Source organism: Anaerovibrio lipolyticus DSM 3074, assembly GCF_900141865.1.
GTDB classification, from domain to species: domain Bacteria; phylum Bacillota; class Negativicutes; order Selenomonadales; family Selenomonadaceae; genus Anaerovibrio; species Anaerovibrio lipolyticus.
Map to the genome: position 1 here is coordinate 21342 of NZ_FQYW01000015.1, position 55832 is coordinate 77173.

A 55832-nucleotide genomic window follows, 5' to 3' on the forward strand; every position below is an offset into this window, starting at 1 on the left:
ATCTGGTCAATAGACTGATCCATTTCCTTCTGGATAGTAGCGCGGTCTGCATCAGTGTTGGTGTCGTTTGCTGCGTTTACTGCCTTTTCCTTCAAAGTCTTCAGGATTTCAACAGTGGAGCTTACAGCACCTTCAGCAACCTTCATCATAGAGCCGCCGTTCTGAGCATTCTGATTTGCCTGATCCAAAGAGCGAATCTGAACGCGCATTCTCTCGGAAATAGCATAACCGGATGCATCATCAGCTGCGCTGTTGATCTTCATACCGGAAGAAACCTTTTCCAGACTCTTCTTGAGAGCGTTGGTGTTCTTGTTCAGAGTGTTCAGAGTGTTAATTGCGGACATGTTGTTCTTTACAACCATAGCCATGATAAATTCCTCCTTGATTTTTAACATTTTCAGGCATCCTTGCCTGTTATTAACTTATCTGACAATAATATCGGGCATGATTTTAGATTACTTAAATTTTTTTTCAATTTTTTCAAAAAGAAAAGGACTGATCCGAAGACCAGCCCAAATCTATGGTTGTTTTGGTTAACTTGTAATCTTACTGACCAATTACTGGAGCAGGCTGAGTACATTGGAGCTGCTCTGGTTAGCCTGAGAGAGCATGGACTGTGCAGCCTGGAGAAGAACGTTGTTCTTGGTGTATTCGGTCATTTCCTTAGCCATATCAGCATCACGGATTACGGACTCTGCACTAGTTACATTCTCGCTTGCAGTGGTCAGGTTAGCCTGAGTGTACTCGAGACGGGACTCAGCGGCACCGATGGAGGTCTGCTGATCAAGAGCCTTCTGAATTGCTGCATCAAGAGCATTGATAGCTGCATTAGCCTTCTCCTGATTACCTACGGAAAGGGTAGAACCATCCATACCCTGGAGACCAAGAGCGGTTGCCTTCATGTCAGTCAAGCCAACATTGATGGACTGAGCTGCCTTGGTGCCTATCTGGAGAACAATGGAGTTGTCCTCAGACTTGTTCTGAGCACGGATAGACTCGTCGAATGCATCCAGAGAAGCATTGGCGGACTTGTTTACATTACCCTGATTATCAGTGATGTACATAGTAAAGCCGGCAATCTGGCCTGAAATACCGCTGGCATTAGCTGCAATAGTTATTCCGCTTTCACCAGAAGCGGTGTAAACAGTGTTGCTGTTACCATCCAAACCAATGTTGGAGCTGTTGCTGGTAACCTTAAGTGCCCCAGAAGTTAAGGTAGTAATAACACCATCAAGGGTACTTGCAGAACCAACCTCCATGGAAGAGGTATAGGTCTTGCCGTCCTTAACCCAGGAAACGGTTACGGTGTCAGTGCTGTGAATGTTCAGCTTATCACCATTACGGGCTGCCAGCTCTGTCAGCTTAGTAGTTGCAGCAGTACCAGTGCTTAAGCTCTGGTTAGTCATAGCAGTAGTGGTCTGATTGGTCTTCTTGTTGTGGGAACCATCTACCAGATACTGGCCATTGAAGGTAACGTTTGCGTTATCATTAATCTGGTCAATAGACTGGTCAAGCTCCTTCTGAATAGTAGCACGGTCTGCATCAGTGTTGGTATCGTTTGCTGCACTTACTGCCTTTTCCTTCAAGGTCTTCAGGATTTCAACAGTGGAGCTTACAGCACCTTCAGCAACCTTCATCATAGAGCCGCCGTTCTGAGCGTTCTGATTTGCCTGATCTAGGGAACGAATCTGAACACGCATTCTCTCGGAAATAGCATAACCGGAAGCGTCATCAGCTGCGCTGTTGATCTTCATACCGGAAGAAACTTTTTCCAGACTCTTCTTAAGAGCATTGGTGTTCTTGTTCAGAGTGTTCAGGGTGTTAATTGCGGACATGTTGTTCTTTACAACCATAGCCATAATAAATTCCTCCTTGTTTTGTCTATAGCGGCTTCCTTGCCACTAGAATTAAAAATATTTTATAGGAGCAGGCTGACAGTTGAGCTGCCAGCCTGACAGCTAACATTAATATTCTCGGTTGAACATATTGCCCGTGGCTAGACCAAAGGAGTCATAGCCCCTTACAGTCATATTGTTGCGTTTTGACCGGTTCAGCCAGGAACGGGCCTTGTGCATTATCTGCATATCCATGGGCTCTATCTGCTTGCGCAGGGCCACTCCCTCCAGCGAGCGGGCATATTCATGGTCTGGGAGAGCCTGAAGCATCTCCATCAGCTGCTGGCGCTGGTCTACCAGTTCAAGGAAGGTATCAATGTCTTCTTCATCGATAAACTTCATCAATTCCCTGGTGACCGCCAGATATTTCTCCCATAGCTCCTGTTCTGTCAATTGATGCTTGCCATCCATATCAAGATGCTCCTTTTTCCTTTCTGGCTTTTATCATGGCCTGAGCCCAGGCAGAACGCAGCTCCTTGATGATATCCATGCACTCCGTAACCTTCTCCGGCTTGCTCCTCATATTGGCCTCCACCAGAGAATTGTATACGTAATCGTACAGCGGCATCAGCTGATGGGCTATCTCATATTTCATATCCAAGGTAACCCGGAACTCATTGATGATATTCTCGGCCTTCTGGAGAGAAGTATTACACTGCTCCCATTTTTTCTGTTCCATGGCCTCCAAACCTTCCTTCATAAAGCGAAGGCACCCGTCATAAAGCATCAGGGTAAGGGCCTCTGGGGTAGCAGTCATTACCTGCTGGCGTTTATATGCTTCTGCAGCGTTATTCATCATAATACAAATCTCCTAACTATCAGGAAAACGAACCACTAATATAGCCAAGCTGCATATTGAGTTTGGACAAAGCCACCTCCATGGCATCATAGCGCTTATACAGCTTGTTTTCATAGGAAGTCATCAGGGTCTTGAAGCTGCTCATCTTGGTCTGCATATTGGTAATCAGCTTGCCCAGATAACTCTGATCATCAGTATCCTTGGAGGTGCCGGCTATATCGGAAATCTTGGACATGTGATTGGTCATCACATTGTACAGGCGGTTGGCCACACCAGTATTGGCATAATCCAGCTTGCTCTGTGCACTGGTAATCTTGTTCTTGTTGGTAGTCCCGGCAATATAGGTGCTGTCCTGGTCTGAAGCAAAGAGCTGATATACGCAGTCCGGGTCAGCTGCCAAGGCTTTCTTCAGCTTATCAGTATCCAAGGTAAGATGCCCCTTGGTGTTGGTGGTAGTAATACCGATGGAAGACAAGGTATTGTACTCACTGTCCACTGCATCCACCTTGGTGTAGATAGCCTCACGCATAGCACTTACCAGAGACTGGATTTCACTGTTATGGTAAAGCAGACCAGACTTGGCTTTTTCAGTCCACTTCTCTATCTGCTTCTCGGTCATCTCTTCCTCCTGGCGTTTGCTGAGAGGCTTATAGTCAGAATACTTCTTTTCGGACAGCTTTTCGTTAAGGGAATCCAACAGCTTGTTGTAGTCCTCCACGAAGTTCTTTACATAGTCTACAATCTTGTCCGTATCCTGACTTACACTGATGGTAGCCTTAGAGCCTGCCGCAGTGGTATCCAGGAAGGTGTAGGTAACACCGGCCACAGTAAGCTTGTTGGTATCATTGTCGTATGTCTTGCCATCAATGGTAACGCTGGCATTTGTACCAGCCCACTGGTGAGCCTGCCCGGCTTCTTCCTTTGCCTGCTTGGTTTCTTCGCTTTCCGCAAAGCCCATCTTTGATACTAAAGCACTAGCCAAACTATCAACGCCCGTAAGCGTAGCATCACCAGCATTATTGGTCAAGCTAAATTTTCCAGTAGACGAATCATAAGCTGCTGTCACACTGACACCGGCAGATGTAGCCGCTGTGTTAATCTTATCAACCAGAGTACTGAAATCACCACTGCCCTTCAATGTGCCGGAGCCGCTGGTATCAAACAAATCAGCATAGGTCAATGCCACCTCTGTCTCATTGCTGCCATCGCTCACCTTAAAGCTAAGGGCAGTATCGGTAGCAGCCACAGTTTCAGAGCTGCCATCACTCTTTTTTACTGTCAGTGAACCATCCGTGTTCTTTACTGCGGTAAAACCTACAGCAGCGGCCAAGGTATCATCCGTGCTGTACTGGTTGACACGGGTAATACCAGTGGAGGTCTTATAGGCCATAGTGCTTGGGTCAGCCGCACTAAGGTTCAGCTTGCCTGACACATCCACTACCGAACCGTCAGCATTGGTAATAGTAATATTGCCATTCGGATTTAAAAGGCTAAATGTACCATTTGCATAGCTAGCCTCTATATTCAAGCCGGCAGCATTAATCTTATCTGCCAATACGCTGAGAGAATTTGTCGGATTTCTAACGGTTACAGTTTCATACGGTCCAACCGTAGCTGTTGAGCCATCCTGCTTTGTAACCCGGATATTATTTCCGTTATTGTAGCCAAGAGCCGAATAGTCAACTAGATCACCATAATTCAAGGTAATGGTAGCAGAATTGTCCCCATCACTCAATTCAAAGGTAAACAAGGACTCCGCTTTCTTAACTGCCTGCCCAGCGGTTTGCGTAAAATCAGGATTAGAACCAGTCTGAGTTGCTCCAACCTGAACCTCAGAGCCATTCGTCAAAACCTTTAACTGGAAAGTACCATCACCTAGAGGGTGATACATATTGGTATGCAATCCAAACACATCTGCCAGATTACTGCTATTATCGACAGTCAAATAGGTAAGGCTAGGACTGGTAGCCAGATTCAAGCTATCAATCATCTGCTGAGCGACACCCTGATTTGTACCAGTACCATCAGCAGTGAGATTCGCCTGACCGCTTGGATTGGACAGGGAGAAGCTATCCTTTATTGCATCATAAGCTGCAGTGATGCCTAACCCAGTTGCATTAATCTTGGAAGCCAGCTCATCTAATCCGGCATTGCCCCCCAGACTGCTCTTGGAACCAATATCGTCCAGATTAAACAGCTCTCCCAAAGTAAAGCTAACAGTAGCACTATCCGTGCCATTGCTGAGATTCATGGAGAAGGCTGTTTCATCAGCCCCAGTATAAGTACCATCTGCATTCTTGGTAAATGTACCCAGCTCGCTGCCACTATGGTCTTTAACTGTGATAGTATAAGAGCCATCACCATTATCTACAGATGTAGCTGTTAATCCCAATACATCCTTCATGCTCACTGACTGAGAGCTGTTGGTAATGCTGGTAGTAAGGTCAACAGACTCCATGGTAGTCTTCATGGCAGTTGGGGTGGCAAAACTAATACGGTCACTGAGAACACCAGTAGAAGCGTTGTAAGTACCAAGGTTCAAATGATTGAACAGTGTTGCTGTATTGTCATTCTCAACAGTAATGTCAATGATATTGCTCTTGCCGCTGGTCTTGTTATACAGACTGAAGGTGTCATTTGCAGTATCATAGCCACCCTGAATATTGGCCCCGGTCTTGGCAAAAGCACTGGCAAAATCGTTCAAGGTCTTTCCGCCGCTGAATACAGCACTGCCATCACCGGTATAGCCGGTATACTCACCACTCTTATAACCAGTGAAGAGCTCATCATAGGTGTAGCTGAGAGTGTATTCAGTATCACTGCCTGCTGTATCCTTTATCTTCAAAGAAATAGCCACATCACTGCCATTTACAGTATCAGTAGTGCCATCAGCCCGGGTAATATTGTAGGTAAAGTTCCAATTACTGCCATCCTCGGTAGCCGTAGCTACACTGTAGCTCTTAAACAGCACATCCGCCAGGTTGTTGCTGGCCGATGCACTGGTATTGGCTCTGGTAACCCCTAAATTATTACCAGAGGAATCCTGTGTCGTCAAAAGATAAGCATTGCTGGCCACAGAATCTACCGTAACAACATGATTCATAGCCGCAGCGGCACCATTGGCAGTGGCAGTTACTACACTGCTGTTGGAGCTGGTTGCCTGCATGGCGTTCATGTTTGACTGCATTTTATAGGTAGACAAGGTGCCATACTTATATGTAGTCAAATCATTATATACGCCATTGTACGCTTCTTTCAGCCAGGTATTTGCAATCTCCTGCTGTTCCATCTTGTCATACTGCTTGTTTTTGCTGGACATGCCCATCTTTACCAAGGATTCAATGTCCAGCCCAGAGCCTGACAAGCCATAAATTCCATTTACGCCCATTTTAAGGACCCCCTTTTACGCGTTACGATCGAGGAAAGCGCCCAGCCATTCCTGAGCCTTTATCATACCCTCTACCATTTCTTCAGGTGGGTATTCCTTAATAACCTCATTTGTCTTCTTGTCAATCATCTTAACTGACATTACATTTACTTCCTTGTGATACTGGAATTCCAGATCACAGTTGAGCTTACTCATAAGCTCGTTGAGTTCCTTTGTCATTTCGCTGACAAATTCCTCATTAATATTATCCAATGCTTGCTGCTTTGGATCCTGCTCTTTTTCTTCGTTGTCTGCTTGACCTGCGTCCTGGCTTGCAGCAATCCTATCAATAGTGCCGGCCTCATCTACTTTTATATCAACAGGAGCCACCTTGTTTTCCACTGGCTCTGCTGTTCTCTTCTGGCTAGCCCCATTGTCCATTGCTGAAACAACTACTGCCGCAGCTGTCATGTCTGAAATGCTTCCTACCACTTTAAATCCCTCCGTAGAAAAAATATTATAATCCTTTATTTTGGTAACGCCTTGGACAAATCTATATTGTCTGCCGGAGCCGCTGCCTTGCGATTTTCATCCTTGATGACCTTATAGATTTCTCCTCTATAGACCTTAACACTGCGAGGGGCGTCGATGGCTAATCGCACATTGTCGCCATTTACCTCGACAATATTGATAACTATGTCATCCCCGATCATAATCTGTTGCTTCGGGTGTCGTGTAAGAACCAGCATACTCTATTCCTCCTTTTCCGGGAACAGCCTATGCTTCGTAGTATAATTTGTTTTTTCCAGCACAACCTGTCTTGCCTTCATATTGGACTGATTTATAACTATAGGTGCCAACAAATTTGTGGTCATATTTTTCACGCCTGTTGACGGTATGGTAATAAGGGAACAAACCAGCACATCTGCATCATTGGTAACTCCCAGTGCCTCCATATTGGCATCATCCAGTTCAAATGTATAATCCGGAAAAAATACAAATGGATCTGTCATGAGAAAGGCCAGCTCCGGTGTGGCTGCTGACTGTAAAAACAGGTACGGGCTCTCCTCGTCGTAAGGGAGAATTGCAAATTCCCTCTCGTCCTCAAAGGCAGGTATACCATGTTCAAAGGTAACAATAGACTTTTCTTCAACTTCAATTTCACCAAATCTGGTAGTATTAATCTTTCTCATTCATAGCCTCCATTATTAATACTGGATGTACCTCATCCGTCACGCTACGCGTGCCACCTTCCCCAGAGGGGAAGGCTAAACTCGCATATCATAACGTCCAACGGAAATCCATTGGTTTACATAGCCCTTTCTTGCCAAGGTGGTCTGAGCAGAGCCGGGACGGTTCTCTATCTCCGGGGTTGCCGTGGCCTTGATACTGGTAGTATCGCTGCCCGGATCCATCCTGCCCTTTATCTCAGATGGGTGCACGGTAATTTCCGGGTCTGGAATCTTTACTGCCTCCCACTGGGGCCACTGCAATATCTCGCCTCTCAGCCGCGACTTGGCTTCATTGCCGATAAGATTGCTATGGGGATGGGCACCGTTCTTGGCAAAATTCCAAGCCGACTGGGTCAGCCTTGAGGTATTGGCCTGTACTGACTGGAACCCTTCTCCGCCATACTTCCTGGCAAAATCATCGTGATTCAAAAAGCCATAAGCCGTGCGGGAATTGTAGGTATCAATATCTATCTCCACCAGGGTAGCGGCCACATCCGCCAGCGGTGGGTCATAGTTTCGGTGAAGCTCTGCCGGGCGAAAGGTATTTTTTATGGCCCGGGGCTGCTCCTGATGAATACTGATCTGAGGCAGCTCATGACTAATATTCAAATATTTCATCTCTGCCAGCATGGTACTCACCTCTTTAATATATGTTCGTGATTTTAAGCAGAAAAATTAATTACAGGTAATCTGCCAATGTACCAGGCAGAATCTTGGACCCTACTGACAGGGACAAACTGTAGATGGTCTGATACTCCATAAGCTGAGTAGCCAGCTTGGCCACATCGGTGCTGGACACATCTGTGATGTCGCTGGTGATGGACTCATCCTGAGTCACCAGCATATCCGAGGCTGCACTGTAGGCCTGCTGCCGGGCCGCCATGGTAGTCTGGGCTCCCAGTACCTGGGAATGAGCCGCATCGCTGATGGTAAGGCCATCTTCAGCAGCCCAATGGTTATCAGCTGAATCAATTTTAGCTACGGCATACAACAACTCATTTAACATGGCTGTACCGGAACCCGGAGTATTTTCAGCATCGAAAATATCACTGCCGAAAACATCCTGCCCAGTCTGGTTTACCGTATCAGTAGCCTTGTCCACGCCACCAGTTTTCTTTACCATGGAAATATATTTGGCGTCGCCCTCATAGGACACTATATACTGCTTAGTGGTGGCAAATTTTAAATTTACTGTTTCACCGCCAACAGTTATATCTACATTGTAGCTCTCACCATCTGAATTAATAACACCATACTCGTCAAAATATTTACTTACCTTTTCTGAACCAGAAGTAGCGTCCCAAGCAGCAATAGTAGCTGACTCATCACCATCAGCAACGGTCCTGCCCTCAGCTACTTTATCCTTGTAGCCATTTTCTACAAAGTCTTTAGTATAAACCTTGCCATCTTTAACGTTCAAATAAAACACATTATTTTCATTGGTTGAATCAACCAATTTAAGCATTTGGGTGACAGAGTGCTCGTCATTGACGGTATTAAAGAATTTTGCCTGATTATCGCTAAGAGTCTTGGTTTCACCCCGGCTCTTCTTTTCGGAAGATATACTAAACGGCATGGTGGTATCGGACTGGCCGGAGAACAGATAGCGGTCACCTATCTGGGCATTCATGTCTGATACAACCTCCTGGACACTGGCCAACAGCTCCTTGGCAATATCCTTCATATCATTTTCGTTGTTGGTGGAGTTGCCGGCGGCCACAACCTTTCCCTTAAACTCCTTCATTCTCTCAGTTACATTAACCAATGCCGCATCGCTGTTCTTCATCCAGGAAACTGCCGTGGTAATGTCCTCCTGGAACTGCTCCACATTGGTGAGGGAATTTTTATATCTTAAATATTTGGAATAACCTACTGCATCGTCAGAGGCACGATGGAGCTTCTTGCCATCGCTCTGCTCAAACAGCTTGGTATACCGCTCGTAGGAACCATTAAGCTGCTTCAAGTAATTGTTGGTCATCATTGTGCTGCTTATACGCATAATCTATACCTTACCTTTCTTTTTTGCCATCCCCTCTGGGGAGGGTGCCCGCAGGGCGGGTGAGGTCATCTGTCAATTATTAGCGACCTACTACGCCTGTGCTGTTGATAAGTCTGTCCAGCATCTCATCCATGGTGGTGAGACAACGGGAGCAGGCTGCATAGCCCTGCTGGAAAGTAATCATATTGGTAAGCTCTTCATCCCAGTTTACACCGGAGGTGGATTCCCTGAGATTTTCTATCTGGGTCATAAGATCACTCTGGAACTCTACCTTGTTATTCATGTTTTCGGTAGCGCCGCCCAAGGTGGTCATGCTGGTGTTGTAGTAGCTGTAGAAGGACTCATCGCCAATGGAGCGGGTATCACCATTTACTGTAGAGCTGGTATTCTTCTTTACACAGTTAAACAGTGTACTAATCCATACCGCATTGGAGCCATCCGCTACACCGTTTATATTGCCATCATCCCCCCTGGAGCGGGTTGCCAGCTTTTTATGGCCATCGGTGGCGGTCAAATCCTGATTTATAGTCAGTTCCTTAATAATATTAATTCCACGTAGTGCAGTTCCATCCTTGGTTAAATAAGCATCATCCGAAGTGGTAACCCACTGATAATCCGCACCAGCAGTACCATAGAAATTTTTACCCTGTACACCAGTCTCAGTTTCCAGAGTATATCCCGCTTTATGCTGCTTATTAAGGGTACTCAGCAAGAAAGCTGCCATATTGGCCAATTTATCAATATACTCCTTATCCTCGTATACAGCCTGTATCTGGCCGTACAGCTCACCGTTGCCAGGATTGAACTGTACATCGGATTCCTTAATCAAAAGGGTGTAGTCGCTGACACCATATACCTTATTATTCAATGGCTCAGAGGCGGTAATGGTCACCTTGCTGGTGCCGTTTACCAGGGTAGTGCCGTTGCACACCAGATTGTACATGCCATTAGGAGTTTCATTTACACTGATATGCATGATACGGGACAGCTGGTCCACCAGCAAATCACGCTGGTCGCGAAGGTCGTTGGAGCTGGAGCCGTCAGCTTCCTGCTCCAAAATCTGGCCATTGAGAACGGTAACTCTGTCCAAAATACTATTTACATTATCTACGCTGAGAAGAATCTCGCCGTATACGGATTCAATCTGGGACTGAACCTGGGTTGCGGTGGCATTCAGTGTCTCAGCGAAATTATAACCGGCATTGATAACATTCTGGCGGCTGGAGGCGGTACTTGCTGTAGTGGAGCAGTCCACCCATGCCTGATAGAATTTCTCCATGGAATCCTGAAGGGCATTGTCATCAGAATCGTTGAAAATAGTCTCCAGCTTGGAATAATTCTTGGCCTTGGCATTGTAATAGCCGTCATTGGTGTTTTCCTTCCAATACTGACGGTCTGCATAAATATCTCTGGCACGGGAAATACCGTAAACCCCTACACCAGAACCAATCTGATTGGCTCTGGAATAGGACCAGATAGTCTGGGAACGGGTTGCCACGGAATTAACCTGCTGGCGGGAATAGCCCTCTGTACTTGAATTGCTGATGTTGTGACCTACTGTATTCAAGCCTACTCTGTTGTTCTGAATACCACTTACCATGGTATTGAGGCCATGAAATGTACTTAACATAAATCTCTCTCCTGTCTAAAATGTTTTTCCTTGAGTCATCAGACTCCGGTATCAAACATCTTTCTCCCCTGAACAGGCATCCCACCGTTATCGCCCGGTGTTCCGTAGGTCACCCCCGCACTGGTCTGGGTCATTACATTGATGCTATAGTCGATAAATTTTGAGTGTCTATCTAAAAACTGCATATTTCTGGAGTTGATTCCCTTTAACTCCTGCAATATTTCTTCCTGTTTATCCAACAGCGTCTGGAGCATCACTTTATCCGATGATTCCGGCTGTTTTCCCAGCCATTCCAAAAGGTTATGGGTATGAAGCTCAGCCATAATCCCGTCCTTGCGTTTGTCCAGGCTGCTTATATCTATCATTATCGGTTCCATATCAGCAGACAGCTTCCTTGCTGCCTCTGCATCAGTGTGAACCAGTTTTTCTTTCTGTGCTTTTGCCAGCTCCAATAATCTGCCCAATAAAATAAGCTGCTGGCGAAGAATATCGATTATATCCTTCATACTTACACCTCAAGGTCCAAATTCTTTTCATGGGAAACCTTTTCCTGTCCTGACTGTCCATAGGATGGTTCCACGGTGGTGCCCCCAAGCTGATTGAGCTTGAAGTTGATGACGTTCAAAGCTGCTGATATCATAATCTCATTATTCTCCTGAAGCGCCTGGACCCTTTTTACAACGTCTTCCAGTGTTTTATGGGTACGCTCCAGTACATCACGCATCTTGTCGTCACTGCATTGTCTCCAAACATCCCTCATTGCCATACTAGGCTGTATGTTAACGTATTGCTTCGCCAGCTGGTTTATCACGTCTTGACGCTTTGTTTCTGCTTTATTGATTTGTTCAATGATAGTCTGCTCCTGAAGAACAATCTTCTCCAAGGATTTCAGATCCACTGCCGCCAGCACTGCGCGCTTTTCCTCGCCCAGCTTCTGGAGCTTCTGATACTCATTTATCAGTGTGGCTATAATCTGTGCTAAATCCTGCCACATTTCGATGCATCCCACCTCTCTGGCAAAGCCGTCCTATTAGAAACGACAGCTCAACATACTTGATGCCAAGTCATAAGAGCTCACATGATAATTGCCGGCTGCAATCATGTTCTCCAGCTCTGCCACACGGTCAGAACGGACATCACTCATTGCGTTAAGCTTCTTCAGCATCTCGCTGGCATTCTGAGCCTTGGAGGAAATGTGAATCTCATCACTTCTGACCTCTTCCCGCTCGGTGTGAGCAACCTTGTTGGTGCTGCGATGGTTCGCATAAACGCTTGCAATTCCTTGAAGATTGTTATTTATAATCATGGTTTCTCACCGTCCTTTTTCTAAATTCAAACCCTACGCGATACTTAAACATAAAAGCAGTTCTAGCCTCTCTATGGGTTCTAATCTTTTATCGAAAAAAAAAACAGGATCCTTAAATCCTGTTTTTAAAAATATCTTTTTCTACTATATAAAATAAAACAGCTTAGGAACGGAAATCCTTGCCCGCATTGTACATGGTATGGCTACGGTCAACCCTCTGTGCTGCAGCGGCAGACTTCTTTGCTTCCAGCTTTGCAGCTTGATCCAGCAAATCCTGGGAACACTTTTCGCAAAAACGACCAGTATAAATTTCTGCACCGCACTTTTCGCATGGATAAGTAATAACTGCACCGCCGGAATTTATGAAGCGACCATTTTTCAGCATACGAAGAACGACCTTCTCCTTTACACCGGTATCCTCAACAATCTGGGTAATGCTGCATTTATCATGGTCACGCACATAGGTATGTACAATCTGCTCCTGCTCCAGCTCAATATCATAGCAAGCAGGACACATCTTCTGACCAACCTCTAAATAGAGCTTTCCACACTCTGGACAATTCTTTAACTTATTCATAGTAACTCACTCCTGATTAGCTTTTCTATATTACCTTCCAATATTTGTATCGTCATTTTTAGTGAACATTTTAATTATAACGTAATTGTTCAAATTTTGCCATAGGCAAAATATTTATCGTAATGATTTTAATGCACAAAAAATTAGTCTGTTCAATACAGGTGAAAAATGGGCAGGAGGCTGGCATCTTGAACGCCGTTCCAGTTCTAAAACTTTTTCTTGCTATTATGTAGCAGAAAAAATCATAACTCACTTCGTCCTTATAGGACTCGTTCAAACAAATGATTTTTCCTACTACAATCAAGGTAAAGCAACAAAAAGTTTCTTAACGAACTGTCACTCAATGTTCAATCTACCGGCCCCCTGCCCATCATAATTAACTTACCTATGTCCGGATGAAATCACCAGTCCGAAAATCTGGCTTGCTCCTGCCTCCCGCAAAACCTTTCCGCATTCAGCAAAGGTTGCACCAGTAGTGAAAATATCATCCACCAAGAGTACCCTCTTTCCCTTCACCAGATGACGGTGCTTTTTATCCGCCACTGCAAAGGCACCCTTGATATTTTTCTTTCGCTCGGCGAACTTAAGCCCAAACTGGGGTCGGGTTTCATGTACCCGTCGCAGCACCTCCCAGATTTCCAAATCTGAGTTTTTCATGGCCTCCTCAAAAAACAATACGCTTTGATTAAAGCCACGCTGTTTAATTTTATTCTTGTGAAGGGGCACCGGCACCACAATGTCAATGTCATGCAAATCCAGCTTTTCAAGGCCCCTGTCCACGAAAAATTGCAGAGCCTTCACCGCATGCTTCTTTTTCTCGAATTTGGCATCAGCAATGAGCTTTTTCACCGGATCCTCATATTCACTGAAGCTCATTACACCGCCATCAAAAATCTTCCCCATTTTACCCTCCAGTGGCAGCTGACGGGGCTGAAGTATTTTATTAAGGCAATCATCGCACCACTGGCCGTTGTGCTTCACATATCCCCTGCAAGCCGGGCATTTCGGTGGAAAAAGAAAATTTAATATGGCTTCAATCATAGCTTTCTCACTTTGCCTTCCCCATTTTTTCTTACCTCATCCGTCTGCTACGCAGACACCTTCCCCAAAGGGGAAGGCTTACAGCGAATGGGCCAGACGCTCCGCCAACAGCGTATACCGCCGTCTGGTCCTGTCATTGGCCACGGCAGTGTTTAAAGCCGCCTTAGTCCCAATGAGAATAACCTTCTTCTTGGCCCTGGTAATAGCCGTATACAGTAAATTTCTCTGGAGCATAATTCTATGTCCCGGCACCAGTGGCAAAATTACCACAGGATACTCACTGCCCTGGCTCTTATGCACACTCATGCAATAGGCCAGCTGCAGCTCACTTAGCTCCGCCTTCTCATAAACCGCTTTCAAATCATCCCCAAAACTGGCAGTAACACTGCTCTCATTCATTTCCTCAATGAAACCGATGTCGCCATTGAAAACGCCCTTATCGTAATTATTTTTGGTCTGCATCACCTTATCTCCCAAACGGAAGCTGCGGATACTGCTGACAAATTCCGGCTTATAGGATGCAGGAGGATTGAGAGCCGCCTGAAGTCTCTTATTTAGATTCTCCACCCCACAGGCCTGACGGTGCATCGGTGACAGCACCTGTATATCCTCAAAGGGTGAATAACCCTGCTTAGGCAATATATCTCGGCACAGATTCACAATCTGGTACTCCACCGCCTCGGGATTATTAAGCTCAATAAATTCAAAATCCGCACTTGGATTATCAGAAGCATCGGAAAATCTTGGCACCCGCCCCGCGTTAATAGCATGGGCATTCATAACTATGCTGGATGCTTCACTCTGACGGAAAACCTCCGTAAGACACACGCTGGATACAACACCACTTCGAAGAATATCCTTCAATACGGAGCCAGGCCCCACAGCAGGAAGCTGGTCCACATCACCCACAAGGATAACATGGCATCCCGCAGGCACCGCCTCCAAAAAATGGCGCATCAGCACAATATCCATCATGGAAACCTCGTCCAAAATAATGGCATCTGCCTCCAGCTGATCATCAATATCCCTACCGAACATTGAGCCCTCAGAGGATTCTCCCCCCTGGGCCTCCAGCATGCGATGAATGGTAGAAGCCTTTCGCCCAGTGGCCTCGCTTAACCGCTTTGCTGCCCGGCCTGTGGGAGCCCCCAGAATAATCTCCATTCCCTGAGCCTCCAGCATATCTATCATGCCCCGGATAACAGTAGTCTTTCCTGTACCCGGACCACCTGTCAATACAAAGATACCATGTTCAAGCACCCCTTGTATAGCCTCTTTTTGTCTATCAGCAAGAGTAATACCCGTATTTAGTTCCCATTTTTCCACCAGCTTCAAGGAATTACCCACATTTATAGGCTTGGCCTTCTTCTGTAAAAACAGCAAATGCTCTGCTGTTTCCACCTCTGCCTGATAGAGGTATTCGGGATAAACCAGAATATTATCACCCACTACCTCCTGGTTTAAAACTCCCGTGGCCAAATCCTGCTTCAGCACTTCCCAAATGGTATCGCGATGTACACCAAGAGCCTTTTCCACTTCATCCACCAAAAGATTTTCCGGCACACAGCAATGACCGGACAGCGAGATGCGCTGAAGCTGAAATTCCAGAGCCGCTGAAACACGAATCGGATCATCCGGCTGCATTCCAATCCCCGCTGCAATAGCATCAGAGGTGGCAAATCCCACACCATCAATTTCCCGTGCCAGACGATAAGGGTTGGACTCCATTACTTCCACAGAAAAGGAGCCATATTGGGCATATATCTTGCCCGCATAAATCCCCGATACATTATGCTGCTCCAGCCAAATCATTATCTGGCGAAGCTCAGCCTTTTCCATATAGGAATCATGAATTTTCTTGGCAGTCTTGGCACCTATGCCGCTGACCTCCTTAAGGCGATTCGGAGCCTTTTCAATGATTTCCAGGGCATCACCGCCAAAATGGGCCACTATCCGCTTGGCATTAACAGGGCCCACCCCATCAATAGCACCACTGGCCAAAAATCGCTCTATGCCCTCTAAGGAGGTGGGAGCCGCTACCATCATGTGCTCAGCCTTAAACTGCTGACCAAAGCGAGGATGCTCCACCCAGTAGCCCTTCAGCTCCAGCTGCTGCCCCTGCAAAGGAGGTTCCATCTGCACCGTAACAGTGACCACACCCCGCTGGCCATCAGGACGCAGGCGAAACACACTAAAGCGCCCGTCAGAACTGGCAAATATTATATTTTCAACCGAACCCTGCAATTCTTCCATACAAAACACCTCATCCGGTCACTGCGTGACCACCTTCCCCTCAAGGGGAAGGCTTAATTGTATTACGCTTCAGTGAGTTGTTCCCACTTCTCGTACCACTCATCCAACTCCTTGGTCTTTGCCTCATACTCCTGGGCGATTTCCACACTCTGCTCCGGATCCGCCTGAATCTGCGGGCTGTTCATAGTCAGCTCCAAATTCTTCAAATCCATCTCAATAGTAGCAATCTGGGCCTCTGCCCGATGTATCATCTGGGCCCGCTTATCGTCACTCATGCTCTGGATAGCGCCCTTTTTGGCATCAGCCTTGGCCTTTTCTTGGGCCTTTGCTCTTTCTGCCTCTGCCTGGGCTCTGGTTTCTGCCTTGGCCTTTTCACTGGCTATACGGTCCTTTGCCGCCTGCTCCTCAGCCAGCTCCGCCGCTTCCTTGGCCTCTTCTTCCTTCTTTTCCCGATAATAGCTGTAATTGCCATCATATTCTGTCAGCTTCCCATCAGAAAGCTCCAACACACAGTTGGCCACCTTATCGAGGAAATAACGGTCATGGGACACAGTAATATAGGTTCCCGGGAAGGTGGACAGGGCCTCCTCCACAGCCTCCTTGGCAGGAATATCAAGATGGTTGGTAGGCTCGTCCAGTACCAAAAAGTTTGCCCCCGTCAGCATCAGCTTCAAGAAGGCAAGACGGGACTGCTCACCACCGGAAAGCTCCCCGATAATACGGAATACATCATCCCCACGGAACAAAAATGCCCCCAAATATCTTCTGGCCTGTTCCTCATCAAGGCCGTATTCATAAAGCATTTCATCCAGCACTGTGCGCTCCATGTGAAGCCCCTCATGCTGCTGGGAAAAATAGCCAATCTTTACTCTGGAGCCAATTTTCAGTCGTCCCGTGGGAGATTCCAGCTCTCCCACCAAAAGGCGAAGGAGGGTAGTCTTGCCCGCTCCGTTAGGCCCCACAATGGCTACACCATCCCCCTTTCTGATAAGCACATCAACGTGTTCAAAAAGGGTTTTATCCGGGAATTTATAGGAAATATCCTCCAGCTCAGCCACCCGCTGGGCACACTCTGCCGGAGCATTAAAGGCGAAATAATTAAAGGCCGCCGTTTCCGCTGGTTTAACGATGCGTTCCAGACGATTAAGCTGACTCTGACGTCCACGGGCCTGCTTGGATTTTATACCCGCCTTATACTTGCGGATATAATCCTCCGTCTTTTTTATGTATTCCTGCTGCTTTTCGTAGGCTGTCAGCTGGGCCGCCCGACGCTGCTCCTTCACCTTCATATAGTAGGAGTAATTACCTTCATAAGCAGTCAAGCCCTTGTTCTCGATTTCAAAGATTCGGTTAGTTACCTTATCCAAAAAGAAACGGTCATGGGAAATAATCAGCACGCCGCCGGTGTAGCTCTGCAAAAATCCCTCCAGCCACTCTATCATCTCAATGTCAAGATGGTTGGTAGGCTCGTCCAAAAAGAGAAAATCCGGCTCTCTCAATAACGCCTTGGCAAGACACACACGGGTACGTTGTCCACCAGAAAAATGCTCCACCCTGCGGTCAAAGTCCTCCTCAGTGAATCCAAGGCCAAAAGCAGTGCGACGGATGCTACTTTCAAAATCATAGCCCCCCATGTGCTCAAAACGTTCCACAATGCGTCCATACTGGTCCAGCTTTTCCTCATCATGGGTATTGGCCAGCTCCGCCTCCAGGGCTTCCTTGGTGGCAGCCAGGGCCATGACATCAGAAAAGGCACTTTTCAGCTCCTCATAGAGGGTACCCTTAACCTCCATATCCGCCTGCTGCTCCACATATCCTATGGTGTCCACCGGGTCCATGGAAATGGTTCCCTTGTCGTATTCATCCTTGCCCAGAAGGCACTTCATAAGGGTGGACTTGCCGGCACCATTGGCTCCCACAAAGCCCACACGCTCGCCCCGCTTTATTTCGAAGCTTACATCATTAAATAATTCGTCTATACCAAAGGCCTTGGACAGGCCTGCAACCTTTATTGTTCCCACGCTTATCCTGCGTTCCTTTCTTTGTTACACTCAAAAATAAATCAAAAATCACTCAAAATCCTTGCCCACGTAGACAACGGCCTCCATAGGGTCAGCACCATTCATAATGGTACAAGGGAATGGCATGCCGTAGAACCAGGTTACATTGGATTCATCAGTAACGATAATGGTATGCTCACGATCGCTCTTATGCCCCGTATCTACACCAGTGACATTAAAGCCCTGAGCCATGAGCTTATTTACCATTCTGGCACCGGCGCCGTTGACACCGCTGTCATTTATGACCAGCACCGCAATCTGTCCTGGGCCCTCTGCCTTTTTGGCAGGCTTTTTATCTGTTTTTTCGGATTCTGGAATTTCCGACTTGCTTTCCTTGTTATCCTTGCCCTTGTCATCCTTCCCCTTCTTGGTCACAGTACCCTCTGTAAGACTTACAATACCCTTTGGCAGGGACTCCTCGTATTTTTTCTTCTCTGCCTCGGCAGTTTGACGGGCATTATCATCCAGCTCCTTGCCCATTTCCTCAGCTACCATCTCACGAAGTCCCATGATATCCGGCAACCAGTAGCTTACATCGTCAAGGAAGGCTGGTGTACCTGGAATCATCTCCGATTCCATGCCCTGCTCACGAACCTGTGGAAGAAGCTGGGAAAGGGAAAGCATTTCTGAAAGTGGCATATCCGTTTCCAGAGTCTTGCTGATAACCTCAATAATCTTTGGCAGCTTCGGCAAGGTGGAAGGATGCAGCATCTTGGTCATAACCGCCTTCATAAAATGCTGCTGACGGTTGATGCGGCCAATATCACCCTCACCATCACGGAAACGTACATATTGGATAGCCTTCTCCCCTGTCATGTGCTGTATTCCTGGATATAGGTCAATCACAAGGCCACCGTTGTCATCCCAAGGGTCCTCATAATACATCCGCTTTTCCACGTCAATATCAATGCCATCAAGGGCATCGATTATATTTTCAAAGGAGCTTAAATCTATGAGTACGTAGTAATTCATAGGAATGCCCAACAGACTTTCCACGGTTTTGCGGGTGAGCTTATGTCCCCCGTAGGCATAGGCATGATTTATCTTATCGTAGCCGTGGCCCTCAATTTTCACTCTGGTATCTCGAGGCACCGACATGAGCTCAGCCTTGCCGGTTTTCTTGTTCACCGTCAGCACCATCAGGGTGTCGCTGCGGCCCGTATCGTCACTGCGCCTATCTACACCCATAATCATAATATGAAGTACATCGTCATTGGTCTCAATGCCTGCCTCGGAAACTGCGGGCTGAACTGGAGCATCCTTGCTGTCCAAAAAATAATGGGCCAAAGCCGCCACCAAAAAGGTGCAAACCACAGCCGCCAATATATATACACGGGTATAATCCCTACGTCGCTTGCGTTTAATGCGCATTTAAATAGTCCTCTTTTCAAAATCATATAGTGTGGATTTTACCACATCATTTCATTTTACCAAACATAAAAAAAGAGAACAAGTAAAATACTTATCCTCTAAATAAATAACTGGCGCAGGAAACTATTGTGGTTCACGCCCCAACAGCCACCTGCGCCAATACTAATTCAATAAGTGCAGGGACTGCCAGATGGAGCATTGGGATGCGGTACGTTAATAATTTTTATGAGCATTCCTTAATTTTAGCTTAAAAAGTCAAGTGGTTGAGTATAATGCAGAGTTAGTTTTGACTTTTTCAGCTATTTACTATAGCTCAGAAAAATTTAGTGCCGTAGCCCAGCTACAGATGGCAACCCCTGCACTCTATTAATTACTATACTCTATTTTTCTCTCTGTAAAATGCACTGGCTTTAAGCCGATAAACTCCACCAAATCCTTGGCCATTTTAAAATTCATGCCCACATTTTCCGCCTTATGGGCATCGGAACCGATGGTCACATACTGTCCTCCCAGCTCCTTGTATCGGGCATAAATCATCAGCAAAGACTCCGCCACTGCCTTGCTGTCAAGACGGCGGGTGTTCAGCTCCATAACCGTTCCCGTATCCAGCACATTCATCAGCACCAGATCCACCAGGTCATGATATTCCTTATAGCCGATTTCCTTGTCATCATAAGGTGAATACCGGCTGATGTAATCAATGTGTCCCAGCACATCAATATACGGATTGGCCTTCACCATATCCGCCATGGTTTCCAGATAGTGGCCGTAGGCCTGCTCCTTCTTCTTTCCTTCATAATACTCAGGATAGTAAATGTCCAGCTTGTCGATGGCGTGAATGGAGCCAATTACCTGATCAAAGGGCACCTCATTGATAAATTTTCTGTTGGCCTCAATACTTCCCGGGGTTAATCCCACCTCAACCCCCAGCATAAGGGAGTCGCATCTCAGGGCTTCGTAAGTTTCCCAGTATTTCTTGGCATCAAAAAGGAAGTCCATCTCTTTATAATGCTTGGACTCTTTGTAATCAAAATCGTAATGCTCCGTAAAGATGAGGCCTATGCCCAATTTGCGGGCAGCCTCAATGGCATCCTCCGCCTTCATTTCCGAGTCGGAGGAAAATTCCGTATGGGAATGACAGTCATAAATCATATTACAGCTGCTCCTTTGCCTGCTTCAGAGCCTTGGACAGCTGATCCGGGCAGGAGGTTGGGCGGGCGCCGCAGCGGATGCCTTCCACCCTGCTGATAACTTCATCAATGTCCATCCCCTCAACCAGCTTGCCAATACCCTGAAGGTTGCCGTTGCAGCCGCCTACTACCTTGAGGTTATGGATTTTGTTGTCCTCGATGTCGAATTTCATAAGACGGGAGCATACTCCCTGTGGTGCGTATTCAAATGCGCTCATAGAAAATCCCTCCTAAATATAATTACACAACATATTTTTAATCTTGCGGTGAGGTATACATGGTGAACGCTCTCGCTCACTAGTTTACGTAACGAATACTAAGTTCATTCAGCACCTTCGGTTTGAATTCACTAAGTACCGACGTAAAATACGTCCCCATAGTATACCTCCCCGCGAAATATTTAGTATATTACATTTTATCCTGAGTGTGGGCTGGTGCTGGTAGATTGAACATTTAGTCACGGTACGTTAAGAAGCTTTTTCTTGCTCTACCTTGATTATAGTGGAAAAAATCATCTGTCTGAACGAAGTGAGTTATGATTTTTACCACTATATAAAAGCAAGAAAAAGTTTTAGTGCCAGGACGTGGTGAAAGCATCAGTACCATTCCATGCAATTAGACTAAATTACTTACCACCAGTGCATCTGCCAGGGCTGCGAATTCCTTTAGAGTGAAAGTCTCACCACGGCGGCCGCTGTCGATACCACTCTTAGTGAAGGCCACCTCAATGGCGTCTTTGGTGAAGCCCGCCCCTTTCATGGCATTGGCAATGGTCTTGCGGCGCTGGCCAAAGGCTGCCTTTACAACCTTAAAGAACATCTTTTCATCCTTTACCTCCACCGCTGGCTTTTCCCGCACATCGCAGACGATAACCACGGAATCCACCTCTGGAGCTGGTATAAAGGACCGTGGTGGCACATCAAAGGCGATATGCGGCTTGGTGTAATACTGCACTGCCACCGACAGGGCACCATAAGTCTTACTGCCCGGCTTGGCAATCATGCGCAGAGCCACTTCCTTCTGCACCATGGTAACCAAAATGCTGATAGGCAGATGCTTTTCCAAAAGCTCCATCAAAATTGGGGTGGTGATATAGTAGGGCAGATTTGCCGCCACCTTAAAGGGACCATCCCCCATAATCTCAGGGATATTTACCTTCAAAATATCTCCCGGCACTATGCGGACATTATCATAGCCAGCCAGAGTTTCCGCCAACACGGCGGGCAGCTTTTTATCCAGCTCCACGGCTGTAACATCCGCCCCGGATTCTGCCAGTCCCTGGGTCAGGGTTCCAATTCCAGGACCGATTTCCAAAATCTTATCCCCCGGCTTTGCCCCGACGGCATCCACAATACCACGAACAATATTGGCATCCACCAAAAAGTTCTGGCCCAAACGCTTACTGGCGTGGAGATTAAAGGCTTTCATGATATGACGGGTAACACTTGGGGTAGCAATGGTGGTCTTAAGGCCATTTAAATTCAGCTTTTTCCCTCCATGTATTTCTTTATCCAAGTCCTTATCCAAGTTAAAACTCATTAATTATCTTCCTCCTCAGCCAGTGCCGCCTCAAATTCTTCTCTGGTGACGCCATAGTGGTTCAGTCTTTTTAAAAATGTCTTGGCGTTGGCATAGCCAATACCAAGGCGGGCTCCCATTCTGGCCCGTCGCTCGCTGGCACCATCACCGCCGCTGATACCGGCTTTTATGAGGTCTGCCCCAGTAAATTCATTGCTGGGCTCCCAATTTAGCGTGCGCACCTTTTCCAAGGCCTTGCGTATAGCCTCCGGAGAGGCCTGTTCAATGCCAATATCGTTGTTGGCAGTGGCATCCTCCACCGGCACAAAGGCATGCTTGGCATTGGGGCAACGGCGGGTAACATAGGTACGGATACGCTCCCCGGCACTGTCCGGGTCAGTGAGAATGATAATGCCCCGCTTTTTGTATGCTTTTTCTATGGAATCAAGGCAAGCCGGCTTTAGGTTAAAGCCCTCAGTGATGATGCAATCGGCCTCAACGGCTTTGTTGATGGCCACCACGTCCATCTTGCCTTCTACTACTAAAACTTCTTTTATCATTGCTACCTCTATTTCTATATTGGCAGTGAACTGTTTTCTTTCACGCCGTTCCATCGCTAAAACTTTTTCTTGCTTTTATATAGTGGCAAAAATCATAACTCGCTTCGCCATAAAACGGCTCGCTCAAACAAATGATTTTTCCCACTATAATCAAGGTAAAGCAATAAAAAGTTTCTTAACGCTCGTCACTCAATGTTCAAGAAAATCAGTCCACTGCCTCTACAAATATCTTCTAACAGCACTATAAACATCCTTATGAATTTCCTCGATGCTACGTGGCTGGCCATCCTTACTGCAAACGACTTTTTTCCAGCCGTATTTGGCAGCCACCCAGTTATAGGCATCATGGCATCTATGGAGATAATTCGTGTCCTTTTCGTGAATATCCTTTTTACGATCCGCATTATGGGCTGCCCGTTCATTAATCAAACGATCGCTGACCTCCGGATCCATATCCAGATATACCACCACATCTGGCACCGGCAGCTTCAGCTTACCAAATTCAAAATCCCACAGCCAGGTGAGAAATTCCTCCCGTTCTATGGGGTCAGTCAGCTTCACCGCCTGATGCACCATGTTAGAGGTGGTGTAGCGGTCTGCCAAAATAATGGCCCCCTCCTCATAGGCCTGCTTCCAATTTAAATGGAAGGAAGCATAACGGTCCACAGCGAAGAAGGTGGAGGCACCATAGGCATCCACATCCTCGGCATGTTCACCGAATTCGCCCCCCAGATACATTTTCACCAAGGCTGAGGAATCTGATTTATAATCAGGATATTCCACCTTTACTACCCGATAGCCATCCTTTACAAGATGCTCCATCAGAGCCCTGGTTTGGGTTGCCTTGCCGGAGCCATCCCCGGCCTCTATTGTAATAAGCTTTCCCTTTGCCATCTATTACACCTCATCCACCGTCTTCGACGGTCCCCCCTCCCCTCAAGGGGAAGGCTTAACAATTTGAATATATTCCAAGGAGCTGTCCGCAGGACCAACCACTCTCATGCCTGCTGACCTCTGCTTCCGTATAGCCTCAATAAGCTCCGCTGTAATCCTTTCCCCAGGGCACAATACGGGAACTCCCGGGGGATAGAAGGTAACTGTCTCTGCAGCGATACAGCCAGCTGCTTCTGCAAATTTTACCCTTTCACGAGCTCTGTAAAAGGCCTCCCGTGGGGTAACTGCCACCTCATTTGCGGTAAATAAATCCACTGGCACCACCGGTTTTTCTGCCTTTTCCCTGCCATGCTCTGCCACAAGGAGCTTCAACACCTCCAAAAGGCGGTGGGCAGTTTCCTCTGTATCTGCCATAGAAATAATAAACAGCAAATTGTTGTTATCTGAAAGCTCGCACTGAACCTTGTATTGGTGGCGCAAAATAAGCTCTGCCTCTGGCCCTGCCAGCCCTATTCCCGTTAAATTAACTGTTATTCTGGTTTTATCAAGCCTCACGGTTTCTGATAAGTCCAGTATTTCATCCCCTACACAGTAAAGGCCATGGATTTTGTTAATCTCCTGCCGCAGCCAGTTACCAAGCTCCACTGCCCTTTCCAGTCTTTTTCTTCCCTCTGTGGCCATTTGAAGTCTGGCAATATCCAAGGAAGCCAACAACAGCTGGTTAGGAGATGTGGACTGCAGCAATGCCGCACCTTCACGGATTCTCTCACGGGATACCCGGTGACTTCCAATATGAAGCATGGAGGTCTGGGTCATGCTGCCCAACACCTTGTGAGTGCTCTGGGCCACCACATCCGCTCCCAAATCCAGGGCCTGCCGTGGCATCCCCTCTATATGACTGGCAAATTTAAGATGGGCACCATGAGCCTCATCCACCAAAAGCAGCATATTATGGTCATGGAGAATATCTGCTATTGCCTGCAAATTCCCCGCCATGCCGTAGTAGGTGGGATATACCGCAATTAAGGCCCTGGCATCCGGATTTTCCGCCACTGCCTTACGAACTGCATCAACTGACAAGGCCCCGGCTATTCCCAAGGCTTCCATAATCTCCGGAACAATATACACGGGCTTCGCCCCTGCCAGAATTATCCCCCCAATAATGGAGCGATGGGCATTACGGGGAACCAGCACCTTGTCACCGGGCTGTAAGGTCCCCAAAATCATGGCATGAATAGCCCCAGTGGTGCCGTTTATCATAAACATGGTATCCCTTGCGCCCCAAAGCTCTGCCGCCAGAGCCTCCGCCTGTTTTATGCACCCGGAGGGCTCATGGAGATCATCCAGCTCCTCCATAAGGGAAACCTCCTGCTTCAGCCCCTCCTCGGTAATAAGACGCTTCAGAAGGGAATGGGCTCCCAGCCCCTGCTTATGCCCCGGGGTATGAAAAGCAAGGGCGCCGTCCCTGGCATATTTGTCCATTGCTTCAGAAATCGGCGCCTCATTTTGATTAAGTTTCCAGTTATTATCCAACTTAGTATCTTCAAACATAAAATAAAAATCCTAAATCATCTTGGCTGTGGATATGGCATCTTGATATTCACTCTGGTGCCCTTTCCTAGCTCAAAGGCAATGGAAATAGTTGCACCGATAATACGGGCCCGCTCCTCCATGCCAATAACGCCAAAGTGACCATCCCCAGATGGATTACGGCGCTCCTCTGCCAGCTCGTCCACATCAAAGCCCTTGCCCTGATCGGAAACCATAATGGCCAGATGATCCGCTGTATACAGCATCCGCACAGAGGCATGGTCCGTACCAGCATGGCGATGAACATTGTTCAGGGCCTCCTGCACAATGCGGAAAATGGTTACCTCCACATGGTTATCAAACTTGTACTCCTTGCCGTCAATCTGCAAATCTGCGTTCAGTACCTCCCGCTCACCCAGCTTTTTGGTAAGCTGTCTAAGGGCCGGAATCAGTCCCAAATCATCAAGGGTCATTGGACGCATGTCAAAGATAATCTGACGGACATCCGCCAGACAGGTACGAATTTGACGTCGCAGCTCCTGCAAATTTGCCTTAGCTTCATTTGGACGGGTATCCACCAGACGCTCAGCCACAGAAGCCTGATATATGAGATTAACCATTTCCTGGGCAGGACCATCATGTATCTCACGGGAAACCCTAAGGCGCTCATTTTCCTGTGCCTTGATAATCTGCATTCCCAGAAACTTATTTTTGGATACGATTTCCATCTGGGTTACCACATCACTGAGCTGTGAAGTGAGATAACCAATAACAGAACCCAGCTTGGTGGCCAGTGTCTCCGCCATGTGCAGAGTCTTCTCCATACTGTAAAGACGCAGCTCCAGACGATCACGCTGACGGCGGGTCTGATATTCCTTTTCCTTGGCAATGGCCAGCTTTACCTGTACAGTTTTAACAGCCTCGTAGCTGGCACGAATACGGTCCTCGGAATAATTGGAAAAGTTACCGCTGACCTGAACCAGCTTCTGCTTTTCCTTCTGCTCCTGACGCACCAGCTCATCCACTTCGTCCTGGAGCTTACGGGTCTGCTCCTTCAGCTCCAACAGCATTTTTCTGGTGGACTCTACGTCCTCCTTGGTGTTTTCGTATATCTCAAATATCTGGCCTTTACTGCCTTCCATTGATTCGATACTCTGCTTAAAGGCATCACGAAGCAGGCGTTCTCCCTGACCATCATCCACATCCATAGATAAATCGATGTTCACGTTTACAAAACCTCCCACTAATCCTTAGTGTAATTGTAACTTAAACAGTATTTCAATGCAAAGTATTTTTATTACGACTTGCATTTAATGAAGAATACTATTAAAATCGTATATGGTTATGTCTATTTTTCACACAAGGGGAGTTCGCATTTTATGGGTATGTTTGACAGATTTTTACCAAAGAAAAAACCAGTTGAAATAAAAAACAACATCCCAAAGGAAAAGGAAAGCATCAAGAAGTCCTTTGGAGTTTATTGCAACAAAAATCACGGTACCAAGGGCGAGAAGCTGTGTCCAAAGTGTACAGCTCTTCTGGCCACCGTTATGACCAAAATGAACCGTTGTCCTTACGGCATCACCAAGCCTATTTGTGACCGCTGTGAGATTCAGTGCTTCGGTGACAAGAACAACAAGATGTTCAACGAGATTATGAGTGCTTCCAGCACCGGCATGATGTTTAAGCATCCAATTATGGCCTTCAAGCACAAGATGGCCAGCATGAGCGTTGATTATTCCAAGAGCAAGCAGGAAAAGAATGAGCGCGAAAAGGCTGAGGCCAAGGCAAAGAACGCCGCCGAGAAGGCAAAGGCCCGCGAAGAAGCCAAAAAGAAAAAGGAAGAAAAGAAATAATTTTCTGCAACGTAAAAATCCCAGCTCAAGCTGGGATTTTTTGTGTTTGTAAATATATGGGGCAGTGGTCTGGTGGCTTGAACAATCAGTCACGGTGCGTTAAGAAACTTTTTATTGCTTACCTTAATATTAGTGGAAAAAATCATTTGTTTGAGCGAAGCGAGTTATGATTTTTTACACTATATAACAGTAATAAAAAGTTTTAGTGCCGTGACGACGTGAAAGACACCAGTCCACTGCCCCTATCAATTACTTACTACACAATATAACTTATTTGTAGTTAGTTGGCAGAACCTGGAAGTGAGCCTTTGGATGAGCGCAAACAGGGCACTCCTCAGGAGCAGCCTCACCAGTGCAAACATAACCGCAGTTGGAGCACTGCCAGATAACCTTTTCATTCTTCTTGAATACCTTATCCTGCTCCACATTCAAAAGGAGAATCTTATAGCGTTCCTCATGCTCCTTTTCAATGGCAGCCACAGCCTCAAAGAGAGCAGCAATCTTATCAAATCCTTCCTCACGGGCAACCTTGGCGAACTCTGGATACATGGAAGTCCACTCCTCATTCTCACCAGCAGCTGCTGCCTTGAGATTTTCAGCGGTGGAACCGATCTTGCCGCCATTTACCAGCTTGAACCAGATTTTTGCATGCTCCTTCTCGTTCTTGGAGGTCTCAGTGAAGATGTTCTGAATCTGAACGAAACCGTCCTTCTTTGCCTGAGATGCAAAATACTGATACTTGGTATGAGCCTGGGACTCACCGGCAAATGCTGCCCACAAATTCTGCTCTGTCTTGCTACCTTTTAATTCCATGAAAAAACCTCCTTACATTATATAAAAACACACACGAATAAACCGGTTTAGTTAACGGATAATAATTATCCGTTAGGATTAGTATACCATTTTTGTGGGCAATGTCAACACCTACATATTTTTTATTGGAATTGGACCGCGGCTAAGGGCTATGGCACCTGTTCTGGCGATTTCAATTATCTCAAAATCCTCCAGCATTTCACAGATGGCATTTATTTTACTTTGGGAACCCGTTAGCTCAATAACCACATTCTCAGGACTCACATCCACAATATTGCCACGGAAAATATCCACTATGTTGCGGATATCCGCCAGGGAACCCTTGGTGGCACGAACCTTCAGCAGCACCAGCTCACGGACAATGGAATCCACCAAGCCCAAATTAACAATTTTGATAACATCAATGAGCTTACCCAGCTGGTTCACCACCTGCTCCAGCTCCCGGTCATCCTCCACGGAAACCTCTATATTAATACGGGTAACGTCCTCATCCTCAGTGTAGCCCGCAGAAATACTTTCAATATTAAATGCACGACGGCTGATAAGCCCCGATACATGGGTCAGTACGCCAGGCTTGTTGTCTACCAGAACGGCTAAAATATACTTTTTCATGCTTCGGCACCTCCCAAAACCATATTGTCCAGCTGAGCCCCGGGAGCCACCATTGGCAATACATCCTCATTGGCCGGCAGCATCACGTCAATCAGCATTGGTCCCTTCACATTAAGGGCCTTCTCCAGAGAAGCCTCTAATTCCTGCGGCTTTTCAATACGGCAGGCCTCCATGCCCATGGCCTGGGCCAATTTAACATAGTCCGTCTTGCCACCCAGCAAGGTCTGGGAATATCTCTTGCCGTAGAACATGCGCTGCCACTGGGTAACCATGCCCAGCACTCTATTATGAAGAAGCACAACCTTTATATCAATATTGTTATCAGCAGCCGTGGACATCTCCTGACAGTTCATCATTACGGAACCATCGCCGGTGAAAAGCACCACCCTTTTATCAGGACATCCCAGCTTTGCCCCCAGTGCCGCAGGCAGTCCGTATCCCATGGTACCAAGACCGCCGGAGGTAATAAACTGGCGAGGATTGCGGCTGTTGAAGAACTGAGCCGCCCACATCTGGTGCTGTCCCACATCGGTAACCACGATGGTATTTTCATCCACCATACCGCTTACTGTATCAATAAGCTGCTGAGGCATAATAACCTTGTCATTTGTCTTGTAGCTGAAGGGACATTCCCTGTCCATATCCACCACTTGCTTGTGCCATTTGGCAAAGCGGTCGAGATAATCCTCACCTGAGCCTTGAAGCTGCTCATTGAAAATCGGCAAGGACCAGCGCAAATCCCCAATTACAGGATAATGAGAAAAAATATTTTTGTTGATTTCCGCCTTGTCCACCTCAAAATGAACAATTTTAGCATTAGGGGCAAAGGCATCGATTTTTCCCGTAACACGGTCGTCAAAACGCACACCGATACCAATGAGCAAATCACTCTTTTGTACAGCCATGTTGGCAGCATAGGAGCCGTGCATCCCCACCATACCAAGGAAGCCCTCCTGCTTTGCGGGAATACAGCCCAGCCCCATAAGGGAGCTTACCACCGGAATACCGGTATTTTTAACAATTTCCCGCATAACCTCGGTCTGATTGGAAAGGGTTACACCACCGCCGATGAAAAAAACGGGACGCTTTGCTTCGCCAAGGGCCTCAACAACATCACGAATCTGTCCCTCATCCCCGGTGAAATCCCCCTTGTAGCCACGGAGCTTCACCTTTTGTGGATATTCATAGTCCAACACGGTAGTAAATACATCCTTGGCGATATCAATAACCACAGGTCCCGGACGGCCTGTTCTGGCTATAAAAAATGCTTCCTTAATCACCCTTGGCAGCTCCGAGGCCCTCTTTACCAAATAATTATGCTTGGTAATAGGTGTAGTAATACCTACTATATCCGCCTCCTGAAAGGAGTCCTTGCCAATAAGGGGATTGGTCACCTGTCCTGTGAAACACACCAAAGGTACAGAATCCATATTGGCTGTGGCAATACCAGTAATAAGATTGGTAGCACCAGGACCAGAGGTGGCAAATACTACCCCCACTTTGCCTGTTGCCCGTGCATAGCCATCCGCAGCATGAACGGCCCCCTGCTCGTGGCGGGTTAAAATGTGAGGAAACCTTGCCTGATAAACCGCATCATATAAATCCAGCACTGCACCACCGGGATAACCAAATACCAAATCCACATTTTCTCTTTTCAGACTCTCCAAAATAGCCTGGGCCCCATTCATCTGCAAGGAAAACTCCCCCTCATATATAATGTACACTGTAAATCACAATTTCAAAACTGTAAATCACAATTCATGTCCCATGGACATATATAATAACATTGTCCACTGAGTACATATTATACAATAACATCTGTACACTTATCAACAGTTTGTTGATAAAATGTGTATACTTTTTGGTAAATAATTCGAGATAAAAAAGATAAAGTACTTTTTTCATATTAGTATTTTTGAGAGTAATTTTTAAGAAGTTTTTAAGGACAAAATTGTTGTAAAAACAATGGACACAAGCCGATTTATTAATATATTATGTAGATAAACAAATATTCAGACAATATTTACGAGTTGATATTCATTTCGAGTCTATTTATTGAGGATAGAGATATGTTTAGAATATTTCAATTTAAATTCATTTTGTCTATCTGCCTGTCTTTTCTGCTTCTTTTAGTCCATCAGCCCCTTAATGCAGAAGATTACATTGGGGGCAAGGGGCCAGTACGGGTAGGTGTACTGGATATAAAGCAGGATACCAATCCCCAGAGCAGGGAGCTGCTGGAACGACACATGAAAGCATACCTTAGGGAGCTTTCAAAACGCACTCATTTGGGATATGAATATATTCCGGTACAGCCCCCGGAGGGACAACGGATGCTACAGGAAGGTACCCTGGATTTGCTGGCCCCAGTACAGCGAAATGGCTCCCTTTATCCGACGAAAATATATAGTGAGGGCTATTCCGTATATGGTATGCTGAGTCTCTTTACTCTCCCGGGCAGTAATCTCAATGTGCTGGATAATTCCACCATGAATGGTGTAACCATAGGTTATGTAACTGTAGAAAACAATACCAGCTACATCCGCCATTATGTACAGACCCAAGGCTGGCAAAATGTAAACTATGTCACCTACGCCAACGGACAAAATATGATAGAGGCCCTTCATCGGGGCGAAATACAGGCTGCCATGGATGACGGTTCTGATCTTTTGGGAAATGAGATTGAGTTGGGAATTATTGTCATAACCCAGTGCCAGTTTATGGCCCTGCCTACCAAGCAGGAACTTATACGTGAGCTGAACAGTGCCATCCTCGACACGGAGTTGAAAAATCCTTCCTTTGCCACCAGGCTTGAGCAGACTTATATTGACCCTGCCATTCACAGCATTGCGGTCTATGCCGAAAGTGAACGCAAATTTACAGAGACCGCTCCTCCTATCAGAATCGTACTGCCAGGAGATTATTCTCCTTTTGTAAAAAGTGGTGGAGGAATATTCGGAGATATTATTGAAATTTTAGGCAATGACAGCGGACTAACATTCGAGTTAATAATAGCCAATAATTCCCATGAAGCCAGAGAAATGTTGAAAAATGGCCAGGCAGATATTATGCCTTGCGTATATTCCGGTGCCAATTACGAAAATCCACTAAACTACACCAATAACTTTCTTTACGTAGAATATTCTGCAATAGTACATGAGGACAACACCTTTATTGGCACCCCAAAAACCATGGTGGCACCTGCCAAGACTCCAGGACTCAGCGAATATTTAAAGAAACAATTCCCGGAATGGGATGTCATCATATTGGAAACAGTGGAGGAATGTCTTGAGGCAGTGGAAAAGCATCAATACACTATTGCCATGGTACCAAATCTTTATCTGCAACAGCACAACAATCTCATTACCAGACCAAATCTAAAAATCAACGATAAATATAGCTGCCATATCGGTATCAGTCTGATAGCCGCAGAGACAACTCCGGAAATGCTGACCCATGTGCTGAACACAGCCATCCAACGTCTTTCACCTGATGAAGTTAACCAAATTATTAAGAAAAATAGTACTCCAGTTATTAATCTTGGCTTTTTGCTACAGGAATATCCAATCCATTTGGCAACAGCCATATTATTCACATTGATAATCTTGCTGCTCATTGGCTTTATTATCCATAATAACCGCCAAACAAGAAAACGTAATATTATCCTTTCTGAAAAAAATGAAGAACTGGAGAGGGCCCTCTATGAAGTAAAAGTCCTGAGAAAAGACAGGGATGCCTACAAGCAGGAAGCAGAAACAGACCCTCTGACCGGCCTGCTCAACAAAAGAGGAATTGCCCTGCGCTGTCAGGAGCTGCTGGACAGGCAGCAGGAGGGTGAATCCATTGCCCTACTCATTATTGACTTGGACCACTTTAAAGAATTCAATGATACCTACGGACATCAAATGGGAGACGAGCTCCTTATTAGCTTTGCCAAAATTCTGAAAACCGTCTGCACTGATCTTACAGCACTAGGACGTTTTGGCGGTGACGAATTCATGATGATGGTAACCTTACCGCCAGAGTCCACAGTAATGGACATCAGAAAGCAGACACAATGGCTTCTGACCAGCATAAAGGACATGATGGTGGGGGGACACGCAGCTAATGTGACCGGCAGCATCGGCATCGCCATCACCAAGGAAAGGGGCACCAGCTACGATTACCTGTTCCGCCATGCTGACCGCGCCCTCTATAAGGTAAAGGACGCCGGACGTGACGGCTTCCAAATCTACGAAAAGAAATAATTAATTTGATTCACTAAGATTTCATAAAAAAAGAAGACTGCGGCATGGTGTCTCGAAACCACTCTAGCCGCAGTCCTCTTTTTATATTAAGCGCATTAACCTAATTTAATTGTATCCCATTACATGAGGTAACGGAGATATACATAAGCTGTACTGATGATGATGGAAAGAATCATCAACGGGAAAGCTATCTTCATAAAGCCGATGAAGGAAATCTGTCTGCCATGCTGAGCTGCCATGGAAGCAACTACTACGTTGGCACTGGCACCGATGAGAGTACCGTTACCACCAAGGCATGCCCCCAGAGCCAGTGACCACCACATAGGCTCCAGATTGCTGAGGCCCATGGCACCCATGTCCTTGATTAGCGGAATCATGGTTGCTACAAATGGGATATTATCAACGAAGGCAGAGGCAAGAGCAGACATCCAGAGAATCAGGATGGCAGTTCCCTCTACAGAACCGTGGGTAATCTTAATACCTTCCTCAGCCAACCACTTGATAACGCCGGTTTCAACCAAGCCGCCAACCAAAATGAACAGGCCTGCGAAGAAGAAAATTGCAGTCCACTCAACCTTGCTGAGAACCTTTGCAATCATTTCCTCATCTCTTGTAAAGGTAATCAATAAGAGAAGACCGGCACCAGAAAGAGCGGCAGTTGCAGACTCAAGACCCAAGGCACTATGGGCAACGAAAAGGCTCATGGTCAATGCCAATACCACCAGACACTTTTTCATAAGAGGCTTGTTGCTAATCTGCTTTGCGGCATTCAGCTTCATTACCTGCTCCTGAAGCTCAGGCGTAGTGTGGAGGGACTTGCCATAAATCATCTCCAGCAGGAATACAGTTACAGCAAAAATTATAATTGCCGGAAGCGTCAAGTGAATGATGAAATCCATGAAGCTCAAGCCAACGGCAGAACCAATCATGATATTTGGTGGGTCACCTACCAGAGTTGCAGTACCACCAATGTTAGATGCCAAAATCTGGGCAATCAGGAAAGGCTTTACATCAACCTTCAACTGGGAAGTAATGCTGAAGGTTACTGGAACTGTCAACAAAACTGTTGTTACATTATCCAAAAGTGCGGAGCATACAGCTGTCAACAGGGCCAGTGCCAGAAGCAGCTTCATAGGGTTAGCCTTAACCCTCTGGGCCGCCCAAATGGCCAGGAAGTTAAACAAGCCCGTTTCCGCCGTAATATTTACGATAGTCATCATACCAATGAGCAAACCCAAGGTATTAAAATCTATGTGATGAATTGCCACCTCCTGGGACAAAATTCCACAGAGGATCATCAACATAGCGCCAACGATACCAACGATGGTACGATGGACTTTTTCTGAAATAATCAGTGCGTATGCAGCTACAAATATCACCACTGCAATGGTCGTTGTATCCACAACATTACCTCCTCTAACCGAAAATATTTGTTTGACGATTTCTTAAATTACCCTAACTTTATCATATAATCAATAATTTGTACATAGGGAATTTCTATTGTTTTGAATTAATTTGTATAATGAATTATTTCTTATGTACAATAACTGAAAAATTTTAAAGATATGTAACCTAAGACCTCTTAATAATACACCCATTATACATATTATTGCAAGTAGCTTTTAATAGCTGGTACTAAAAAAGCAGAGCCGAATTGACTCTGCTTTTATTTCCCTTCAATGCTGAACCATCAGACAATTAAGCTGGTATAGCTTTAATCTTCCCGGGCAAACTTCACTGCTGCCTTGGCCAGCTCGTCGGTGGAATCAACGAATACGCCTTCCAGATTGTACATGGTCACAGCCACCGGCACCTCAGTACAGCCGAGGATAAAGGCCTCTGCCCCCTGCTCCTTCATTTCCGCAAGCAAATTCTTAATATCGTTTGTATCGTAATTCTGATTATTGGCCTTTACGCCATCATAAATCATGTCATCAACAATATGCTGCCTTTCTGCTGAAGGGGCAATACACTTAAGGCCTTTGGCCTCCAATGCCTTCTGGTATAATCCGGTACTGATGGTACCACTGGTGGCCAGCAGCCCCACACTTTTATACCCCTTTTCCATAATGGCAGCAACTGCCACATCAATAATGGACAACACTGGAATTGTAATATGAGGTAAAAGCTCCGGCAAAAAATAATGGGCTGTGTTGCAGGCCATAATGATAAAATCCGCTCCGCCCATCATAAGCCGCTTGGCACTTTTCAGCATTTCCGGAACTGGGGATGCTCCCAAGCCCTTAATGGCCCTGGTACGATCCGGAATCCTGCAATTATTGTCCACCAGCATAGGAATATGCTCCTGATCCACCTTAGCCGGCGTAGCCAAAATAATTTTCTTCATTAAGTCCACAGTGGCCATTGGCCCCATGCCACCCATGATGCCTATTGTTTTCATATACTCCAAGCCCCCTATAATGTCGCAAATAAAGACTCTGTCTTCTGATACCCTTAACGTGCCAAAAGCATATCATCGGCATGCATTTTAATTAAATATTTACAATATATAAATATTATAACGCAGTTGTTCAAATTTTTCTTCCCCATAAGAAAAATCTACCACTTAGCGTTTCCCTTTCAGGACTAGCTTCGCGTCGCAACGAGGTGGTAGATAGTTTCACCTCGTTATAGAATATTTTTATCAATTTAGCATAGAAATAGTAAATTTTTCTTTTTTTATTGAAATAACCTGCCAATAAGGAGTATCATAATAAGCAGTTATCCATATAATTGTCGGGATGTAGCGCAGTTTGGTAGCGCACTTCGTTCGGGACGAAGGTGTCGCAGGTTCGAATCCTGTCATCCCGACCATTTTTATGCAAAAAAATAAATCCCTTCATGTTCTAATTTTATTCCACGTCAGGATGTGAGAGCCATGACTGACAAATGCTATATAGCCATAGATTTGAAATCCTTCTACGCCTCTGTAGAGTGTAAGGAGCGGGAGCTTGATCCTCTCACCACCAACTTGGTTGTGGCAGATGAAAGCCGCAGTGGCAAAACCATCTGTCTGGCCGTAACCCCTTCCCTTAAAGCCCATGGAATATCGGGAAGGCCCCGGCTTTTTGAGGTTCAGCAGAAGGTTAAGGAAATCAATTACCTTCGCAAGGCAGCCGCCCCTGGACATAAATTCACCGGCAGCTCCGTTGATTCAAAAGCACTGGAAAAGGATCCTTCCCTCGCTATTGATTACATTGTAGCCATGCCCCGCATGGCCCGTTATGTGGAATACAGTGCAATTATTTTTGGCGTTTATATTAAATACGTATCAGCAGATGATATTCACAGCTACAGCGTAGACGAGGTATTTATTGATGCAACGCCTTACCTTGCCACCTACAAAATGACAGGCCATGAGCTGGCACTGCGCATTATCAGGGATATCAAGGACAGCACTGGTATAACCGCCACTGCCGGTATCGGCACAAATCTCTATCTGGCCAAGGTGGCCATGGACATTGTGGCCAAGAAAATTCCAGAGGACGAGGATGGAGTCAGAATTGCAGAGCTGGATGAAATGAGTTACCGCCGCCAGCTATGGACCCACACCCCTATAACTGATTTTTGGCGTGTTGGCCACGGCTATGCAAAAAAACTCAAAGAACATGGTCTTTACACCATGGGGGATATTGCCCGATGCTCCCTGGGACAGGAAAACGAATATTACAACGAGGATTTGTTGTACCGCCTTTTTGGCATAAATGCCCAGCTCCTTATTGACCACGCCTGGGGCTATGAGCCCTGTACAATAGAGGCCATAAGGAAATACCAGCCTTCATTCAACAGCATAAGCAGCGGTCAGGTGCTTCAAAGTGCCTACTCTCATGAAAAGGGACGGCTCATCGTATGGGAAATGACTGATCTTCTTGTGCTGGAGCTGGTGGAAAAGGGACTGCTTACTGACCAAATAGTGCTGGATATTGGTTATGACATTTCCAATGTTACAGAACATAATTACAAGGGTAGCACCCATATTGACCACTATGGTCGCAGGGTTCCCACTCCGGCCCATGGTTCCATGAGCCTTGAAAAGCACACATCATCAACCCGCCTGATACTGGATGCAGCGCTGGAACTGTTTGATAAAATTACAGACCCCAACCTTTTTATCCGACGGGTAAATGTTACCGCCAACCACGTACTCAGTGAAAGTGTACTAAAACGGGAAAAAGATAAGCCCCAGCAGCTTGACCTCTTTACTGACTACGAGGCTGAAGCCAAGAAGCTGGAGCTGGAAAAAAAGGCCGATACCAAAGAAAAAGACCTCCAGCACGTCCTTTTGAATATCAAGAATAAATTTGGCAAAAACGCCATTTTAAAAGGTGCCAACCTTCAGGAGGGAGCCATGACTATTGAAAGAAACCAGCAAATAGGAGGCCACAAGGCATGAAGCAATTTATTAAATAAAACAAAAGGAGCTGCCGAAGCAGCTCCAAACCATCCGATTCTGATGTTTTAATATTGATGAATTTCCTCATATAACCCTACCAAAAGGCGGAATAACATTTTTCCTGCCATAATCCCCAACGCACCAGTCAGGCCGATAAACAACAATGAGATTAAGCCGAGCTCCAAATTTGCCATCATGTACAATCCCCCTTTTGTTCCGGGTAGTCAATAATAACGATAGAAATAAATGTGCGGTTTTATTGTATGTACGGTTCTACTTTTCATGCAGCATTATGTGGTTGCTGCTGTGGGGTCTGCTGTGGGTTCTCCTTCTTAGGCTGAGAGATGTCCCTGATCAAATCAATAATATCTCTGATAAACTGGCACGGCTTACGGCGTGGGCCATGAAGACGTGTACCCATGTTTTTGTCTTCTGCCCATACATACGAACCGTATAGATAAGTATTACAAAAAAAATTTTTGAAAAAAAATAAAAAGTTTTTGTAATGGATTTGATTTTCATCCGTATGTATAGATGTAAAACGATTCGGACTACCTTTTATCGTGGATGATAGATTTAGTCCGTGCTTACTTTTTTCCTTTTTGACGGGTCCTCTCCAGCCCGTCCCTCTCAAAGAAGCCGACTACACACGGCTTCTTTTTTTGCATAAAAATATGCTGTTGTATACTTTGGTTCAACAGCATTGCTAATAATAAAAAAAAATTGAAAAAAAATGTAATACATTCTTCTGTGGGTCGTATGTAAGGATGTCATATAAAATTACACAATTCATCTCATTCTCCCCTGCTTGTTATCCTCCAAAAAACAGGCAGGGCTCTTTTTTTACACATTCCCCAAGTAAACATAATCCAGATATTCCTGACTTATTTCCTGCAGCCTATATAATGTCGCCACCGGAGTGGCCTCTGTTTGCAGCTTGTAACGCGGAAAATAGCGGGACAAGTGAAGTGGTATATCCTTCCGCAACCGGGAAATCCACATAGCCTCTGAACGCATCATATCAGAATCATCATTGATGCCAGGAATAACAAGGGTTGTCACTTCCACATGAACACCGGCCTCCAACGACAGCCGTATGGTATCCTTGGTCGTTTTAAAATCTCCCCCCATCCATTTGTATCCATCTTCAGAAAACGCCTTTAAATCAATATTCATAGCATCTATATAAGGAAGGATTGCCTGCAATGGCTCCTGACATATTTGCCCATTGGTCACCAGAACCACCTTCTGCCCCTCTGCTTTCAACAACGGTGCCACATCCAATAAATACTCATAGCTGAGGAATGGCTCGTTATAGGTAAAGGCCACCCCTATGCTTCCAGCTTTCAAAGTGGCTTTGCGGGCAAATTCCACCATTTCCTCCGGGGAAACATAGCCCTGAGATACCTCTATTCCCTGCTGTGATATGGAATAATTTTGACAGAAGGGACATTTCATATTACACCCAAAGCCACCTACAGATAATATTGTTGTCCCGGGATAAAAATGATACAATGGCTTCTTTTCAATGGGATCAACGGCCAAAGAGGTGACCTGCCCATAGGAAATCGATTTTATGTTACCATCAATATTTTTTCTGGTACCACATAGTCCTGTCTTATTTGGATTTAAATTGCATTTATGCGGGCAAAGCCCACATTGTACCATACTGTTTTCCTTATTCATGGTGAATTACCCCAAATTTTAAATCTATTATTTAGCTATGCCCTTTATCTGGCCACCCATTATCGCACAAAAAACAGTTTGTTTATTTGCATTTAAATTATTAATGCTTACACCAATAACGCTACAACCAGAGTTGTTATTGGTGATATTATTATGACGCGTTCCCCAACGCTGTACTGCCGTTCCGCCACAAACCTGGTCCAATTCATCTTCAGAATATGTGCCCTGGCTAAAAAGCCAGGGCAATTTCTATTTACGGTCTTTTTTATTTGTTCTTGTTTTCTATATTTTTATTTTTTTCCAGTGCAGGATTACCAGCTGCAACCACCATATCCAGCTCATCATCTGTCATCCTCCCCGTCATAATACCTCGCATGGCATTATCCCGACGGTGCATGAACAATAACTGATTCCTTAAAGTCTCCCTCACTGGATGCAGGAGATAAAAATCAAAATCTTCCAGCCTTTTGTCAACTTCTCATCATCCATTTTTATCCCCCCTGTGTTAGTTTTTTTGATTTAAATTCTTCTTGTCCTTTATATCCATGAGAGGATAAAAGTGTTATAGAAATTTTAAAAAAATAATGATAACCGGTTCCGGAAAGCATTACATATTGTCTCCTACCGTTCCATATCCAGATTCTCCAGCTCCCCCCTTGTAACAGAACGATTATTCTGCTATTATTATATCAAACATATATTCTAATTACAACACCAGAAAGGAGCTTTCCCATGATTTTGTTCCGCCCCCGGGCTGCTGATTTTCAGACCGCCATGCGCCAGATACAGCTTTTCGACAGCTTTAACGAAATGGACGATTATCTTATCGACTACCACAACCTCCACAACATCATCACAAGTCAAGAGCAAGTATATACAACTTTCTCCCACAGTGACGAACTCAAGGACACCAAAAGCGGGTGGCTTCACTCCCGTTATATCTGCCTGGGTAATATCCCCCTGGGGATTTATGACAGCAAAACATTGGACCCAATAAAAAAGCCCCATCTGGAAATCGAAACAGATCCCCAGGGCGGGCTGAAGTGTCAATTTGACCTGATAGACGAGGGCTTCATCTTTTTCCTTGGTAATGACCAGTGGTATGGCCAAAGCAAACTGGTGGGCCTCAAAAGAAATGATATGTCCCAGCCCCTCTGTAGAAAGGACAATGTGCCGGTAACCCGGCAGGATTTTATTTATGCCCTCAATTATTTCATTGCCAGCCAGGCCATCAAAAAGCTGGAGGCCCAAAAGAAACGACAAGATGCAATACAGCTGATGAAGGAGCAGAGAAAGAACCATGGACAAGGAAAAACATCCCTATGCTGATATTATCGACCTCCCCCGCCCCGTATCAAGGAAGCATCCGCCTCTCCCCCTGATAAAGAGAGCCGCCCAGTTCAGGCCCTTTGAAGCTGTAAGAGGCCACAAGGAGGCCATTCTCAAAGTCATCGAAGAAAATGAAAAAAAATATGAATAACAGGAATATCAATAAAAATATTTCTCTTTTTTTATTTTTCTGCAAAAAGGTTCACACTAGCTTCTTAGTGTGAATCCCATGTATTTTAATATTTTATTCTGCATGATGGGCTGGGCCAATCAATTTGTAGTAGCACCAAATAGCAAAACTATAACCTGTTATCATGAGTACAGCCATGGGAATCGGGGTTTTATCTCCGGCAATACCTACCAGGGGCATTATTGCTCCGCCCAGCGAGTATTGAAGATTGTATCCGAATCATTGACGAGAGATTTTGATTTTTGTTTGGATAAATATTATTATTAGGCTGTACCAACATTGTGATTTAGAAGGAGGGGGTAGTATGTTATCAATGGAAAGCCGTATGAAAAACTATATAAAATCAGTTGTAGCATTGACGTTTTCGTGGATACTGGTTTTGGTGTGCTTTATTCCAGCCAATGCCAGCTCGTTTCTTACTGACAAGGGGTATCAGCTGGAACAGGTGGTGATGATGAGTCGCCATAATCTGAGAACTCCGTTGTCAGGAAAGGGCTCTATTGCGGAAAAGATGACAAGCCATCAGTGGCAGCAATGGTCCATTCAGCCGGGGCATCTGACCCTAAAAGGGGCCATAAACGAAACTGCCTTTGGACAGTATTATCGCTGTTACCTGGAGGATGAGGGCTTTATGCCTGTGGACTGGGTGCCACAGGAGGGGGAAATTTCCTTTTATGCCAATTCCTTTCAGCGGACCATTGCCACGGCCAAATATTTTTCCAGCGGGATGTTGCCAGTAGCCAATGTTCAGGTGGTACACACCAAGGGGATTGATGAACCGGACCCGGTATTTTTCTTTCCCTTAGAGCTTGATACTCCACGTCTGTACGAGTTGGGTGTATCCTATACGGAACAGAATATGCCCCGCTATTTGACCAATGGAGAAGCCATGTTGGCCAGTTTTGAAAAGGTAATGGATTTCTCCCATTCTGAATATGCCAGGGAAAAGGGCATTGAACATTTAGACCCAAGGGATGTTCATTTTGTGTTAGGTGGCAAAAATAAAAATGTTCCCGGATTTAAGGGCTCCTGGCGTGATGCCTACAAGGCCACAGATGCATTAATAATGCAATATTATGAAGAGCCGGATAACAACAAGGCCGATTGGGGTACGGGCCTTACAAAACAGGACTGGAAAAATATAGGAGATATCTCTACAAGGGGTATATCCATGATTTGCGAAAATCCAGCCCTATCATTGAGATATATTCATTCATTACTGGAGAAAATGGATTCTGATCTCAGTAACGAAGATAAACGGTTTTCATTTTTTTGCGGTCATGATACCAATATTATTATGCTCATGACAGTGCTGGGAGCCGGAGATTACCATGTTCCGGGTGCTATTACAGACAAGGCCCCTATTGGCTGCAAGATTGTCCTTGAGAAACGGCGGGGCAAGGATGGGGAGCTGTATATCAATCCATATATTATTTACCAAAGTGACCGCCAAATACGCCATTGTGAGGTACTGGATTTGAATAATCCTCCGCTGCGCTATCCTATAAAACTGACTGGTATTGAAGCGAATGAAGATGGGTTGTACCGTTACAGTGATTTTAAAAGGCTGTTGCAGGATATCCACGCCCAATATGCTTACTATACGGAAACATAAAGGCGCGTTTCAAAGAAAAACTTTCACACACTCACAAAAACGGAGCCTTCTCAAATTGAGAAGGCCCCGTTTTCATCTAAGCATTTTTTGATGGATTAAAATTACTTAATCATACTTTCAGTAGGGTCACCGATAATAGTAGGGTCCTTTCCACCCAGCTCTGGGGTAGGAAACTTGCTATCATTATTTGGCTTTTTGATCTTGATATCAATGTCTTTAGGAGTTAAGATATCCAAATCTCCCTGACCAATGTTCCCAGCGTTGCCGCCTGATACCTTATCCAGTTCCTTGTTAGAGTCGCTTCTTTAGCCATAAATTTCCCCCTTTAATTGTATTTTTTATTTCTTCTTATTATCTATATTTTTATTTTTTTCCAATGCAGGATTGCCGGCTGCAGCCACCATATCCAGCTCATCATCTGTCATCTTCCCCGTCATAATACCTTTCATGGCATTATCCCGACGGTGCATGAATAATAACTGATTCCTTAAAGTCTCCCTCACTGGGTGCAGGAGAGAAAAATCAAAATCTTCCAGCCGTTTTGTCAACTTCTCATCATTCATTTTTATCCCCCTGTGTTTGTTTTTCTTTTATCTTTTATATCCATGAGATGACAAAAGTGTTATAATTCCATTATTTCTTGCTAATTTATAACACTTTCCCCTGCTCAGGGATATAAAGAACAGAAAAGGAAATACACACTCAAGTAAAACGTATATAAACGTAAATAAAGGGCACGTAGAAGCGGTTGTGCTTTTCATCAGGGATTGTATAGCTTCTTCCAGTGCCATCAGCAACGGAGGGTCGGAAACCGACCCCTGTTTCAATTTTGGGGCAAAATAAAAGCCCTGCACTTAAGCCAAAAATTACGCCCTTTAGCTGGTTTACATCCACGGATTCCGTTTCTGTTATTCCGGAAACTAATACCATGCCGGTAGTAGTTAGACACAGCATAAAAAGGCTTCCCAAAACGCCCCGAAGAAAGGCCAAGAAATCAGATGGAACGGGGATATAGCGTCTGAATACGCCGCTGGAGCCCCATATGAGCATGGCGGTAATGACCATTAAGTAAGACTTCATTGTTACCTCAATCCTAAATAAAGGCCGCTGGCCCTTGGGAGTTTCCCTTTGAGCTGGCGGCCTCGTTTACATTTTTTGTTGAATAATCCTCCATTTTGGGTTTCGCTTAAGACCTATAGCTTAGCTTATTAAATTCTTTCAACAAGCCATCAGCCTGTTCATGTCTTCCGGCCTTTCTGAGCATACCTACTGCAGCATCAACGGTTGCTTTTGCAAAATCATCACCTAGTGGCATTACATTTTTGTATACGAAATAAGCAATTTGAGCGGAATTACAGCCCTTTTGTACCATGACACCAATATCATTAACGGCCGATATTATCTTCACTGGTATAGCAATTGGTTTAAAAACAGTTAGAGCTATTCCTTTTACGAACCCTCCAATAGACCATCCACCAGCAACTTTATCCAGTTCCTCATCAGTAAGTGTTTGTCCTGCAAGGTGATATTCTTCTAAAGTGAAGGGTAAATTCTCTGCTTTAGCCAATGGCTGAAGTACCTCTGCAAAATATTTATCATTGTAGTCCTTTATGTCAATATCTGTAGTAGATTTCGGTGGTATAGGATTTTTTTCGCAATAAATATTATCTGCTTCTTTTAGTTTTTTTGCAAACTCCTCGCTCTCTAATGCCTTTTCAAAGAACACTTTTACATTTTCAATAGCCATAATTTTTCCCCCCTATGTTGGTTTTTGTGATTAAAATTCTTCTTGTTTATTATATCCACGAGAGGATAAAATTGTTATCTTCTTTTTTACTTTTCTGCAAAAAATTTGGTTTCTCTCCCGCTAGTAAAAGGAATTTTTTTATTAGTGCGACAGCCCCGTTATAAAAATGTACAGCCGTTGGAACTACGAAGAATAATGATACCATGCTGGATTTTCTTTATGGTATAATGATCGTATGTGATGTCTATTTTCGTTTAAATGTTCATTTTAAATAATAAAGTGAGTTGATGTATATGAAAAAAAAAGGCGTGATAGCTTCCCTTATCGTTGGGCTCATAGCAATAATTATGGTCCTGGGGTATGCAATAGGGTCGTATTTTGTTAATTTTGCTTTAAAACGCGGCAACGACACTGACCCATTGGCACCGCCTGCAGCTTGTCTGAATATACATGACAAAGCTCGAACCATTCCAGCTCAGTCGAAGTATAGAAATGAAGAATGGTCCGCCACTTCATCTGATGGCAGGCATTTGGCGGCAACGCATTATATTCCTGACAATCCTGGCAGGCGTTGGGCAATTTTGGTTCATGGCTATGGCAGGGACCAACGATATACCGGGGATTATGCGGAAGTATATCTTGAGCATGGTTATCAGGTATTGACGCCAGATCTTTGTGCCTCCGGCAAAAGCGAGGGGCAATATATTACAATGGGTGTTAAGGAAGGTGAGGAAATAGCTATTTGGGCGAACAGGATCAAAGCCCAATACCCTGATGCCCAGATAGTGCTTCATGGTGTATCTATGGGAGCAGCCACAGTTTTGATGGCAGCTGCCAGAGATGATATAACAGGAATTACTGCTGTTATCGAGGATTGTGGTTATACAAGCGCTTATGAAATGTTTTCCAACCAATTAGGTGTTATTTTTGATCTGCCGGAATATCCTATTATGCCATGTGTTGATGTGGTAAGCGGGTTAAAGACGGGGGTTAAGATTTCTGATGCGGCACCTATAAATGTTATAGACCGTGTAAAGGCCCCAGTATTGTTTATACATGGTGCCGATGACAAGCTTATTCCACCAAGTATGATGGATAGATTATATGATTCCTGCAGGAGCAAAAAGAAAAAAATTATTATAGAAGGTGCGGGACATGGTGATTCCATGACAACGGACAGTGAAACCTATTGGAAAAATATTTTCGATTTTTTGTCAACAATATGATTTCTTTACCTCACAATATATATCTATCAACCAACCACTTCAGAAAGGCGGATGGTAATAATGAAAAAAGTTATGGCAGTTTTGTTATCAGCTATAATGCTGCTGTTTGGAACAGCCTGTGGCACCGGAACATCTGAAGGAAAGGGTGGAGAAACAAGGAATACAGCTGTATTGAAAGAGTCCAAAGAAGCCTTGCCGTTGACGTTAAAGGAGATTTCTGCTATGTCAGTCAAGTTAAACAGCGGGTATGAGATGCCTGTAATCGGATTTGGAAAGAGAATTTTGAAAATGAAACGATAGCCGCCATTGCACATGCCCATGGAAGAACTCCGGCCCAGATTATTCTTCGCTGGCAGATACAGGCCGGGTATGTGGCAGTTCCGGGTTCAGCAAACCCGAACCATATTGCAGAAAATATCGCCGTATTTGATTTTTCTCTTTCTGGGGAAGAAATGAACAGGATTGCCAAATTGAACAAGCATCAAAGATATGAAAACTGGTGAAAAGGAGTGTTTTGGGTGAAAATTAATAATGAATTAGGCAACAATAATGTCCTTTGGCAGCAGGCACAGGACAAGAAAAAGAGCAATAAGGGCATACCTGTAAGTGACGATTTTTCCAGGATATTGCAGAATATGAGAGAGTATAAACCAGCTAACTATGATGACACCATAAAGGTTGATGATAAAACAACGGTGACTACGCAGGTGTTATCTGATGGTTCCACCCTTACAACTGTGAGAAAAGAGGGAAAAATAATATCCCAGAGTAAAACCCCTGCAACCCGTCCGGAAAAAAATCCGACAGTGATTTCCACTGAAACTATAAAGGGACTCAAACAGGAGGATGAGGAACAATTACAAGCTATGACTAACCCTGATGCTCAATCAAAAATTGTTACAGAAATAGTATAGCATCGCCGTTAAGTTTGGTTGAGAGCAAAAAATGTAAAATTTAAGCCCTATTCGGGAGGCAAATTAATGCCAGCTGAATAGGGCTTTAGTTTTATGCATCTGTCCTTATTCCTTTATTTTTTGCATAAGACCTTACTACTTCAAGAACATATTGTTGACAAGATGTTCCGGCAGCTGGGTCAAAATCTTCATTGTGAATTTCTGTATTTGATATAATACGAATTCCTAAGAATGGCACCTTATAATTTTTGCAAATATGTGCAGCTGCATGAGCTTCCATTTCTTCACAAGAAGAACCATATTTTTCGTTTTTGCATAGCAAGTCATATTTGTGTACTGTTATTTGGACCACGCCGATTTCAGCGTAACACTTAATATTTATCTTCTGATGTTGTCCGTTCCGAAGTTAATATGATAGGCGCTCTGCTATGGCAGGGCATTTTTATTGTAGAAAAAAGATATGGCGTGATGATATAATGACATTAATATTTTAGCATCCCTGCAACCAAGAACCTCATTGGTAAGGAACTGACTTTAAAAAATAGCGGCAACTCGGGCACTGCGAGTTTCTGAGACCGCTCCTGTCAGAAAGAAAAAGGGGGGAACTTATGTCTTTTGAAACTGTTGATGGTACATTGAATATCAGCTGTTCGATGGTCATGACGACGGCACTGGCAGCTATCCTGCTCCTGATTGGCTTCTGGATCCGGAAGAAGGTGAACTTCCTCACGAAGTACTGCATTCCGGCTCCTGTGGTGGGTGGCTTCCTGTTCATGTTCATCACCTTTGCCGGACATCAGAGCGGCGCGTTCGCGTTCAAGTTCGACACGACCTTCCAGAGTCCGTTCATGGTGGCGTTCTTCACCACCGTCGGCCTTGGCGCGTCCCTTTCCCTTTTGAAGAAGGGTGGCATACTGCTGATAGTCTACTGGCTAATCGCTGGCGTCGTATCCATCATCCAGAACTGCATCAGCATCGGCCTCGCCAATGTCACAGGCCTTAAATATCCCTACGCACTCCTGGCAGGCGCCATCTCCATGATAGGCGGACACGGAGCGGCAGGCTCCTACGGTTCTACCTTTACCGATATGGGCTATCCGGCAGGTATCACCGTCGGCGCGGCAGCTGCGACCCTCGGCCTGATATTCGGCGTTCTGGCGGGCGGACCGGTGGCCCATATGCTGATTGAGAAGAACCACCTGACCCCGGACAATTCCGAGACTCTGGACACTTCCGTCGAAGAGATCAACGCAGGACACGGCGAGAAGCTTACAAGCCTGGATGTCCTGCAGAACGTGACCTCGATCCTGTTCTGCATGGCGCTTGGAACCGAGATTTCCGGCTGGATTGGCAAGCTTATCGGAATGAGCTTCCCGTCTTATGTCGGCGCAATGTTCGTCGCTATGCTTGTCCGCAACCTGAACGAGCAGTTCCACTGGTATCATTTCAAATTCCCACTGGTGGATGGCACTGGCGATATTATGCTGAACCTGTATCTTTCCATGGCACTGATGAGTCTGAACCTGTATCAGCTGCTTGACCTGATTGGACCGGTCCTTCTCATCGTCGTTACGCAGGTGGTGGTACTGGTGCTCCTTTCCATCTTCGTCGTTTTCCCAATCCTAGGAAAAAACTACGATGCAGCAGTCATGTGCGCGGGCCTTCTGGGCCACGGCCTCGGTGCTACGCCATCCGCACTCGTGAATATGACGGCGGTCAAGGACAAATATGGCATGTCCAGAAAGGCCTTCATGATTGTCCCAATCGTCGGTGCGTTCCTGGTGGATATCATCTATCAGCCGCAGACCATTGCGTTCATCAAGTTCTTCGTGCAGGACTTCGCAGGTTGACGGAAGAACAGAATAAAACTGTTAAGAGGAGTACAGAATTATGGCAAAACTTGTTGAGTGTATCCCGAATTTCAGTCTGAGCAAAGAGAAGAATGAAGCTGGCTACAACACACTAATCGAAGTGGCAAAGAGCGTGCCGGGTTGCATCCTTTTTGACGCACAGACCGACGGAAACCACAACCGCAGCGTCTTCACGCTGCTTGGCTCTCCCGAAGCAGTGGAAGAGGTGGCGTTCCGTCTAGCGAAGAAGGCAATGGAGCTGATCGACATGAACCACCATGTGGGCGAGCACTCCCGCATGGGTGCCACCGACGTCATTCCCTTCGTACCTACCATGGACGTGACCGTGGAGGAGTGCGTTGAGATGTCAAAGCGCCTCGGAAAGAGAATGTGGGATGAACTGAAGATCCCGTCCTTCCTGTATGAGGATTCCGCAACGGTACCGGAGCGCAGGAATCTGGCAACCTGCAGAAAGGGACAGTTCGAAGGCATGCCCGAGAAGCTGCTGCAGCCTGAGTGGGCACCGGATTTCGGTGGGCGGAAGATACACCCCACCGCTGGCATTACCGCCATCGGCGCGCGTCCGCCGCTGGTCGCCTTCAACGTGAACCTGGCGACCTCCGATGTGCAGATTGCGAAGAATATCGCAAAGGTAATCCGCGAGTCCTCCGGCGGCTTCAAGGCCTGCAAGGCCATGGGCTTTATGCTCGAGGACAGAGGCATCGCCCAGGTCTCCATGAATATGGTAAACTATGAAGTCACTTCCCTTCCGGTGGTCTACGAGATGATTCGCGCCATGGCGGAGCGCTACGGAACACATATCGTCGGAAGCGAACTGGTGGGGCTTGCGCCGGCTAAGGCACTTCTGGACTGCGCGGAATTCTACCTGAAGCTCGAGAATTTCGATTACAAGAACCAGGTGATGGAGTATCATCTGATTGATATGCTTGGAGAGTAAACAATGAAATTATCAGAACTGAGCGTTCTGGCCTTCACGGAGCGGGTAGCCTCCTGCGATCCTGCTCCCGGCGGCGGTTCATGCGCGGCACTTTACGGCTGCCTTGGAGCTGCGCTGACAGCGATGGTCAGCGGAATGACACAGAACAGAAAGAAATACGCTGAATACGAGGAGCATGTGAAGGAAATCGAGGCGAAGTGCGGGATGCTCCGTGAAAAGCTGGCGGACGTGATGGAGCGGGACACGGACGCGTTTCTTCTGGTAAGCGATGCCTACGCCCTCCCGAAGGCGACGGACGAAGAAAAGGCGGCCAGAAGCCTGGCAATCCAGGAAGGACTGAAGGCCTGCACCAGGACACCACTGGAGATGATGGAGCTGATGGGGGAGGCTGTTGAATTGATTTCCTCCATGATGGACGGCTTCAACACGAACTGTGCCAGCGACCTCGGCGTGGCGGCACTGTCCCTGAAAGCCGGCATTCTCGGTGCCTGGCTGAACATAAAAATCAACACTGGTTCCCTGAAGGACAAGGCCTTCGCAGCGGATGCCGAGGCGAGAGGACAGGCGGTCCTGGACCGTGCAGTCCCCGCGGCAGATGACTGCTTTGCCAGACTCCTGAAGATGGTGGAAGGATAAGCCAAAACGCAGAATACATTGCTTTTGAAGACAGGGGAATAGACATATGAAAAATTATAGGTTAGCGTTATCCCTTATTCTGGCCGCGCTGTTGTCTTTTGCGTGTTTGAATGCAAATATTTCATTTTGTCAGGCTGCCCAATGGGAATGGGTGACTTCAACTGACGAAGTTGATTATGAAATTGATGTTTCCACAGTTCAAAGGGTACAACTTAAATTTGCCGGGGATAATGTGATATGTTGGATAAAAACAACCACGTTGGATAATAAATATGGTATGGCCAAGTTCGCCTTCAGAGATAAGAACGGCATCAAACAATATGTAATGCTTTCCGGAACCGGTTATGATGAAAATGGAAATGTAACTGGCTGGGCACCAACAATAAGTGAGCCCTTTGATTTTCATTATCGGACAATCAACAAGGGCAGCTTTTATGAAGCCCTCTATGATAAAGCCATGGAATGTGTAGCTGAATAGTCTTCTACAGCCCCTGCGTGTTGCTCTTTCTAATAAATAGGCAGGAGATGAAAACAGTAAAAGCCCTGAGTGAATTCTTAATTTTAGATTCTACTCAGGACTTTTTATATATTTAAAGTCAGATATTATTTCTTATCTGGTTTATTATGTTCATCATGCTTTGGAGGTAATGGCTTTGGTTCTTTATCTTTAGGTGGCTTTACTACCTTTTTATCATGGTCAATGTGTTGAGCTTCCGCTGAAATGTGAGGTGCCGGTGTATTATCGTGGGGTTGTGAAGTAGCTGCAAAGGCAGGAACTGTACTTAACATCATAATACTCATAACACCGGCTAAAATAGTTTTCTTGTTCATAAAATCGCTTCCTTTCTTTTGATGGTTTTATTATAGGGAGCAAACATAAACTATTCCTAAACATAAAATAAAGAATACCATAAATAAAAATAAAGCCAGGATAAGAGGAGACCACCTCCCGCATAATTAAATCATTATTTAACCTTCAATTTGAATGGATAAAAACAGTCGAATCGTTGATAGGGCTTATGGCATTATGCGTATCACCCAAACAGAAAATCAGCACAAAAGCACTATGACAGAGTAAAAGAATACCTGCCGTCAACTGGAACAGTAATGGCAATAAGGCTCACAGAAAAGCAGTATGCCAATATTACCTACCTTGCCGGGGAACCGGATTTGCAGAAAAAAATCGTTGGTAAGAACTGCTACATCATGCTATAATTTTGCCCAAGAAACAGGACGTTTGGGGTAGTAATTTTATATTAAGGGGCTCTGGGACCGCATGAAACCTACTACTAATACGACCCTCCAAAAATGGAGGGTCATTCAACGTAGCTGTTTTGGGGCTTGTCCCGTGAGCGGAAAAGCCAACTGAAAATTCCCATGAGTATCACGCTCCCATCAAATTCCCTACAAAAAGAGGAGGATTTTAAAGTGAGTGCTATATTTCCGGATATTATCGACAAAGTGCCCGTGAGAGATTATGGAATCGATGGTCTTTCTGTTCATGTAGACCACACTTCAACGGGAACAGTATATTTTGTGAGTGACGAAAAAGAAGTCCCCTTCCCGGAACATTCTCATGCCGCGCAATGGACTGTAGTGGTAAGCGGAAAATGTTTATTTACAGCCAATGGCGAAACCAAGACATATCAGCAAGGCGACACATATTTCATCCCGGCAGGTTTAAATTTCCCTTTCGGTAGTCACATATTCCCGTACTATCGGAGAAAAAGCAAGGCCATGTGTGGAAATAAATCGTGTATACAACTCCATTGAAAGGGATGTTTTTTATGACAACTGTACGAGAATTGATTGGTAAATTTGAAACCATGATTAACACCGCAGATGAAGCACTGGCGGCAGAACTTATTGCCGAGGATGCCATCTTCTATGCTCCGACACAGCCGGAGCCGCTCAAAGGCTCGAAAGGCTATCTCGCCATCGTTTACATGATGCGCTCGGCATTTTCCGATGTTCAATGGCACTTGGAGGATTGCGTTGCAGAACAGGATAAAATTGCGGTTTGCTGGACTTGCACGGGAACACATGATGGAAATTTCATGGGGCATCCCGCCACGAATAAATCCTTCAAAGTTCGTTGCATGAACTTTTACGAATTGAGAAACGGGAAGTTTATCTCGGATATTGGCTGCCCGGACATTCTCGGCATCCTTATCCAGACGGGAATGATTCAGCCCTAAAACACCAGTAATCCCCGGCTCTCATACACGCTCTCCCCATTCACATTTCCGCAACGAATAGCCCGGTCAAGAGCCATGATGAGAGCAATTGCTCCGTCAATTTTCTCGCTAATACGACCCTCCAAAAATGGAGGGTCATTCAACTCAATCAAAGTGCTATACTTATTTTAATTTTGCACCATCATGAAAAGCCTTACCTACTGGTTTTTCATTTATCTGTAAGTAAGTGTGGTTAACTCCATCGAAGATAATCGGTGCCAGCTTGGCTACATCAACCTTATCATCAGAGGTCAATACCCGCTCGTCAATGCTGACATTTTTTATTTTTCCTACCAACCGGCAAGCCTCTCTGTCATAGTGCAACACCTCGCACTCAAAGGCCATCGGCAACTCATTAATAATAGGTGCGTCTACAAACTCACTCTTGGTTGCGGTAAATCCAGCTTTTTTGAATTTATCTGGTACCTTAAGGCCACTTTCAATACCAACATAATCACACTCTACCATATGAGATACATCGCCAATGCTGACCGTAAAGGCCTTTCTTGCCTCAAGATTATCTGAGGTCTTATGGTTGGCCCCCATACAGATAAATATTTCATCATCATCATGGATACCGCCCCAAGCTGCGTTCATGGCATTGGGATTACCTTCATTATCATAGGTAGCAACAATAAAAACCGGCTGTGGGTATACCCACGGTTTGGCCCCAAAATTTTTTCTCATACCAACATCGCCTCCAGTAATGTTTTCTAACATAATAAAATATTATTGCCTGCTTGTAAACTGATTTCAATCTTAAGGCCAATATGCCCCTCCCAAAACGGAGGGGCATATTAAATATTACATTAATGATAGTTAGCTGTTGCTTTTTTGGGAATTATCAACTGTATTTTGTTTCCCGTGGCCGACCCCGTCAGGAGGTGGAAGTGGTTTGCCGTCTTTATCCTTTGGAGGCTCAGGAGGTCTGTGTCCGTTGTTATTGGCTCCATTTTGCCCATGTATTTCCTTGTTATCAGGTGGAGGCAGCGGATTACCATTTTCATCCTTTGGAGGTTCAGGGGGTTGTTCGCCTTTCTTCATCTGTGGTGGTTGTCCCTGCTGCTTACCATCAGCATCCTGACTGATTTGTTGGTGACTGACCGAATCAGTAGAATGGTTAGTAGCTGCAAAGGCAGGAACTGTACTTAACATCATAATACTCATAACACCGGCTAAAATAGTTTTCTTGCTCATAAAATCGCTTCCTTTCTTTTGATGGTTTTATTATAGAAAGCAAATATAAACTATCCTTAAACTTAAAATAAAGAATATCATAATTTACCTGTAATCGTTTTTTCATTCATCCGTATGTATAGTCACAAAAGATAAAACAAAGGCAAAGACCTACATACAGAAAGGAGATATGACTTATGAAAACGAAGGTTGAACTTAACGAAATGGAAATGGATCAGGTAGCCGGTGGCCGTATCAGAATCAGACTCCATGGCCCGCGTAAAAATTCCATCCAAAGAATCAAGGAATTGATAGATATTTTCAGAGGTGTAAAGGATACTGTTGAGACCACGGTACAAAAAAATACCACGGAGCAAAAGTCAGCATGACGCAGAAAAAATAATGCCTTACCTGCTAAGGGGATTTAGAGGAAGGCTTACAATAAAAAGGCTCGTTGCATTGAGAAAATTGCAATGAGCCTCTTTTGTTATACTCAACCGGTCCCTTTTCTTTTTTTAGTTCCATCATGCCCACCGATTTGTTCCCTTTTTCGCATCGCTTTACCAGTGCCATTCTTTATATGTCATGTGATGTCCGGTAACCTCCATGGCGTGCTGGCGCGCCTGTTCCTGGGTGATTGGCGTGATATTATTGCCGTCAATGAGCACATATTGAATTTTCGTATCATAATCCGTAGGGTCGCCAGGGCAAATAATGCCTATTCCCAGTTTTGCCCATGCATTTTCAATCGCTAAAAGTCGATCCTTGGAGTTATGTATCTTCCATGGGCCATAACGGCCCGTCGAACCGTTCAACGAGTTCAAAAATCGGCTGTCATCCGCCAAGTCGTAGGCACTTCCACCTGCAACCTGCTTCAGTTCCTCATCATTAAGCTTAGCTTTTTCAAGTTTCGTCATTTTAATCGCTCCTTTTTTATCTTTTCTTCGTTTCGTTTTTACCAATCCCAATCCGCGCGCTTCAGGTGTTTGCCAACCACCTGCTCCGCGTGCAGCCACGCGTCACCTTGGGAGACCTGTTTGCCGTCTATGCAATACGCTAAACAATCATCATCATAAAGCCTATGCTCACCACAGCAAAAACTATTCAAATGCTTTTATATGACGGGGACTTAAGCGGTGTCATGTATATTGAGGACACCTCCTGGCAGATCGGGGCCATGTTCTCATCCCCCCGCCAGTCCATTGATGACCTTATTGAAAAGGCGGACTGCAAGCGGTACGGGGTTTACCTTCTCCTGTCTGATGAACAGGTATATGTGGGACAGGCCAGGGACCTTGAGCGAAGAACCCGTCAGCACCTTACGGACAAGGGCTGGTGGAATCATATTATCCTTATGACCACCAAGGATGACAGCTTCAATGCCTCGGATATTGATTATCTGGAATCCAGATTCTATTATGGTTGGTTTTAAACCAACAAGCAGCCAAGCCCTCCAAGCTGGCTGGAAAGAGGCCGTCAAGCGGCTTCTTTTTTCTTGCTTATCTACACAAGTAATTGCCCATCGTAACTATTCATGTTAAAATTAGGTTATCATATTACTTTCCGTATAACGTTTTCCTTTTATGTGCTACATTTTTGTAGTCGTTCCTTCCTTTGCCGGTCTGTATGACCGGCTCTTTTTTTGCTTATTTACAAGAGTAGTTGCCTATTGTAACTATTCATGCTAAAATTTATTCATACCATTCCATTTGCTGGCCCACTCCAGCAAATACTAAAGCCGGTCCTCCATGCCGGCTTTTCCCTTAAAAACTTCCTACCATTATATATGCACACAATATTACTCCTTTGCTGGTGATACACCAGCAGGAAAAGAACTGGTCTTTTGGCCAGTTCTTTTCTGTTGGACAGTATTATATAATGTCCACATATAGAGAACATTACAGGAGGGGTGAATATTGGTAGATTTCGAAGAATATTATGCTCTGGGGGAACGGATTCATGACAGCTTAATCGAAATCCGTGGGCTGGAAAATGAGATGATGACACTTACCAAAATGCTGGATAAGGTTCGGGACTCACTTGATACTGTAGATTTGTTTAAACTACCAGAAGGACAGTATCATTTGCCCAGATAACTATCTTGTGGTAGAATAACCAACGTATTAAAATACTTACTTACACTATTCCCGTGGGGCCTTACAGCTTCACGGGGGAAGGGCCGGTCTTCAGGACTGGCTTTTTTCTTTTGCCAAATTAAAAGGGCCATTCTCTGAGTTAAGAACAGCCCTGAGATTATTACTTTGTTAAATTACCATCCTGTTTTTGAGGGTCGTATTGGTACCGCCGACCACCTTGTCAATCATATCGTCCTTCTATTATGATGACATGTTTGCCTTCCTCCCTCATGTTCTTAATAAAATCTAAACCGACGCCTGGTCTGAGCATGCCATTGTCTCTCATCTTGGCTTTTTTCCTAAGTTCATCTATCTTACCTGCCTCAGCCAACTTATCCAAATCTTTCATATCTCCATCATAATTACCCTGAGCGACATGATAATCGACAATACCCAAATGGTTCCTTATTTTTGTGACAAGATATACCCTCGCGCCGCCGACCACCATGTCAAGTTCCATGTCGTCCATCTTGTTCATGAATTTCTTTTCCATTTTATTTCCCTCCTTAAAATCTTTGAGTGTCGTTTTTCTTTATCCTTTATATCCCCGGAGGTTGAAAAGTGTTATAAAATTTTTTGGCAATACTTATCCACACTAATTAAAAATATTCCCCGGCTCCAATGGAAACTCCCAAACCAGATAAACGGCTGTCCAGAATTATCAAGGAATATCCAAGCCTTGATGAAAAGACAAAGGATATGATTAATGCTATAATTAGGATAAGTAAGAGAAATATTTAGTGTCCACTACAAGGAGGTTTGTTATGAATTGTCCAGTCTGCAACAAGCAAGTTGAACAAGGAAGTAATTTTTGCCCTAATTGTGGCTTTAATTTCCGCACTAACAAGCCATATAACTATCAAAATCCCGACAAAGGAACCAAAATACTACAATGGCTTTTGATTTCTATGGCTGGATTGTTTTTACTGGCAATTATTGCTGGTATAATATCGTTTTATATAGCGGCACAAACAATACAATCAGACAAAG

66 protein-coding genes and 1 tRNA gene (1 of these 67 only partly in view) are annotated in these 55832 nt (G+C 45.2%); 21 read left to right on the plus strand and 46 right to left on the minus strand.

What is annotated here, in order from left to right; all coding sequences use genetic code 11:
• The 26 genes from B6K08_RS09065 to B6K08_RS09190 all read right to left on the minus strand — a co-directional run.
• Nucleotides 1–368: flagellin (locus tag B6K08_RS09065; RefSeq protein ID WP_407639841.1), on the minus strand; the 368-nt coding region annotated here is incomplete at its 3' end.
• 189 nt (nt 369–557) lie between these two features.
• Nucleotides 558–1859 carry a flagellin N-terminal helical domain-containing protein gene (locus B6K08_RS09070; protein ID WP_080325972.1) on the minus strand — a complete coding sequence of 434 codons (1302 nt, stop codon included), beginning with the start codon at nt 1857–1859 and terminating at the stop codon, nt 558–560.
• A 105-nt stretch (nt 1860–1964) separates the two neighbouring features.
• Nucleotides 1965–2306, minus strand: coding sequence for a flagellar protein FliT (locus B6K08_RS09075; protein WP_080325973.1), 342 nt, complete (start codon nt 2304–2306; stop codon nt 1965–1967).
• 1 nt (nt 2307) lies between these two features.
• Nucleotides 2308–2694, minus strand: coding sequence for a flagellar export chaperone FliS (fliS, locus tag B6K08_RS09080; protein WP_027407469.1), 387 nt, complete (start codon nt 2692–2694; stop codon nt 2308–2310).
• 19 nt (nt 2695–2713) lie between these two features.
• A complete protein-coding gene (fliD, locus tag B6K08_RS09085) occupies nt 2714–6082 on the minus strand; it encodes a flagellar filament capping protein FliD (protein WP_080325974.1) in 3369 nt (1122 codons plus the stop codon).
• A 15-nt stretch (nt 6083–6097) separates the two neighbouring features.
• Nucleotides 6098–6553 (minus strand): flagellar protein FlaG, encoded by a 456-nt coding sequence (locus tag B6K08_RS09090; protein ID WP_234985334.1) that lies wholly within the window; start codon nt 6551–6553, stop codon nt 6098–6100.
• Between the two features lie 35 nt (nt 6554–6588).
• The gene (csrA, locus tag B6K08_RS09095; RefSeq protein WP_080325976.1) at nt 6589–6810 is read right to left on the minus strand and encodes a carbon storage regulator CsrA; all 222 of its coding nucleotides are present in this window, start codon (nt 6808–6810) and stop codon (nt 6589–6591) included.
• Between the two features lie 3 nt (nt 6811–6813).
• On the minus strand, nt 6814–7254 hold the full coding sequence (gene fliW / locus B6K08_RS09100; RefSeq protein ID WP_080325977.1) for a flagellar assembly protein FliW: 441 nt from the start codon (nt 7252–7254) through the stop codon (nt 6814–6816).
• A gap of 75 nt (nt 7255–7329) precedes the next feature.
• The gene (locus B6K08_RS09105) at nt 7330–7923 is read right to left on the minus strand and encodes a DUF6470 family protein (protein WP_080325978.1); all 594 of its coding nucleotides are present in this window, start codon (nt 7921–7923) and stop codon (nt 7330–7332) included.
• 49 nt (nt 7924–7972) lie between these two features.
• Nucleotides 7973–9292, minus strand: coding sequence for a flagellar hook-associated protein FlgL (gene flgL, locus B6K08_RS09110; protein WP_234985335.1), 1320 nt, complete (start codon nt 9290–9292; stop codon nt 7973–7975).
• A gap of 79 nt (nt 9293–9371) precedes the next feature.
• Complete coding sequence (flgK, locus tag B6K08_RS09115; RefSeq protein WP_080325979.1) at nt 9372–10922, minus strand: flagellar hook-associated protein FlgK; 1551 nt, start codon at nt 10920–10922, stop codon at nt 9372–9374.
• A 38-nt stretch (nt 10923–10960) separates the two neighbouring features.
• Nucleotides 10961–11428, minus strand: a complete 468-nt coding sequence (locus B6K08_RS09120) for a flagellar protein FlgN (protein ID WP_080325980.1) — start codon at nt 11426–11428, stop codon at nt 10961–10963.
• A gap of 2 nt (nt 11429–11430) precedes the next feature.
• Complete coding sequence (locus B6K08_RS09125; protein WP_080325981.1) at nt 11431–11916, minus strand: flagellar protein FlgN; 486 nt, start codon at nt 11914–11916, stop codon at nt 11431–11433.
• A gap of 36 nt (nt 11917–11952) precedes the next feature.
• On the minus strand, nt 11953–12228 hold the full coding sequence (gene flgM, locus B6K08_RS09130) for a flagellar biosynthesis anti-sigma factor FlgM (protein WP_080325982.1): 276 nt from the start codon (nt 12226–12228) through the stop codon (nt 11953–11955).
• Nucleotides 12229–12391: 163 nt separating this feature from the next.
• A complete protein-coding gene (locus tag B6K08_RS09135; RefSeq protein WP_080325983.1) occupies nt 12392–12805 on the minus strand; it encodes a hypothetical protein in 414 nt (137 codons plus the stop codon).
• 381 nt (nt 12806–13186) lie between these two features.
• Nucleotides 13187–13846, minus strand: coding sequence for a ComF family protein (locus tag B6K08_RS09140; RefSeq protein WP_080325984.1), 660 nt, complete (start codon nt 13844–13846; stop codon nt 13187–13189).
• A 78-nt stretch (nt 13847–13924) separates the two neighbouring features.
• Nucleotides 13925–16099 (minus strand): SF1B family DNA helicase RecD2, encoded by a 2175-nt coding sequence (recD2, locus tag B6K08_RS09145; protein ID WP_080325985.1) that lies wholly within the window; start codon nt 16097–16099, stop codon nt 13925–13927.
• 62 nt (nt 16100–16161) lie between these two features.
• On the minus strand, nt 16162–18120 hold the full coding sequence (locus tag B6K08_RS09150) for an ABC-F family ATP-binding cassette domain-containing protein (RefSeq protein WP_080325986.1): 1959 nt from the start codon (nt 18118–18120) through the stop codon (nt 16162–16164).
• A 48-nt stretch (nt 18121–18168) separates the two neighbouring features.
• A complete protein-coding gene (locus tag B6K08_RS09155) occupies nt 18169–19530 on the minus strand; it encodes an LCP family protein (protein WP_080325987.1) in 1362 nt (453 codons plus the stop codon).
• Between the two features lie 366 nt (nt 19531–19896).
• Nucleotides 19897–20682, minus strand: coding sequence for a histidinol-phosphatase HisJ family protein (locus B6K08_RS09160; RefSeq protein ID WP_080325988.1), 786 nt, complete (start codon nt 20680–20682; stop codon nt 19897–19899).
• 1 nt (nt 20683) lies between these two features.
• Nucleotides 20684–20938, minus strand: a complete 255-nt coding sequence (locus tag B6K08_RS09165; protein WP_037330146.1) for a TIGR03905 family TSCPD domain-containing protein — start codon at nt 20936–20938, stop codon at nt 20684–20686.
• 397 nt (nt 20939–21335) lie between these two features.
• Nucleotides 21336–22148: a 16S rRNA (adenine(1518)-N(6)/adenine(1519)-N(6))-dimethyltransferase RsmA gene (gene rsmA, locus B6K08_RS09170; RefSeq protein WP_234985339.1), complete on the minus strand. Its 813-nt coding sequence runs from the start codon at nt 22146–22148 to the stop codon at nt 21336–21338.
• 110 nt (nt 22149–22258) lie between these two features.
• The gene (rnmV, locus tag B6K08_RS09175; RefSeq protein ID WP_143254887.1) at nt 22259–22852 is read right to left on the minus strand and encodes a ribonuclease M5; all 594 of its coding nucleotides are present in this window, start codon (nt 22850–22852) and stop codon (nt 22259–22261) included.
• Nucleotides 22853–23017: 165 nt separating this feature from the next.
• Nucleotides 23018–23692, minus strand: coding sequence for a dTMP kinase (locus tag B6K08_RS09180; protein WP_080325990.1), 675 nt, complete (start codon nt 23690–23692; stop codon nt 23018–23020).
• Between the two features lie 42 nt (nt 23693–23734).
• On the minus strand, nt 23735–25243 hold the full coding sequence (locus B6K08_RS09185) for an aminotransferase class I/II-fold pyridoxal phosphate-dependent enzyme (RefSeq protein ID WP_080325991.1): 1509 nt from the start codon (nt 25241–25243) through the stop codon (nt 23735–23737).
• Between the two features lie 17 nt (nt 25244–25260).
• A complete protein-coding gene (locus B6K08_RS09190; protein WP_143254888.1) occupies nt 25261–26448 on the minus strand; it encodes a sensor histidine kinase in 1188 nt (395 codons plus the stop codon).
• Nucleotides 26449–26601: 153 nt separating this feature from the next.
• On the opposite strand from B6K08_RS09190, the gene B6K08_RS09195 reads away from it, so the two are divergent.
• Nucleotides 26602–27078: a nitrous oxide-stimulated promoter family protein gene (locus tag B6K08_RS09195; RefSeq protein ID WP_027397853.1), complete on the plus strand. Its 477-nt coding sequence runs from the start codon at nt 26602–26604 to the stop codon at nt 27076–27078.
• Between the two features lie 270 nt (nt 27079–27348).
• Here B6K08_RS09195 and rbr read toward each other — a convergent pair whose 3' ends face one another.
• From rbr to ilvB, 3 genes are all read right to left on the minus strand, one after another.
• Nucleotides 27349–27891, minus strand: a complete 543-nt coding sequence (rbr, locus tag B6K08_RS09200; RefSeq protein WP_027397854.1) for a rubrerythrin — start codon at nt 27889–27891, stop codon at nt 27349–27351.
• A 111-nt stretch (nt 27892–28002) separates the two neighbouring features.
• Nucleotides 28003–28503 (minus strand): acetolactate synthase small subunit, encoded by a 501-nt coding sequence (ilvN, locus tag B6K08_RS09205; RefSeq protein WP_027397855.1) that lies wholly within the window; start codon nt 28501–28503, stop codon nt 28003–28005.
• Nucleotides 28500–30191, minus strand: a complete 1692-nt coding sequence (gene ilvB, locus B6K08_RS09210; protein WP_200810411.1) for a biosynthetic-type acetolactate synthase large subunit — start codon at nt 30189–30191, stop codon at nt 28500–28502. The genes ilvN and ilvB overlap by 4 nt, the downstream gene beginning before the upstream one ends.
• 381 nt (nt 30192–30572) lie before the next feature.
• Between ilvB and B6K08_RS09215 the strand changes: the two genes are divergently transcribed.
• Nucleotides 30573–32750 carry a transporter substrate-binding domain-containing diguanylate cyclase gene (locus tag B6K08_RS09215; RefSeq protein WP_080325993.1) on the plus strand — a complete coding sequence of 726 codons (2178 nt, stop codon included), beginning with the start codon at nt 30573–30575 and terminating at the stop codon, nt 32748–32750.
• Nucleotides 32751–32869: 119 nt separating this feature from the next.
• Here the strand turns inward: B6K08_RS09215 and B6K08_RS09220 are convergent, their stop codons facing one another.
• On the minus strand, nt 32870–34153 hold the full coding sequence (locus B6K08_RS09220; RefSeq protein WP_039211795.1) for an ArsB/NhaD family transporter: 1284 nt from the start codon (nt 34151–34153) through the stop codon (nt 32870–32872).
• A 311-nt stretch (nt 34154–34464) separates the two neighbouring features.
• A complete protein-coding gene (gene cuyB / locus B6K08_RS09225) occupies nt 34465–35151 on the minus strand; it encodes a cysteate racemase (RefSeq protein ID WP_080325994.1) in 687 nt (228 codons plus the stop codon).
• A 336-nt stretch (nt 35152–35487) separates the two neighbouring features.
• On the opposite strand from cuyB, the gene B6K08_RS09230 reads away from it, so the two are divergent.
• Both B6K08_RS09230 and B6K08_RS09235 read left to right on the plus strand, forming a co-directional pair.
• Nucleotides 35488–35564 (plus strand) — tRNA-Pro (locus B6K08_RS09230).
• A 64-nt stretch (nt 35565–35628) separates the two neighbouring features.
• Complete coding sequence (locus tag B6K08_RS09235; RefSeq protein ID WP_080325995.1) at nt 35629–37143, plus strand: Y-family DNA polymerase; 1515 nt, start codon at nt 35629–35631, stop codon at nt 37141–37143.
• A gap of 65 nt (nt 37144–37208) precedes the next feature.
• Here the strand turns inward: B6K08_RS09235 and B6K08_RS14210 are convergent, their stop codons facing one another.
• The 4 genes from B6K08_RS14210 to B6K08_RS13800 form a co-directional block, all read right to left on the minus strand.
• The gene (locus tag B6K08_RS14210) at nt 37209–37340 is read right to left on the minus strand and encodes a hypothetical protein (RefSeq protein ID WP_268761945.1); all 132 of its coding nucleotides are present in this window, start codon (nt 37338–37340) and stop codon (nt 37209–37211) included.
• A gap of 83 nt (nt 37341–37423) precedes the next feature.
• Entirely contained in the window at nt 37424–37564 is a 141-nt protein-coding gene (locus tag B6K08_RS13795) for a hypothetical protein (RefSeq protein ID WP_159446752.1), read from the minus strand.
• Nucleotides 37565–37986: 422 nt separating this feature from the next.
• Nucleotides 37987–38829, minus strand: a complete 843-nt coding sequence (amrS, locus tag B6K08_RS09240; RefSeq protein WP_080325996.1) for an AmmeMemoRadiSam system radical SAM enzyme — start codon at nt 38827–38829, stop codon at nt 37987–37989.
• A gap of 265 nt (nt 38830–39094) precedes the next feature.
• Nucleotides 39095–39259, minus strand: coding sequence for a hypothetical protein (locus B6K08_RS13800; protein WP_159446753.1), 165 nt, complete (start codon nt 39257–39259; stop codon nt 39095–39097).
• A 302-nt stretch (nt 39260–39561) separates the two neighbouring features.
• Here B6K08_RS13800 and B6K08_RS09245 point away from each other — a divergent pair, with 302 nt between their 5' ends.
• From B6K08_RS09245 to B6K08_RS09255, 3 genes are all read left to right on the plus strand, one after another.
• Entirely contained in the window at nt 39562–40158 is a 597-nt protein-coding gene (locus B6K08_RS09245) for a hypothetical protein (RefSeq protein WP_080325997.1), read from the plus strand.
• Nucleotides 40130–40309 (plus strand): hypothetical protein, encoded by a 180-nt coding sequence (locus B6K08_RS09250; RefSeq protein ID WP_039211809.1) that lies wholly within the window; start codon nt 40130–40132, stop codon nt 40307–40309. The genes B6K08_RS09245 and B6K08_RS09250 overlap by 29 nt, the downstream gene beginning before the upstream one ends.
• A gap of 343 nt (nt 40310–40652) precedes the next feature.
• Nucleotides 40653–41963 carry a histidine-type phosphatase gene (locus B6K08_RS09255; RefSeq protein WP_052212546.1) on the plus strand — a complete coding sequence of 437 codons (1311 nt, stop codon included), beginning with the start codon at nt 40653–40655 and terminating at the stop codon, nt 41961–41963.
• Nucleotides 41964–42064: 101 nt separating this feature from the next.
• Here B6K08_RS09255 and B6K08_RS14215 read toward each other — a convergent pair whose 3' ends face one another.
• The 4 genes from B6K08_RS14215 to B6K08_RS09270 form a co-directional block, all read right to left on the minus strand.
• Nucleotides 42065–42199 (minus strand): hypothetical protein, encoded by a 135-nt coding sequence (locus tag B6K08_RS14215; RefSeq protein WP_268761946.1) that lies wholly within the window; start codon nt 42197–42199, stop codon nt 42065–42067.
• A gap of 102 nt (nt 42200–42301) precedes the next feature.
• Nucleotides 42302–42526, minus strand: coding sequence for a hypothetical protein (locus B6K08_RS09260; protein WP_080325998.1), 225 nt, complete (start codon nt 42524–42526; stop codon nt 42302–42304).
• A 139-nt stretch (nt 42527–42665) separates the two neighbouring features.
• Nucleotides 42666–43043, minus strand: coding sequence for a hypothetical protein (locus B6K08_RS09265; protein WP_039211813.1), 378 nt, complete (start codon nt 43041–43043; stop codon nt 42666–42668).
• Nucleotides 43044–43149: 106 nt separating this feature from the next.
• Nucleotides 43150–43710 carry a hypothetical protein gene (locus tag B6K08_RS09270; protein ID WP_039211816.1) on the minus strand — a complete coding sequence of 187 codons (561 nt, stop codon included), beginning with the start codon at nt 43708–43710 and terminating at the stop codon, nt 43150–43152.
• A 293-nt stretch (nt 43711–44003) separates the two neighbouring features.
• Here B6K08_RS09270 and B6K08_RS09275 point away from each other — a divergent pair, with 293 nt between their 5' ends.
• The 4 genes from B6K08_RS09275 to B6K08_RS09290 are packed head-to-tail and all read left to right on the plus strand — an operon-like array spanning nt 44004 to nt 45850.
• Nucleotides 44004–44936: an alpha/beta hydrolase gene (locus tag B6K08_RS09275; RefSeq protein WP_159446754.1), complete on the plus strand. Its 933-nt coding sequence runs from the start codon at nt 44004–44006 to the stop codon at nt 44934–44936.
• A 60-nt stretch (nt 44937–44996) separates the two neighbouring features.
• The gene (locus B6K08_RS13585; protein WP_143254889.1) at nt 44997–45236 is read left to right on the plus strand and encodes a hypothetical protein; all 240 of its coding nucleotides are present in this window, start codon (nt 44997–44999) and stop codon (nt 45234–45236) included.
• A gap of 41 nt (nt 45237–45277) precedes the next feature.
• Nucleotides 45278–45439 (plus strand): aldo/keto reductase, encoded by a 162-nt coding sequence (locus B6K08_RS09285; RefSeq protein WP_234985340.1) that lies wholly within the window; start codon nt 45278–45280, stop codon nt 45437–45439.
• A gap of 15 nt (nt 45440–45454) precedes the next feature.
• Nucleotides 45455–45850: a hypothetical protein gene (locus B6K08_RS09290; protein ID WP_143254890.1), complete on the plus strand. Its 396-nt coding sequence runs from the start codon at nt 45455–45457 to the stop codon at nt 45848–45850.
• A 91-nt stretch (nt 45851–45941) separates the two neighbouring features.
• Here B6K08_RS09290 and B6K08_RS09295 read toward each other — a convergent pair whose 3' ends face one another.
• A complete protein-coding gene (locus B6K08_RS09295) occupies nt 45942–46202 on the minus strand; it encodes a phosphorylase family protein (protein ID WP_080326002.1) in 261 nt (86 codons plus the stop codon).
• A gap of 256 nt (nt 46203–46458) precedes the next feature.
• Between B6K08_RS09295 and gltS the strand changes: the two genes are divergently transcribed.
• The 4 genes from gltS to B6K08_RS09315 all read left to right on the plus strand — a co-directional run bounded on the left by gltS (nt 46459) and on the right by B6K08_RS09315 (nt 49772).
• Nucleotides 46459–47700: a sodium/glutamate symporter gene (gene gltS, locus B6K08_RS09300; protein WP_080326003.1), complete on the plus strand. Its 1242-nt coding sequence runs from the start codon at nt 46459–46461 to the stop codon at nt 47698–47700.
• 40 nt (nt 47701–47740) lie between these two features.
• The gene (gene ftcD / locus B6K08_RS09305) at nt 47741–48658 is read left to right on the plus strand and encodes a glutamate formimidoyltransferase (protein ID WP_080326004.1); all 918 of its coding nucleotides are present in this window, start codon (nt 47741–47743) and stop codon (nt 48656–48658) included.
• Nucleotides 48659–48661: 3 nt separating this feature from the next.
• A complete protein-coding gene (locus B6K08_RS09310; RefSeq protein WP_039211829.1) occupies nt 48662–49294 on the plus strand; it encodes a cyclodeaminase/cyclohydrolase family protein in 633 nt (210 codons plus the stop codon).
• 106 nt (nt 49295–49400) lie between these two features.
• Entirely contained in the window at nt 49401–49772 is a 372-nt protein-coding gene (locus tag B6K08_RS09315; RefSeq protein ID WP_159446755.1) for a hypothetical protein, read from the plus strand.
• A gap of 125 nt (nt 49773–49897) precedes the next feature.
• On the opposite strand, the gene B6K08_RS09320 is transcribed toward B6K08_RS09315, so the two are convergent.
• On the minus strand, nt 49898–50125 hold the full coding sequence (locus B6K08_RS09320) for a hypothetical protein (RefSeq protein ID WP_080326006.1): 228 nt from the start codon (nt 50123–50125) through the stop codon (nt 49898–49900).
• 597 nt (nt 50126–50722) lie between these two features.
• On the opposite strand from B6K08_RS09320, the gene B6K08_RS09325 reads away from it, so the two are divergent.
• On the plus strand, nt 50723–51067 hold the full coding sequence (locus B6K08_RS09325) for a cupin domain-containing protein (RefSeq protein ID WP_159446756.1): 345 nt from the start codon (nt 50723–50725) through the stop codon (nt 51065–51067).
• 14 nt (nt 51068–51081) lie between these two features.
• Nucleotides 51082–51492: an ester cyclase gene (locus tag B6K08_RS09330; protein WP_080326008.1), complete on the plus strand. Its 411-nt coding sequence runs from the start codon at nt 51082–51084 to the stop codon at nt 51490–51492.
• On the opposite strand, the gene B6K08_RS13805 is transcribed toward B6K08_RS09330, so the two are convergent.
• From B6K08_RS13805 to B6K08_RS09340, 3 genes are all read right to left on the minus strand, one after another.
• A complete protein-coding gene (locus B6K08_RS13805; protein WP_159446757.1) occupies nt 51489–51644 on the minus strand; it encodes a hypothetical protein in 156 nt (51 codons plus the stop codon). The genes B6K08_RS09330 and B6K08_RS13805 overlap by 4 nt on opposite strands.
• 10 nt (nt 51645–51654) lie before the next feature.
• Nucleotides 51655–52218, minus strand: a complete 564-nt coding sequence (locus B6K08_RS09335; RefSeq protein ID WP_080326009.1) for a flavin reductase family protein — start codon at nt 52216–52218, stop codon at nt 51655–51657.
• A gap of 132 nt (nt 52219–52350) precedes the next feature.
• The gene (locus tag B6K08_RS09340; RefSeq protein ID WP_039211836.1) at nt 52351–52728 is read right to left on the minus strand and encodes a hypothetical protein; all 378 of its coding nucleotides are present in this window, start codon (nt 52726–52728) and stop codon (nt 52351–52353) included.
• Nucleotides 52729–52904: 176 nt separating this feature from the next.
• Between B6K08_RS09340 and B6K08_RS09345 the strand changes: the two genes are divergently transcribed.
• Nucleotides 52905–53096: a hypothetical protein gene (locus tag B6K08_RS09345; RefSeq protein WP_039211838.1), complete on the plus strand. Its 192-nt coding sequence runs from the start codon at nt 52905–52907 to the stop codon at nt 53094–53096.
• 171 nt (nt 53097–53267) lie between these two features.
• Here B6K08_RS09345 and B6K08_RS09350 read toward each other — a convergent pair whose 3' ends face one another.
• The gene (locus B6K08_RS09350; RefSeq protein WP_039211841.1) at nt 53268–53723 is read right to left on the minus strand and encodes a hypothetical protein; all 456 of its coding nucleotides are present in this window, start codon (nt 53721–53723) and stop codon (nt 53268–53270) included.
• Nucleotides 53724–53815: 92 nt separating this feature from the next.
• Between B6K08_RS09350 and B6K08_RS09355 the strand changes: the two genes are divergently transcribed.
• Nucleotides 53816–54139, plus strand: coding sequence for a GIY-YIG nuclease family protein (locus B6K08_RS09355; RefSeq protein ID WP_159446758.1), 324 nt, complete (start codon nt 53816–53818; stop codon nt 54137–54139).
• 484 nt (nt 54140–54623) lie between these two features.
• Nucleotides 54624–54803 carry a hypothetical protein gene (locus tag B6K08_RS09360; RefSeq protein ID WP_039211844.1) on the plus strand — a complete coding sequence of 60 codons (180 nt, stop codon included), beginning with the start codon at nt 54624–54626 and terminating at the stop codon, nt 54801–54803.
• A gap of 220 nt (nt 54804–55023) precedes the next feature.
• Here B6K08_RS09360 and B6K08_RS09365 read toward each other — a convergent pair whose 3' ends face one another.
• Nucleotides 55024–55335, minus strand: coding sequence for a hypothetical protein (locus B6K08_RS09365; protein ID WP_039211847.1), 312 nt, complete (start codon nt 55333–55335; stop codon nt 55024–55026).
• 271 nt (nt 55336–55606) lie between these two features.
• Here B6K08_RS09365 and B6K08_RS09370 point away from each other — a divergent pair, with 271 nt between their 5' ends.
• Nucleotides 55607–55832 carry the start of a zinc ribbon domain-containing protein gene (locus B6K08_RS09370; RefSeq protein ID WP_039211849.1) on the plus strand. Its footprint extends 302 nt past the window's final position, so the window shows 226 of its 528 coding nt (coding positions 1–226); its start codon is at nt 55607–55609; the stop codon falls past the right edge of the window.

What these genes read in the sequence shown, in the direction of transcription:
- ilvB (WP_200810411.1), bottom strand. Translation starts at nt 30,191, where the DNA reads ATGAATGGGGCCCAGGCTATTTTGGAGAGTCTGAAAAGAGAAAATGTG.
- B6K08_RS13795 (WP_159446752.1), bottom strand. Translation starts at nt 37,564, where the DNA reads ATGGGTACACGTCTTCATGGCCCACGCCGTAAGCCGTGCCAGTTTATC.
- B6K08_RS09105 (WP_080325978.1), bottom strand. Translation starts at nt 7,923, where the DNA reads ATGCTGGCAGAGATGAAATATTTGAATATTAGTCATGAGCTGCCTCAG.
- B6K08_RS09075 (WP_080325973.1), bottom strand. Translation starts at nt 2,306, where the DNA reads ATGGATGGCAAGCATCAATTGACAGAACAGGAGCTATGGGAGAAATAT.
- B6K08_RS09310 (WP_039211829.1), top strand. Translation starts at nt 48,662, where the DNA reads ATGAAATTATCAGAACTGAGCGTTCTGGCCTTCACGGAGCGGGTAGCC.
- B6K08_RS09140 (WP_080325984.1), bottom strand. Translation starts at nt 13,846, where the DNA reads ATGATTGAAGCCATATTAAATTTTCTTTTTCCACCGAAATGCCCGGCT.
- flgK (WP_080325979.1), bottom strand. Translation starts at nt 10,922, where the DNA reads ATGTTAAGTACATTTCATGGCCTCAATACCATGGTAAGTGGTATTCAG.
- B6K08_RS09260 (WP_080325998.1), bottom strand. Translation starts at nt 42,526, where the DNA reads ATGAATGATGAGAAGTTGACAAAACGGCTGGAAGATTTTGATTTTTCT.
- fliS (WP_027407469.1), bottom strand. Translation starts at nt 2,694, where the DNA reads ATGATGAATAACGCTGCAGAAGCATATAAACGCCAGCAGGTAATGACT.
- rsmA (WP_234985339.1), bottom strand. Translation starts at nt 22,148, where the DNA reads ATGAAAGCCTTTAATCTCCACGCCAGTAAGCGTTTGGGCCAGAACTTT.
- B6K08_RS09160 (WP_080325988.1), bottom strand. Translation starts at nt 20,682, where the DNA reads ATGATTTATGACTGTCATTCCCATACGGAATTTTCCTCCGACTCGGAA.
- B6K08_RS09215 (WP_080325993.1), top strand. Translation starts at nt 30,573, where the DNA reads ATGTTTAGAATATTTCAATTTAAATTCATTTTGTCTATCTGCCTGTCT.
- B6K08_RS09125 (WP_080325981.1), bottom strand. Translation starts at nt 11,916, where the DNA reads ATGTGGCAGGATTTAGCACAGATTATAGCCACACTGATAAATGAGTAT.
- B6K08_RS09330 (WP_080326008.1), top strand. Translation starts at nt 51,082, where the DNA reads ATGACAACTGTACGAGAATTGATTGGTAAATTTGAAACCATGATTAAC.
- B6K08_RS09365 (WP_039211847.1), bottom strand. Translation starts at nt 55,335, where the DNA reads ATGGAAAAGAAATTCATGAACAAGATGGACGACATGGAACTTGACATG.
- recD2 (WP_080325985.1), bottom strand. Translation starts at nt 16,099, where the DNA reads ATGGAAGAATTGCAGGGTTCGGTTGAAAATATAATATTTGCCAGTTCT.
- B6K08_RS09155 (WP_080325987.1), bottom strand. Translation starts at nt 19,530, where the DNA reads ATGCGCATTAAACGCAAGCGACGTAGGGATTATACCCGTGTATATATA.
- B6K08_RS09270 (WP_039211816.1), bottom strand. Translation starts at nt 43,710, where the DNA reads ATGGCTATTGAAAATGTAAAAGTGTTCTTTGAAAAGGCATTAGAGAGC.
- B6K08_RS09255 (WP_052212546.1), top strand. Translation starts at nt 40,653, where the DNA reads ATGTTATCAATGGAAAGCCGTATGAAAAACTATATAAAATCAGTTGTA.
- B6K08_RS14210 (WP_268761945.1), bottom strand. Translation starts at nt 37,340, where the DNA reads ATGATGGCAAATTTGGAGCTCGGCTTAATCTCATTGTTGTTTATCGGC.
- B6K08_RS09345 (WP_039211838.1), top strand. Translation starts at nt 52,905, where the DNA reads ATGAAAACGAAGGTTGAACTTAACGAAATGGAAATGGATCAGGTAGCC.
- csrA (WP_080325976.1), bottom strand. Translation starts at nt 6,810, where the DNA reads ATGCTGGTTCTTACACGACACCCGAAGCAACAGATTATGATCGGGGAT.
- B6K08_RS09135 (WP_080325983.1), bottom strand. Translation starts at nt 12,805, where the DNA reads ATGAATAAGTTAAAGAATTGTCCAGAGTGTGGAAAGCTCTATTTAGAG.
- B6K08_RS09180 (WP_080325990.1), bottom strand. Translation starts at nt 23,692, where the DNA reads ATGGCAAAGGGAAAGCTTATTACAATAGAGGCCGGGGATGGCTCCGGC.
- B6K08_RS09245 (WP_080325997.1), top strand. Translation starts at nt 39,562, where the DNA reads ATGATTTTGTTCCGCCCCCGGGCTGCTGATTTTCAGACCGCCATGCGC.
- B6K08_RS09320 (WP_080326006.1), bottom strand. Translation starts at nt 50,125, where the DNA reads ATGAACAAGAAAACTATTTTAGCCGGTGTTATGAGTATTATGATGTTA.
- B6K08_RS09235 (WP_080325995.1), top strand. Translation starts at nt 35,629, where the DNA reads ATGACTGACAAATGCTATATAGCCATAGATTTGAAATCCTTCTACGCC.
- gltS (WP_080326003.1), top strand. Translation starts at nt 46,459, where the DNA reads ATGTCTTTTGAAACTGTTGATGGTACATTGAATATCAGCTGTTCGATG.
- fliD (WP_080325974.1), bottom strand. Translation starts at nt 6,082, where the DNA reads ATGGGCGTAAATGGAATTTATGGCTTGTCAGGCTCTGGGCTGGACATT.
- B6K08_RS09250 (WP_039211809.1), top strand. Translation starts at nt 40,130, where the DNA reads ATGGACAAGGAAAAACATCCCTATGCTGATATTATCGACCTCCCCCGC.
- fliW (WP_080325977.1), bottom strand. Translation starts at nt 7,254, where the DNA reads ATGAGAAAGATTAATACTACCAGATTTGGTGAAATTGAAGTTGAAGAA.
- rnmV (WP_143254887.1), bottom strand. Translation starts at nt 22,852, where the DNA reads ATGGAACGGCGTGAAAGAAAACAGTTCACTGCCAATATAGAAATAGAG.
- B6K08_RS09335 (WP_080326009.1), bottom strand. Translation starts at nt 52,218, where the DNA reads ATGAGAAAAAATTTTGGGGCCAAACCGTGGGTATACCCACAGCCGGTT.
- B6K08_RS09340 (WP_039211836.1), bottom strand. Translation starts at nt 52,728, where the DNA reads ATGAGCAAGAAAACTATTTTAGCCGGTGTTATGAGTATTATGATGTTA.
- flgM (WP_080325982.1), bottom strand. Translation starts at nt 12,228, where the DNA reads ATGATTATAAATAACAATCTTCAAGGAATTGCAAGCGTTTATGCGAAC.
- B6K08_RS09070 (WP_080325972.1), bottom strand. Translation starts at nt 1,859, where the DNA reads ATGGCTATGGTTGTAAAGAACAACATGTCCGCAATTAACACCCTGAAC.
- B6K08_RS09265 (WP_039211813.1), bottom strand. Translation starts at nt 43,043, where the DNA reads ATGAAGTCTTACTTAATGGTCATTACCGCCATGCTCATATGGGGCTCC.
- B6K08_RS09355 (WP_159446758.1), top strand. Translation starts at nt 53,816, where the DNA reads ATGCTTTTATATGACGGGGACTTAAGCGGTGTCATGTATATTGAGGAC.
- cuyB (WP_080325994.1), bottom strand. Translation starts at nt 35,151, where the DNA reads ATGAAAACAATAGGCATCATGGGTGGCATGGGGCCAATGGCCACTGTG.
- flgL (WP_234985335.1), bottom strand. Translation starts at nt 9,292, where the DNA reads ATGCGTATAAGCAGCACAATGATGACCAACAATTACTTGAAGCAGCTT.
- ilvN (WP_027397855.1), bottom strand. Translation starts at nt 28,503, where the DNA reads ATGAAAAAGTATATTTTAGCCGTTCTGGTAGACAACAAGCCTGGCGTA.
- B6K08_RS09165 (WP_037330146.1), bottom strand. Translation starts at nt 20,938, where the DNA reads ATGAGCGCATTTGAATACGCACCACAGGGAGTATGCTCCCGTCTTATG.
- ftcD (WP_080326004.1), top strand. Translation starts at nt 47,741, where the DNA reads ATGGCAAAACTTGTTGAGTGTATCCCGAATTTCAGTCTGAGCAAAGAG.
- rbr (WP_027397854.1), bottom strand. Translation starts at nt 27,891, where the DNA reads ATGGAATTAAAAGGTAGCAAGACAGAGCAGAATTTGTGGGCAGCATTT.
- B6K08_RS13585 (WP_143254889.1), top strand. Translation starts at nt 44,997, where the DNA reads ATGAAAAAAGTTATGGCAGTTTTGTTATCAGCTATAATGCTGCTGTTT.
- amrS (WP_080325996.1), bottom strand. Translation starts at nt 38,829, where the DNA reads ATGAATAAGGAAAACAGTATGGTACAATGTGGGCTTTGCCCGCATAAA.
- B6K08_RS09120 (WP_080325980.1), bottom strand. Translation starts at nt 11,428, where the DNA reads ATGAAGGATATAATCGATATTCTTCGCCAGCAGCTTATTTTATTGGGC.
- B6K08_RS09185 (WP_080325991.1), bottom strand. Translation starts at nt 25,243, where the DNA reads ATGTTTGAAGATACTAAGTTGGATAATAACTGGAAACTTAATCAAAAT.
- B6K08_RS09275 (WP_159446754.1), top strand. Translation starts at nt 44,004, where the DNA reads ATGAAAAAAAAAGGCGTGATAGCTTCCCTTATCGTTGGGCTCATAGCA.
- B6K08_RS09195 (WP_027397853.1), top strand. Translation starts at nt 26,602, where the DNA reads ATGGGTATGTTTGACAGATTTTTACCAAAGAAAAAACCAGTTGAAATA.